Source organism: Pseudomonas sp. AC255, assembly GCF_979258175.1.
Window position 1 is genome coordinate 1,309,333 of the sequence record NZ_OZ409841.1, and the last position, 57,671, is coordinate 1,367,003.

Annotated in this window: 45 protein-coding genes and 4 pseudogenes (1 of these 49 running past the window's edge); 32 read left to right on the plus strand and 17 right to left on the minus strand. The window is 59.7% G+C overall.

Annotated features, from left to right (window positions below; all coding sequences use genetic code 11):
- A protein-coding gene (locus tag ACZZ0K_RS06150; RefSeq protein WP_016775499.1) for an ATP-binding cassette domain-containing protein crosses the window boundary here: on the plus strand, window positions 1-605 show its 3' portion. 1,318 nt of this gene lie to the left of the window's left edge; 605 of the gene's 1,923 nt are visible here — the last part of the coding sequence; its start codon lies beyond the left edge, outside the window; the stop codon is at window positions 603-605.
- A 192-nt stretch (window positions 606-797) separates the two neighbouring features.
- Here the strand turns inward: ACZZ0K_RS06150 and ACZZ0K_RS06155 are convergent, their stop codons facing one another.
- On the minus strand, window positions 798-1,235 hold the full coding sequence (locus tag ACZZ0K_RS06155) for a universal stress protein (RefSeq protein WP_016775498.1): 438 nt from the start codon (window positions 1,233-1,235) through the stop codon (window positions 798-800).
- Between the two features lie 103 nt (window positions 1,236-1,338).
- Between ACZZ0K_RS06155 and ACZZ0K_RS06160 the strand changes: the two genes are divergently transcribed.
- The 7 genes from ACZZ0K_RS06160 to ACZZ0K_RS06190 all read left to right on the plus strand — a co-directional run bounded on the left by ACZZ0K_RS06160 (window position 1,339) and on the right by ACZZ0K_RS06190 (window position 9,742).
- Window positions 1,339-1,776 (plus strand): hypothetical protein, encoded by a 438-nt coding sequence (locus ACZZ0K_RS06160; protein WP_041477352.1) that lies wholly within the window; start codon window positions 1,339-1,341, stop codon window positions 1,774-1,776.
- Between the two features lie 526 nt (window positions 1,777-2,302).
- Window positions 2,303-4,450 (plus strand): fatty acid oxidation complex subunit alpha FadB, encoded by a 2,148-nt coding sequence (gene fadB, locus ACZZ0K_RS06165; protein ID WP_463559016.1) that lies wholly within the window; start codon window positions 2,303-2,305, stop codon window positions 4,448-4,450.
- Between the two features lie 29 nt (window positions 4,451-4,479).
- On the plus strand, window positions 4,480-5,655 hold the full coding sequence (fadA, locus tag ACZZ0K_RS06170; protein WP_016775495.1) for an acetyl-CoA C-acyltransferase FadA: 1,176 nt from the start codon (window positions 4,480-4,482) through the stop codon (window positions 5,653-5,655).
- 93 nt (window positions 5,656-5,748) lie between these two features.
- Entirely contained in the window at window positions 5,749-5,985 is a 237-nt protein-coding gene (locus ACZZ0K_RS06175) for a DUF1653 domain-containing protein (protein ID WP_041477350.1), read from the plus strand.
- 114 nt (window positions 5,986-6,099) lie between these two features.
- Complete coding sequence (topA, locus tag ACZZ0K_RS06180; RefSeq protein WP_258706994.1) at window positions 6,100-8,733, plus strand: type I DNA topoisomerase; 2,634 nt, start codon at window positions 6,100-6,102, stop codon at window positions 8,731-8,733.
- Between the two features lie 144 nt (window positions 8,734-8,877).
- Window positions 8,878-9,402, plus strand: coding sequence for a DUF6586 family protein (locus ACZZ0K_RS06185; RefSeq protein WP_041477347.1), 525 nt, complete (start codon window positions 8,878-8,880; stop codon window positions 9,400-9,402).
- Window positions 9,403-9,508: 106 nt separating this feature from the next.
- Window positions 9,509-9,742, plus strand: a complete 234-nt coding sequence (locus ACZZ0K_RS06190; protein WP_003226592.1) for a hypothetical protein — start codon at window positions 9,509-9,511, stop codon at window positions 9,740-9,742.
- A gap of 97 nt (window positions 9,743-9,839) precedes the next feature.
- Here ACZZ0K_RS06190 and sulA read toward each other — a convergent pair whose 3' ends face one another.
- Both sulA and lexA read right to left on the minus strand, forming a co-directional pair.
- Window positions 9,840-10,313: an SOS-induced cell division inhibitor SulA gene (sulA, locus tag ACZZ0K_RS06195; protein WP_041477346.1), complete on the minus strand. Its 474-nt coding sequence runs from the start codon at window positions 10,311-10,313 to the stop codon at window positions 9,840-9,842.
- 10 nt (window positions 10,314-10,323) lie between these two features.
- Window positions 10,324-10,932: a transcriptional repressor LexA gene (lexA, locus tag ACZZ0K_RS06200; RefSeq protein ID WP_016775490.1), complete on the minus strand. Its 609-nt coding sequence runs from the start codon at window positions 10,930-10,932 to the stop codon at window positions 10,324-10,326.
- A gap of 229 nt (window positions 10,933-11,161) precedes the next feature.
- Between lexA and ACZZ0K_RS06205 the strand changes: the two genes are divergently transcribed.
- From ACZZ0K_RS06205 to ACZZ0K_RS06220, 4 genes are all read left to right on the plus strand, one after another.
- A complete protein-coding gene (locus ACZZ0K_RS06205) occupies window positions 11,162-11,869 on the plus strand; it encodes a TetR/AcrR family transcriptional regulator (RefSeq protein ID WP_056791523.1) in 708 nt (235 codons plus the stop codon).
- Between the two features lie 170 nt (window positions 11,870-12,039).
- A complete protein-coding gene (gene nagZ / locus ACZZ0K_RS06210; protein WP_258708209.1) occupies window positions 12,040-13,038 on the plus strand; it encodes a beta-N-acetylhexosaminidase in 999 nt (332 codons plus the stop codon).
- Between the two features lie 13 nt (window positions 13,039-13,051).
- Entirely contained in the window at window positions 13,052-13,789 is a 738-nt protein-coding gene (locus ACZZ0K_RS06215) for an S-methyl-5'-thioinosine phosphorylase (protein WP_056791517.1), read from the plus strand.
- A 9-nt stretch (window positions 13,790-13,798) separates the two neighbouring features.
- Entirely contained in the window at window positions 13,799-17,092 is a 3,294-nt protein-coding gene (locus tag ACZZ0K_RS06220; protein WP_258706993.1) for a DEAD/DEAH box helicase, read from the plus strand.
- Between the two features lie 148 nt (window positions 17,093-17,240).
- Here ACZZ0K_RS06220 and ACZZ0K_RS06225 read toward each other — a convergent pair.
- From ACZZ0K_RS06225 to mfd, 3 genes and pseudogenes are all read right to left on the minus strand, one after another.
- A pseudogene (locus ACZZ0K_RS06225) lies at window positions 17,241-19,930 on the minus strand (SNF2-related protein).
- An 11-nt stretch (window positions 19,931-19,941) separates the two neighbouring features.
- Window positions 19,942-20,508 carry a peptidoglycan binding protein CsiV gene (locus ACZZ0K_RS06230; RefSeq protein WP_258706992.1) on the minus strand — a complete coding sequence of 189 codons (567 nt, stop codon included), beginning with the start codon at window positions 20,506-20,508 and terminating at the stop codon, window positions 19,942-19,944.
- 10 nt (window positions 20,509-20,518) lie between these two features.
- A complete protein-coding gene (gene mfd, locus ACZZ0K_RS06235; protein WP_095182372.1) occupies window positions 20,519-23,968 on the minus strand; it encodes a transcription-repair coupling factor in 3,450 nt (1,149 codons plus the stop codon).
- A 353-nt stretch (window positions 23,969-24,321) separates the two neighbouring features.
- Between mfd and ACZZ0K_RS06240 the strand changes: the two genes are divergently transcribed.
- Window positions 24,322-25,785, plus strand: coding sequence for a glyceraldehyde-3-phosphate dehydrogenase (locus ACZZ0K_RS06240; RefSeq protein ID WP_016775482.1), 1,464 nt, complete (start codon window positions 24,322-24,324; stop codon window positions 25,783-25,785).
- A 172-nt stretch (window positions 25,786-25,957) separates the two neighbouring features.
- Here the strand turns inward: ACZZ0K_RS06240 and tcuC are convergent, their stop codons facing one another.
- Complete coding sequence (gene tcuC, locus ACZZ0K_RS06245) at window positions 25,958-27,256, minus strand: MFS transporter (protein WP_041477332.1); 1,299 nt, start codon at window positions 27,254-27,256, stop codon at window positions 25,958-25,960.
- A 75-nt stretch (window positions 27,257-27,331) separates the two neighbouring features.
- Between tcuC and ACZZ0K_RS06250 the strand changes: the two genes are divergently transcribed.
- Together ACZZ0K_RS06250 and sthA are read left to right on the plus strand one after the other, a co-directional pair.
- On the plus strand, window positions 27,332-28,471 hold the full coding sequence (locus ACZZ0K_RS06250) for an FAD:protein FMN transferase (RefSeq protein ID WP_463559017.1): 1,140 nt from the start codon (window positions 27,332-27,334) through the stop codon (window positions 28,469-28,471).
- 107 nt (window positions 28,472-28,578) lie between these two features.
- Window positions 28,579-29,994 carry a Si-specific NAD(P)(+) transhydrogenase gene (gene sthA, locus ACZZ0K_RS06255; RefSeq protein WP_463559018.1) on the plus strand — a complete coding sequence of 472 codons (1,416 nt, stop codon included), beginning with the start codon at window positions 28,579-28,581 and terminating at the stop codon, window positions 29,992-29,994.
- Window positions 29,995-30,014: 20 nt separating this feature from the next.
- Here the strand turns inward: sthA and ACZZ0K_RS06260 are convergent, their stop codons facing one another.
- Window positions 30,015-30,737 carry a glycerophosphodiester phosphodiesterase gene (locus ACZZ0K_RS06260; protein WP_258706990.1) on the minus strand — a complete coding sequence of 241 codons (723 nt, stop codon included), beginning with the start codon at window positions 30,735-30,737 and terminating at the stop codon, window positions 30,015-30,017.
- Window positions 30,738-30,751: 14 nt separating this feature from the next.
- Window positions 30,752-31,333 carry a PilZ domain-containing protein gene (locus ACZZ0K_RS06265; RefSeq protein WP_016775478.1) on the minus strand — a complete coding sequence of 194 codons (582 nt, stop codon included), beginning with the start codon at window positions 31,331-31,333 and terminating at the stop codon, window positions 30,752-30,754.
- Between the two features lie 94 nt (window positions 31,334-31,427).
- Here ACZZ0K_RS06265 and ACZZ0K_RS06270 point away from each other — a divergent pair, with 94 nt between their 5' ends.
- From ACZZ0K_RS06270 to ACZZ0K_RS06280, 3 genes are all read left to right on the plus strand, one after another.
- Window positions 31,428-32,678, plus strand: coding sequence for a lipoprotein-releasing ABC transporter permease subunit (locus ACZZ0K_RS06270; protein ID WP_024013629.1), 1,251 nt, complete (start codon window positions 31,428-31,430; stop codon window positions 32,676-32,678).
- The gene (gene lolD, locus ACZZ0K_RS06275) at window positions 32,671-33,369 is read left to right on the plus strand and encodes a lipoprotein-releasing ABC transporter ATP-binding protein LolD (RefSeq protein WP_024013628.1); all 699 of its coding nucleotides are present in this window, start codon (window positions 32,671-32,673) and stop codon (window positions 33,367-33,369) included. Before ACZZ0K_RS06270 ends, lolD begins: the two co-directional genes overlap by 8 nt.
- Before the next feature lie 63 nt (window positions 33,370-33,432).
- Window positions 33,433-34,677, plus strand: a complete 1,245-nt coding sequence (locus tag ACZZ0K_RS06280) for a lipoprotein-releasing ABC transporter permease subunit (RefSeq protein ID WP_024013627.1) — start codon at window positions 33,433-33,435, stop codon at window positions 34,675-34,677.
- Between the two features lie 119 nt (window positions 34,678-34,796).
- Here ACZZ0K_RS06280 and ACZZ0K_RS06285 read toward each other — a convergent pair.
- A pseudogene (locus tag ACZZ0K_RS06285) lies at window positions 34,797-36,142 on the minus strand (heavy metal sensor histidine kinase).
- Window positions 36,142-36,822: a heavy metal response regulator transcription factor gene (locus ACZZ0K_RS06290; protein WP_252884593.1), complete on the minus strand. Its 681-nt coding sequence runs from the start codon at window positions 36,820-36,822 to the stop codon at window positions 36,142-36,144. The pseudogene ACZZ0K_RS06285 and the gene ACZZ0K_RS06290 overlap by 1 nt, the downstream one beginning before the upstream one ends.
- A 166-nt stretch (window positions 36,823-36,988) precedes the next feature.
- Between ACZZ0K_RS06290 and copI the strand changes: the two genes are divergently transcribed.
- The gene (copI, locus tag ACZZ0K_RS06295; RefSeq protein WP_258706988.1) at window positions 36,989-37,522 is read left to right on the plus strand and encodes a copper-resistant cuproprotein CopI; all 534 of its coding nucleotides are present in this window, start codon (window positions 36,989-36,991) and stop codon (window positions 37,520-37,522) included.
- 61 nt (window positions 37,523-37,583) lie between these two features.
- Complete coding sequence (gene queF / locus ACZZ0K_RS06300) at window positions 37,584-38,414, plus strand: NADPH-dependent 7-cyano-7-deazaguanine reductase QueF (RefSeq protein WP_258706987.1); 831 nt, start codon at window positions 37,584-37,586, stop codon at window positions 38,412-38,414.
- Window positions 38,415-38,601: 187 nt separating this feature from the next.
- Here the strand turns inward: queF and ACZZ0K_RS06305 are convergent, their stop codons facing one another.
- Both ACZZ0K_RS06305 and ACZZ0K_RS06310 read right to left on the minus strand, forming a co-directional pair.
- Entirely contained in the window at window positions 38,602-38,865 is a 264-nt protein-coding gene (locus ACZZ0K_RS06305; protein WP_150741251.1) for a DUF4404 family protein, read from the minus strand.
- Between the two features lie 108 nt (window positions 38,866-38,973).
- Window positions 38,974-39,594 carry an HAD family phosphatase gene (locus ACZZ0K_RS06310; RefSeq protein WP_236169411.1) on the minus strand — a complete coding sequence of 207 codons (621 nt, stop codon included), beginning with the start codon at window positions 39,592-39,594 and terminating at the stop codon, window positions 38,974-38,976.
- Window positions 39,595-39,793: 199 nt separating this feature from the next.
- Here ACZZ0K_RS06310 and ACZZ0K_RS06315 point away from each other — a divergent pair, with 199 nt between their 5' ends.
- The 3 genes from ACZZ0K_RS06315 to rssC all read left to right on the plus strand — a co-directional run bounded on the left by ACZZ0K_RS06315 (window position 39,794) and on the right by rssC (window position 42,492).
- Entirely contained in the window at window positions 39,794-40,483 is a 690-nt protein-coding gene (locus ACZZ0K_RS06315; protein ID WP_150741249.1) for an MlaA family lipoprotein, read from the plus strand.
- A 345-nt stretch (window positions 40,484-40,828) separates the two neighbouring features.
- Complete coding sequence (gene rssB / locus ACZZ0K_RS06320; RefSeq protein WP_041477317.1) at window positions 40,829-42,010, plus strand: two-component system response regulator RssB; 1,182 nt, start codon at window positions 40,829-40,831, stop codon at window positions 42,008-42,010.
- Window positions 42,010-42,492 carry an anti-sigma factor antagonist RssC gene (rssC, locus tag ACZZ0K_RS06325; RefSeq protein ID WP_003226553.1) on the plus strand — a complete coding sequence of 161 codons (483 nt, stop codon included), beginning with the start codon at window positions 42,010-42,012 and terminating at the stop codon, window positions 42,490-42,492. Before rssB ends, rssC begins: the two co-directional genes overlap by 1 nt.
- 214 nt (window positions 42,493-42,706) lie before the next feature.
- Here the strand turns inward: rssC and tal are convergent, their stop codons facing one another.
- Together tal and ACZZ0K_RS06335 are read right to left on the minus strand one after the other, a co-directional pair.
- A complete protein-coding gene (gene tal / locus ACZZ0K_RS06330; RefSeq protein ID WP_041477315.1) occupies window positions 42,707-43,633 on the minus strand; it encodes a transaldolase in 927 nt (308 codons plus the stop codon).
- 202 nt (window positions 43,634-43,835) lie between these two features.
- A pseudogene (locus ACZZ0K_RS06335) lies at window positions 43,836-44,791 on the minus strand (glycosyl hydrolase family 5).
- Between the two features lie 289 nt (window positions 44,792-45,080).
- Here ACZZ0K_RS06335 and ACZZ0K_RS06340 point away from each other — a divergent pair.
- The 8 genes and pseudogenes from ACZZ0K_RS06340 to ACZZ0K_RS06375 all read left to right on the plus strand — a co-directional run bounded on the left by ACZZ0K_RS06340 (window position 45,081) and on the right by ACZZ0K_RS06375 (window position 54,726).
- Complete coding sequence (locus tag ACZZ0K_RS06340) at window positions 45,081-45,521, plus strand: low molecular weight protein-tyrosine-phosphatase (RefSeq protein ID WP_073471426.1); 441 nt, start codon at window positions 45,081-45,083, stop codon at window positions 45,519-45,521.
- A gap of 39 nt (window positions 45,522-45,560) precedes the next feature.
- Complete coding sequence (locus ACZZ0K_RS06345) at window positions 45,561-47,783, plus strand: polysaccharide biosynthesis tyrosine autokinase (RefSeq protein WP_258706986.1); 2,223 nt, start codon at window positions 45,561-45,563, stop codon at window positions 47,781-47,783.
- Window positions 47,784-47,816: 33 nt separating this feature from the next.
- Entirely contained in the window at window positions 47,817-48,905 is a 1,089-nt protein-coding gene (locus ACZZ0K_RS06350) for a glycosyltransferase (protein WP_463559019.1), read from the plus strand.
- A 15-nt stretch (window positions 48,906-48,920) separates the two neighbouring features.
- The gene (locus tag ACZZ0K_RS06355) at window positions 48,921-50,033 is read left to right on the plus strand and encodes a polysaccharide pyruvyl transferase family protein (protein WP_258706985.1); all 1,113 of its coding nucleotides are present in this window, start codon (window positions 48,921-48,923) and stop codon (window positions 50,031-50,033) included.
- Window positions 50,030-51,262 (plus strand): oligosaccharide flippase family protein, encoded by a 1,233-nt coding sequence (locus tag ACZZ0K_RS06360; RefSeq protein ID WP_150741245.1) that lies wholly within the window; start codon window positions 50,030-50,032, stop codon window positions 51,260-51,262. Before ACZZ0K_RS06355 ends, ACZZ0K_RS06360 begins: the two co-directional genes overlap by 4 nt.
- Window positions 51,253-52,355: pseudogene (locus tag ACZZ0K_RS06365) on the plus strand (hypothetical protein). The gene ACZZ0K_RS06360 and the pseudogene ACZZ0K_RS06365 overlap by 10 nt, the downstream one beginning before the upstream one ends.
- 12 nt (window positions 52,356-52,367) lie before the next feature.
- Window positions 52,368-53,417 (plus strand): acyltransferase family protein, encoded by a 1,050-nt coding sequence (locus ACZZ0K_RS06370; RefSeq protein WP_150741244.1) that lies wholly within the window; start codon window positions 52,368-52,370, stop codon window positions 53,415-53,417.
- 178 nt (window positions 53,418-53,595) lie between these two features.
- Window positions 53,596-54,726 (plus strand): SGNH/GDSL hydrolase family protein, encoded by a 1,131-nt coding sequence (locus tag ACZZ0K_RS06375; protein WP_258706984.1) that lies wholly within the window; start codon window positions 53,596-53,598, stop codon window positions 54,724-54,726.
- Between the two features lie 99 nt (window positions 54,727-54,825).
- On the opposite strand, the gene ACZZ0K_RS06380 is transcribed toward ACZZ0K_RS06375, so the two are convergent.
- Entirely contained in the window at window positions 54,826-55,239 is a 414-nt protein-coding gene (locus ACZZ0K_RS06380) for a mannose-1-phosphate guanylyltransferase (protein WP_071173032.1), read from the minus strand.
- Between the two features lie 32 nt (window positions 55,240-55,271).
- Window positions 55,272-56,105: a UTP--glucose-1-phosphate uridylyltransferase GalU gene (gene galU, locus ACZZ0K_RS06385; protein WP_024013613.1), complete on the minus strand. Its 834-nt coding sequence runs from the start codon at window positions 56,103-56,105 to the stop codon at window positions 55,272-55,274.
- A gap of 387 nt (window positions 56,106-56,492) precedes the next feature.
- Here galU and galE point away from each other — a divergent pair, with 387 nt between their 5' ends.
- Window positions 56,493-57,509, plus strand: a complete 1,017-nt coding sequence (gene galE, locus ACZZ0K_RS06390) for a UDP-glucose 4-epimerase GalE (RefSeq protein ID WP_073471420.1) — start codon at window positions 56,493-56,495, stop codon at window positions 57,507-57,509.
- Window positions 57,510-57,671: the final 162 nt, after the last annotated feature.

Sequence of the window (57,671 nt, forward strand, 5' to 3'; positions counted from 1 at the left end):
CGGGTGGTGAACGTGCGCGTCTGTTGCTGGCGAAGCTGTTCAGCAAACCGGCGAACCTGCTGGTGCTCGACGAACCGACCAACGACCTCGACGTGGAAACCCTCGAGCTGCTCGAAGAAGTGCTGCTGACTTTCAACGGCACCGTGCTGATGGTCAGCCACGACCGGGCATTCCTCGATAACGTGGTGACCAGCACCCTGGTCTTCGAAGGTGAAGGCAAGGTTCGTGAATACGTCGGCGGCTATCAGGACTGGATCCGTCAGGGCGGTTCGCCGCGTTTGCTGGGCGTGACTGAAAGCAAGTCCGGCAAGGCTGACCTGAACTCGGCGGTGGTTAGCGCTGAGCCGGCTCCGGTGGCTGCGCCTGCGGCGGCTGCTCCGGTGGCCAAGAAGAAACTGAGCTACAAGCTGCAGCGCGAGCTGGAAGCCTTGCCGGGCGACATCGACGCCAAGGAGCAGCAGATCGCCGCGGTTGAAGCGGAAATGGCTGAAGCCGGTTTCTATCAGCGTCCGCCGGCGGAAACGGCCAAGGTGATTGCTTCGCTGGAGCAATTGCAGGCCGAGCTGGATGCGTTGGTGGAGCGTTGGGCCGAGCTGGATGCCTGATTGCTCCTGATGTGAAAAAGCCCGGCGCTCAGTGATGAGCGCCGGGCTTTTCATATGTAACGCGATCTACAGGCGGTAGCACGTCACCTGTGGGAGCGAGCTTGCTCGCGAAAGCGGTGTGTCAGGCGGCACTCATATTGAATGTGCCGACGTATTCGCGAGCAGGCCCGCTCCCACAAACTGCAAGACAGATCAGCGTTTGACCAGGTGCACCGCGAGTACATCGCATGGCGCACCGTGCAGCACGTCATTCGCGGTCGAGCCGAGCAGCAGTGCCAGGCCATGGCGGCCATGACTGCCGACCACAATCAGATCGCACGCTTGTTCCTTGGCGAAATGATGGATTTCCTGGCGTGGCTGGCCGTAGGTCAGATGGCAATTGGCGCCTTCGAGCTCGGGGTATTTCGATTTGAGTTTTTCAAGACGCTCCTTGGCCTGATCAAACTGCTGTTGTTGCAGTTGTGACAGGTCCATTGGCACGTCGCCACCGAAGGCCATGGCCATAGGTTCAACGATATGCACCAGCGACAACTTGGCAGCGTTGCTCACCGACAGCTCGCGGGCGCGGTGGATCACAGGGTCGCACTCTTCGGTCAGATCTACAGCGACCAGTATGTGGTGGTAGGGCATGAGGTGCTCCTCCTGAGGGTTCGATATTGGTAAGTATGGCTGGTTTCAAGCGCATTGGTTCGCAAGTGACACAATGGGCTCATCAAAAATCGGGAGTACAGATATGACGGTCTGGCTGGTGGTGTCAATCCTGCTGGTAGTTTTAAGTCCGCTGGCATGGTTGCGCCCGTCTCGCACGCAGAGCGGGCGCATGGCCCTGCGCATGGAGGCGCGACGCATCGGCCTGGCCATGCAACTGGCGCCGCAGGAGTGGCCGCACTGGCTGCTGCCGGAGCCGCCGAATCCCTGCGCCCAGTACCACCGGCCCCGGCGTGGCAGTCAACCGGCGTGCTGGACGTACTGGCAGAAAACCCCGGGCGTCTGGGTCAATCAATGGCAGGAAGTCTGCGATGACCGGATCCTGCTCGATTATTTCGAAAAATTGCCGGGCAATGTTTTCAAGATCGAAGCGGACAAGCAGATGATCGCCTTGTACTGGGGCGAGAAGGGCGAGGCGACGGTTCTGCAGGATATCGACGCGACCCTGAAAGCACTGGCGTGATGCGCGGACTTTTCTCACTGCAACGGTGTGAAACGTCCGGCAGACGCGCAATAAAAAGCCCGACATGATTCGTCGGGCGGATTGGCCAGGCAGGCCGGTAATCTTTTTTGCGGCAGGCGCTTTGATCGCCTCGGCAAATTTTCTCGCAGTCCACCCAGCGTAGCCTTCTGAACAGGGCTCGGCGGAAATTAGGGCGACTTTTCTAACTATTGATTCTATGAATGGCTCAACATCGAGACGGGTGTTGCTGCTCATCATGGTGCAGAAATGACCGCAAAGTCGCATTTCAGCCCGAATTTAGGGCGATTGACAATTGTCTGAAATTCCGTGAAGGTGACGTACCCGAATCAAACGGGCGTATGAATTGAGCGTTTGTCTTACAGACTGCTCCTACAGAATCCCGACTATCGCGTTGGCGGGTGTGCCAGGCGGACAGGTGTCAGCATCGACGAACAAAGCGTCCTTCTGAGCCATAAGCCTGCGTCCGACGTGTACTGTTCAGCTTCCATATCGTGGAGATCAGTTGATGATTTACGAAGGTAAAGCCATCACGGTTAAAGCTCTTGAAAGTGGCATCGTCGAATTGAAATTCGACCTCAAGGGTGAGTCCGTCAACAAGTTCAACCGTCTAACCCTGAACGAACTGCGTCAGGCCGTAGACACCATCAAGGCAGATGCTTCGATCAAGGGCGTGATCGTCAGCAGCGGCAAGGACGTGTTCATCGTCGGCGCCGACATCACCGAATTTGTCGACAACTTCAAGCTGCCGGATGCCGAGCTGGTTGCAGGCAATCTCGAAGCCAACAAGATCTTCAGCGATTTCGAAGACCTCAACGTGCCGACCGTCGCGGCCATCAACGGCATCGCTCTCGGTGGCGGTCTGGAAATGTGCCTGGCGGCCGACTATCGCGTCATGTCCACCAAGGCCAAGATCGGTCTGCCGGAAGTCAAACTGGGCATCTACCCAGGCTTCGGCGGTACTGTGCGTCTGCCACGCCTGATCGGTGTCGACAACGCCATCGAGTGGATTGCCGCCGGCAAGGAAAACCGTCCTGAAGACGCCCTGAAAGTCAGCGCCGTCGACGCCGTGGTTGCTCCAGAGAAGCTGCGGGAAGCTGCCCTTGAACTGATCAAGCGCGCCATCTCCGGTGAGTTCGATTACAAAGCCAAGCGTCAGCCGAAACTTGAAAAACTCAAGTTGAACGCCATTGAGCAAATGATGGCTTTCGAAACCGCCAAAGGTTTCGTGGCTGGCCAGGCCGGCCCGAATTACCCGGCGCCGGTTGAAGCGATCAAGACCATCCAGAAAGCCGCGAACTTCGGTCGCGACAAGGCACTGGAAGTGGAAGCTGCAGGCTTCGTCAAACTGGCCAAGACCTCTGCTGCGCAGAGCCTGATCGGCCTGTTCCTGAACGATCAGGAATTGAAGAAAAAGGCCAAGGCCTATGACGAAATCGCCAAGGACGTGAAGCAGGCTGCCGTACTCGGCGCCGGCATCATGGGTGGCGGTATCGCTTATCAGTCGGCCTCCAAAGGCACGCCAATCCTGATGAAGGACATCAACGAGCACGGTATCGAGCAGGGTCTGGCCGAAGCCGCCAAGCTGCTGGTCGGCCGCGTTGACAAGGGTCGCATGACCGCGGCGAAGATGGCTGAAGTGCTCAACGGCATTCGTCCGACCCTGTCCTACGGCGACTTCGGTCACGTCGATCTGGTCGTCGAAGCTGTGGTCGAAAACCCGAAGGTCAAGCAAGCGGTACTGGCTGAAGTCGAAGACAAGGTCAAAGAGGACACCATCCTCGCGTCCAACACCTCGACCATTTCCATCAGCCTGCTGGCCAAGGCCCTCAAGCGTCCGGAAAACTTCGTCGGCATGCACTTCTTCAACCCGGTGCACATGATGCCGCTGGTGGAAGTGATCCGTGGCGAGAAGTCCAGCGAACTGGCGATCGCCACTACCGTTGCCTACGCGAAGAAAATGGGCAAGAACCCGATCGTCGTCAATGACTGCCCGGGCTTTTTGGTCAACCGCGTGCTGTTCCCGTACTTCGGCGGTTTCGCCAAGCTGGTCAGCGCCGGTGTCGACTTCGTCCGTATCGACAAGGTCATGGAAAAATTCGGCTGGCCGATGGGCCCTGCGTACCTGATGGACGTGGTCGGCATTGACACCGGTCACCACGGTCGCGACGTCATGGCTGAAGGTTTCCCGGATCGCATGAAGGATGACCGTCGTTCGGCCATCGACGTGCTGTACGAAGCCAAACGCCTGGGCCAGAAGAACGGCAAGGGCTTCTACGCCTACGAGGCCGACAAGAAAGGCAAGCAGAAGAAAGTCGCCGATCCGTCGGTACTCGAAGTGCTCAAGCCGATCGTTTACGAGCAGCGCGAAGTCACTGACGAAGACATCATCAACTGGATGATGATCCCGCTGTGCCTGGAAACCGTGCGCTGCCTGGAAGACGGCATCGTTGAAACCGCCGCCGAAGCCGACATGGGTCTGGTCTACGGTATCGGTTTCCCTCCATTCCGTGGCGGTGCGCTGCGCTACATCGATTCGATCGGTGTTGCCGAGTTCGTTGCCCTGGCTGACCAGTACGCTGATTTGGGCGCGCTGTACCACCCGACCGCGAAGCTGCGCGAAATGGCCAAAAACGGCCAGAGCTTCTTCGGTTAAGCGCCCCCAACTAGAGTGAGAGTGAACTTATGAGCTTGAATCCTAGAGACGTCGTGATTGTCGACTTCGGTCGTACTCCGATGGGCCGCTCCAAGGGCGGCATGCACCGCAACACCCGCGCTGAAGACATGTCGGCGCACCTGATCAGCAAACTGCTGGAACGCAACAGCAAGGTCGACCCGGCGGAAGTCGAGGACGTGATCTGGGGCTGCGTCAACCAGACCCTGGAGCAGGGCTGGAACATCGCGCGCATGGCGTCGCTGATGACCCAGATTCCGCACACTTCGGCCGGCCAGACCGTCAGCCGTCTGTGCGGTTCGTCGATGAGCGCGCTGCACACTGCTGCGCAAGCGATCATGACCGGCAACGGTGACGTGTTCGTGGTCGGCGGCGTCGAGCACATGGGCCACGTGAGCATGATGCACGGTGTCGATCCGAACCCGCACATGTCGCTGTACGCGGCAAAAGCCTCGGGCATGATGGGCCTGACCGCGGAAATGCTCGGCAAGATGCACGGCATCACCCGTGAGCAGCAGGATGCCTTTGGCGTGCGTTCCCACCAGTTGGCCCACAAGGCAACCGTGGAAGGCAAGTTCAAGGACGAAATCATCCCGATGCAGGGTTACGACGAGAACGGTTTCCTGAAACTGTACGACTACGACGAAACCATTCGTCCGGAAACCACCCTGGAAAGTCTGGCGGCGCTGAAGCCGGCATTCAATCCAAAGGGCGGCACCGTGACTGCCGGTACTTCGTCGCAGATCACTGACGGTGCTTCGTGCATGATCGTGATGTCGGCGCAGCGTGCACAGGACCTGGGTATCCAGCCTATGGCGGTGATCCGTTCGATGGCAGTGGCAGGTGTGGATCCGGCAATCATGGGCTATGGTCCAGTGCCGGCAACGCAAAAAGCCCTGAAGCGCGCAGGCCTTGGCATCAACGATATCGACTTCTTCGAGCTCAACGAAGCTTTCGCCGCACAGGCTCTGCCAGTGCTGAAAGATCTGAAAGTGCTCGACAAGATGAACGAGAAGGTTAACCTGCACGGCGGCGCGATCGCCCTGGGTCACCCGTTCGGTTGCTCCGGTGCACGTATTTCCGGCACCCTGTTGAACGTGATGAAGCAGAATAGCGGCACCTTCGGGGTGGCCACTATGTGCATTGGTCTCGGCCAAGGCATCTCCACCGTCTTCGAACGCGTTTAAGCGTCTCGTCGATGGAAGCCGGGGCCCAGTGCCCCGGTTTTTGTTTTTGGGTTTTTTATTTATTTTTGAAAAGATTTCAGTGAGGGCCGAAGCATGCCGATACAACCTGGGCTCTACCAACATTACAAAGGTCCGCAATACCGTGTATTCAGTGTTGCGCGGCATTCCGAAACCGAAGAAGAAGTGGTCTTTTACCAAGCCCTGTATGGCGATTACGGCTTTTGGGTGCGCCCGCTGAGCATGTTCGTCGAGTCGGTCGAGGTTGACGGCGAGCAGGTGCCGCGCTTTGCTTTGGTGCAGGCCGAACCGAGCGTCTTTGACAAGGCATGAGGCGACTGCGCAGACAACCCTGCGCTTGACCTCACCTTGTATCAACTATATATAGCGGTGCCGCGTCAGGCGCCAACCGCCTTTCACTTCTAGAATTCAGGAATTTTCTGATCCATGGGCAAATCGCTGGTCATTGTGGAATCCCCGGCTAAGGCCAAGACCATCAACAAGTATCTGGGTAACCAATACGTGGTGAAGTCGAGTATCGGCCATATCCGAGACCTGCCCACCAGCGGTTCGGCTAGCGCCAGCAAAGAGCCAGCCGCCAAGCGCGGCAAGGCTGCTGCGGGCGAAGGTCCGGTGCTCTCGCCGAAAGAGAAAGCGCGCAAGCAGCTGGTCTCGCGCATGGGCGTCGATCCCGAACACGGCTGGAAAGCCCAGTACGAGATCCTCCCGGGCAAAGAAAAGGTCATCGAAGAGCTGCGCCGGCTCGCCAAGGATGCTGACACCATCTATCTCGCAACCGACTTGGATCGCGAGGGGGAAGCCATTGCCTGGCACCTGCGCGAAGCCATCGGTGGTGACGACAGCCGTTACAAGCGCGTGGTGTTCAACGAAATCACCAAGAAGGCGATCCAGGAAGCCTTCTCCGAGCCGGGCGAGCTGGACATTGATCGTGTCAACGCCCAGCAGGCGCGTCGCTTCCTCGACCGCGTCGTCGGCTATATGGTCTCGCCGCTGCTGTGGGCCAAGATCGCCCGTGGTCTGTCCGCCGGTCGCGTGCAATCGGTTGCGGTGAAGCTGGTGGTCGAGCGTGAGCGCGAAATCCGTGCGTTCAATCCCGAAGAATACTGGGAAGTGCACGCTGATCTCGGCACCACCAAAGGCTCGACCGTGCGTTTCGAAGTGGCTCGCGAAAAAGGCGAAGCCTTCAAGCCGCTGAACGAAGCCCAGGCCATGGCTGCGCTGGAGAAGCTCAAGTCTTCCAGCTACAGCATCGTCAAGCGCGAAGACAAACCGACCAGCAGCAAGCCGTCGGCGCCGTTCATCACGTCGACCTTGCAGCAGGCTGCGAGCAACCGCCTCGGTTTCGGCGTGAAGAAAACCATGATGATGGCCCAGCGTCTGTACGAAGCTGGCTACATCACTTACATGCGTACCGACTCGACCAATCTCTCGGCCGACGCCGTGGCGATGGCGCGCACATACATTGAGGACGAATTCGGCAAGAAATACCTGCCGGAAACGCCGAACGTTTACAGCAGCAAGGAAGGCGCGCAAGAGGCTCACGAAGCGATTCGTCCGTCCGACGCCAATACCACGCCGAGCAAGCTGGCGGGTATGGAGCGCGATGCCGAGCGTCTGTATGAGCTGATCTGGCGCCAGTTCCTAGCCTGCCAGATGCTGCCGGCGCAGTACCTGTCGACCACCGTCAGCGTCGGCGCTGGCGACTTCGAGCTGCGTGCCAAGGGCCGTATCCTCAAGTTCGACGGTTACACCCGGGTGATGCCGCAAATTGCCAAGCCTGGCGATGATGACGTGCTGCCGGACATGGCCCAGGGCGATGTGATGAAGCTGATCAAGCTTGACCCGTCGCAGCATTTCACCAAGCCACCGGCGCGTTATTCCGAAGCCAGTCTGGTCAAGGAGATGGAAAAACGCGGCATCGGTCGTCCTTCGACTTACGCTGCGATCATTTCGACCATTCAGGATCGCGGTTATGTGACCCTGCACAACCGTCGTTTCTACTCGGAAAAGATGGGTGACATCGTCACCGAACGTCTGTCCGAGAGCTTCTCCAATCTCATGGACTACGGCTTCACCGCCGGCATGGAAGAGAACCTCGATGACGTGGCGCAGGGCGAGCGCGACTGGAAAAACGTGCTGGACGAGTTCTATGGCGACTTCAAGAAGAAACTCGAAGTAGCGGAAAACCCGGACAGCGGCATGCGCGCCAACCAGCCGGTCATGACTGACATTCCGTGCACCACTTGCGGTCGTCCGATGCAGATTCGTACCGCATCGACTGGCGTGTTCCTCGGCTGTTCGGGCTACAGCCTGCCGCCGAAAGAGCGCTGCAAGGCCACCGTCAACCTGGTGCCGGGCGATGAAATCGCAGCGGACGACGAGGGCGAATCGGAATCGCTGGTACTGCGTGGCAAGCATCGCTGCCCGATCTGCAGCACGGCGATGGACGCCTACCTGCTGGACGAGAAGCGCAAGTTGCATATCTGCGGCAACAACCCGGATTGCGCCGGTTACGAAATTGAAGAAGGCAGCTATCGCATCAAGGGCTATGAAGGTCCGAGCCTGGAATGCGACAAGTGCGGCAGCGAAATGCAGCTCAAGACCGGCCGTTTCGGCAAGTTCTTCGGTTGCACCAACCCTGAGTGCAAGAACACCCGCAAGTTGCTGAAGAGCGGTGACGCGGCGCCGCCGAAGATGGATCCGGTGAAGATGCCTGAGCTGAAATGCGAAAAGGTCAACGACACCTACATCCTGCGCGATGGTGCGTCCGGTCTGTTCCTGGCCGCCAGTCAGTTCCCGAAAAACCGCGAGACTCGCGCTCCGCTGGTGATCGAGATTCTGCCGCACAAGGACGAGATCGATCCGAAGTACCACTTCCTGTGCGAGGCTCCGCAAAAGGATCCTGACGGTCTGCCAGCGGTCATCCGCTACAGCCGCAAGACCAAGGAGCAATACGTACAGACCGAAGTCGACGGCAAGCCGACAGGCTGGAAAGCGTATTACGACGGTGGCAAGTGGACTATTGAAGACAAGCGCAGCGCAAAGGCCAAGGCTGAGTAAGCGCTAGTCTGAACAGCAAAAAGGCCGCATGAACCCTTCGGGTTTTCATGCGGCCTTTTTGTTTTGTGCTTGCGCTGGCATCGGCTGATCCATGACACTGCCGGGCCTGTGTGAAGCAATTATTTCGTTGTGGAGGCTGCCGTCATGGCCCACGAACTCTATACCCGCACCAACCAGAAGATCTATTTCGCCGGGCTGTCACTCGAAGCTCTGGCTCGTGCTGAAGAAGGGCGGGCGATGAATTCTCTGGCGCTGATCCAGGCCGGGCGTGAGTCGGCGTTGTTCCACCTCTACGGCGCACTGCTGGGCTTGTGTCATGAGATCGCCGGCTTTTATCGTCTGCCGCAGGCCAATTCGCCGAGGGCAGAGGAGTTGTTGAAGCGCGAAGTGCTGGAGTCGATCGCCATTCCGGAGTTGGCCGAAATGGTCGAGCTGGCCGGTAATCCGGAAACCTGGCTGGCGAAACTGCTGGCGGCGCACGCAGCACTGTTTCAGCCACCGAGGGCGCCACGCAAGCCGAAAGGCGACGTGACGCAGCCGCTGATCCAAGCGATTAATCTTGATGAAGAAGAGGCGCCAGAAGAGCTCAGTCGAGACGAGCTGGAGAGCTGGCGGCAGAACCTTAAAGGTCTGGCCCTGCGTTTCCGTGAAGGTTTGAATGAGTGCTGATTGGATTTGGCGCAGTGGCAATCTGAAACATGCTGCTGGTCAAGATCCCGAGCGAAGCTCGAATGATGTCTATATAATCGCTGCCTTTCGTGGAGAACAGACTTATATGCCAACGTCCTTTCTAGAAATTGTCGAGTTACCAGACGGCCGAATCGAACTGCGCAGGGCCGAGGACGAAGGTTCTCTGGTGACGCTGGATTTCTCCGAGGATGCCAAGGCGTTCCTGCAAGGCCAGCACGTTGAAATTGCCAAAGCGATGTTGAGCGTCGGCGTGCAGATGGCAGGTCGTATGGTTGAAGGCGAGTTTGATAAGGAAGAAGGGCCGCGGGTTCTTCATTGATCCACGCTTTGGCCTTTTCTCGGTCGCTTGCGCTTCAGATCGGCTTCTCTGTCCTTGGAGAAGCCCTGCGCTTCACACAGCGCGCATTACTCAACAATCAACCCAAACGAATGTTCAGGCTCTGAGCTTCGCCCGTGCGCGCGGCGCTGATCAGTTGTTGCCGTGAGTTGGCATTCAACGGGTTTAGCCAGGTCACCACGGTGTGGCTGCGACCCAGTCGCAACGCTTCGCACGCCAGTTGCTGAGCACTCTGTGTGCCACGCGGTTGCAGCAGCAGGATGCGTTCGCGGTTCAGGCCGGCATCGCGCAGCCAGGTTTGCGTCAGGCTGGCGGGTGGGGCGATCAGCGTCAGCCAGCGCGCATCCTGATCCTCGCTCAATTCACGCAGGATCGGCGCTAGCAGGTTCAGGCAGTTCCCGGCCGCACCACGCAGTGATAGCTCACTGAAGGCGTCAGGTTTGGCATTCCAGTCACGCTCGACCACGTCTTTGAGGATCGGCGCAATCGGTTGCGCCAGAAACGCTTCAAATAAAGGCAGTTGTGTTTGCTGAGGTGTGTGTGGGAACTGCATGGAGCCTCCTTTAGCGGCGAATGACGCCGACACTCAAGCCTTCGATCACCAGTTCCTGATCTTTCAGGTCGACTTCGATAGGGGCAAACTCGGGGTTCTCGGCAATCAGCCAGACTTTGCTGCCTTCACGCTTGAAGCGTTTGACCGTCACTTCGTCGCCGATACGCGCAACCACAACCTGGCCGTTACGCGCTTCGCGGGTGGTATGCACTGCCAGCAGGTCACCATCGAAAATACCGATGTCCTTCATGCTCATGCCGTGCACACGCAACAGGTAATCGGCGCGAGGATGGAAGAAGGTCGGGTTGATGTTGCAGGATTCTTCGATGTGCTGTTGAGCGAGGATCGGCGCGCCGGCAGCCACTCGGCCAATGATCGGCAGGGTGGAGTCATCTGCCTTGGCTTCGAAGCCGGGAATACGAATGCCGCGGGAAGCGCCCGGGGTCATCTCGATCGCGCCCTTGCGGGCCAGGGCCTTGAGATGTTCTTCCGCCGCATTTGGCGATTTGAAACCCAATTCCTGAGCGATTTCCGCACGGGTGGGCGGATAGCCGTTGTCTTCGAGGCAACGTTTGATGAAGGCCAGAATCTCGGCTTGGCGTGGCGTCAGCTTTAGCATATTGATCGCTCTGTCTTTTTATACAGTGACTGGGATTATATACAGTGAAGCAGTCTTGGCAATGGGCGTTTTTTTGCCGCCCGCCGAGCGGTCGCGAAGGGCGCTTATTAATGCTGGCGCCTTGTGTGGTTAAATACCTGACCGACCATTCCCAAAACGAACCGGCAGGCTTGACAAGGCTTAGGCTGAAACGTATGTTTCAAACAAGTGTTTGTCAGGCGGAGTAGCCATGGCCCAGTCGGAAACCGTTGAACGCATTCTTGATGCTGCCGAGCAGTTGTTCGCGGAGAAAGGATTCGCTGAAACCTCATTGCGTTTGATCACCAGCAAGGCTGGCGTCAATCTGGCTGCGGTGAATTATCACTTCGGCTCGAAAAAGGCGCTGATCCAGGCGGTGTTCTCGCGCTTCCTCGGTCCGTTCTGCGTCAGCCTCGATAAAGAGCTGGAGCGCCGTCAGGCCAAGCCTGAGAACAAGCCGACCCTCGAAGAGCTGCTGGAAATCCTCGTCGAGCAAGCGCTCGTCGTGCAGCCTCGCAGCGGTAACGATCTGTCGATCTTCATGCGTTTGCTCGGCCTCGCGTTCAGCCAGAGCCAGGGCCACTTGCGACGTTATCTGGAAGACATGTATGGCAAAGTGTTCCGCCGCTACATGCTGCTGGTCAATGAAGCGGCGCCACGCATTCCACCGATCGAGCTGTTCTGGCGCGTGCACTTCATGCTCGGCGCCGCAGCGTTCAGCATGTCCGGGATCAAGGCCTTGCGCGCGATTGCCGAGACCGATTTCGGCGTGAATACCTCCATCGAACAAGTGATGCGCCTGATGGTGCCGTTCCTCGCTGCCGGCATGCGCGCCGAAACCGGCGTCACCGATACAGCCATGGCCAGCGCGCAATTGCGTCCGCGCAGCAAATCCATACCGGTCGCCGCCAAGGTTTGACCGCGCACGGGTGGGCGCGGCAGCTGGTATCCGCTAAGCTAGCCGGCCATGCCGACTCTCGTACTGAACCCGATCTGCATGAATTCTTCTGACCGTCCGGGCAATGCCCACGGTAGCGAATGCAAGCAGATCGGGTTTTTCGTTTTCAAGGAATCTCTATGACTGCTGGCCTGCAAGGCTCGTTGATGGTGGACGTCGCCGGTACCTGGCTGACGGCTGAAGATCGCCAATTGTTGCGTCAGCCCGAAGTGGGCGGCTTGATCATTTTCGCCCGCAATATCGAGCATCCACGCCAGGTGCGCGAACTGAGCGCCGCGATCCGCGCGATTCGTCCGGATCTGCTGCTGGCGGTGGATCAAGAGGGCGGGCGTGTGCAGCGCTTGCGTCAGGGTTTCGTCCGTCTGCCAGCGATGCGCGCCATCGCCGATAACCCGAATGCAGAGTATCTCGCCGAGCAATGCGGCTGGATCATGGCCACCGAAGTGCTGGCGGTCGGGCTCGATCTGAGTTTCGCCCCGGTGCTGGATCTGGACTATCAGCGCAGCGCTGTGGTCGGTACCCGTTCATTCGAAGGCGATCCCGAGCGCGCAGCCTTGCTCGCCGGTGCATTCATTCGCGGCATGAACAGCGCCGGCATGGCCGCCACCGGCAAACATTTCCCGGGACACGGCTGGGCCGAAGCCGACTCCCATGTGGCGATTCCGAACGACGAGCGCAGTCTCGACGAAATCCGCGCCAATGATCTGGTGCCCTTCGCCCGTTTGAGCAAGCAGCTGGCCGCCGTCATGCCGGCCCACGTCATCTATCCGCAAGTCGACTCGCAGCCGGCCGGTTTCTCCCGACGCTGGCTGCAGGACATCCTGCGCGGCGAGTTGCAGTTCGATGGCGTGATCTTCAGCGATGATCTGTCGATGGCCGGCGCTCACGTGGTCGGCGACGCTGCCAGCCGCATCGAAGCCGCGCTGAGTGCCGGTTGCGACATGGGGCTGGTGTGCAACGACCGCGCGGCAGCCGAGCTGGCGTTGAGTGCTGCCCAGCGTATGAAGGTCAAGCCTTCCACGCGCATCGCGAAGATGCGCGGGCAGGCCTTCGCCAGCACCGATTATCGTCAGGACCCGCGTTGGCTCACCGCCCTCGGCGCGCTCAAAGATGCTCAACTGATCGATTAAGGATTTTTTCGTTATGACCGTTTACGCAATCATCGGCGGCACTGGCCTGACTCAGCTCGAAGGCCTGATCATTCGCCAGTCGCTGGCAGTCGACACCCCGTACGGCGCGCCTTCGGCCGAGGTGCAGATTGGTGAGTACGCCGGCAAGGAAGTGTTGTTTCTCGCCCGTCACGGTCACCCGCATCGTTTCCCGCCGCACAAGGTCAACTACCGCGCCAACCTCTGGGCGTTGAAGCAGGCGGGTGCCGAAGCGATCATCGCCGTTAACGCGGTGGGCGGTATTCATCCGGCCATGGGCACCGGGCATTTCTGCGTGCCGCACCAGATCGTCGACTACACCAGTGGGCGCGAGCACACCTATTTCGCCGATGATCTGGAACACGTCACCCACATCGATTTCAGCTTTCCCTACAGCGAGCCGTTGCGTCAGCAATTGATTGCAGCAGTCGCCGCCGAAGGCTGCGAATACAGCGATCAAGGCGTGTACGCCTGCACCCAGGGTCCGCGTCTGGAAACGGTCGCCGAGATCGTGCGACTGGAGCGTGACGGCTGCGACATCGTCGGCATGACCGGCATGCCGGAAGCGGCGCTGGCGCGTGAGCTGGATCTGGATTACGCCTGTCTGGCGCTGGTGGTGAATCCTGCAGCCGGCAAGACCACCGAAGTCATCACCATGGCCGAAATCGAGCAGGCCCTGCACGATGGCATGGGCAAGGTGAAATCAACGTTGGCGCGAGTGCTGGCCAGCTAAGGACTGTCCATGAGCATTTTCATCGAGCGGCTTAAAGGGCTGACATGGACCCACGCATTCAGTAGCAAGGCGTTGGCCAAGGCCCGCGCTTATGCCGCCGATGACCGGGTAGAGATCCTCGAGATCGATGACAGGAAGATCGAGGCGTTCTGCGTCGGTTCGCAACTTCAGGCGTATGAGCAAACCATTTACCTGTCAGAAGATCGGTTGGGATCGGTTAGCTTGCGATGCCTGTGCAGCTGTCCGGTTGCACTGGACTGCAAGCACAGCGCAGCGGTGCTCTATCACCTGCTGGGCACTGGCGAGGATGCGTCTGGAAGTGACGCGCAGACCCCGTTGGGACGAGCGCTGGAGCATTGGCTTTCAACAATTCCCGTGCCGGCCAAGCCAGCTGAAGAAAGTGCGCAAACCGCAGGCACGCGTCTGTTTTACAAGCTCAAACCGACGTCTGCGAACGGCAAGTGGCTGCTCGATATTTTCAAGGTCTACCAGCTCAAGAGCGGCGAGTTACGCGAGGTCAAACCGATGTACTCGCTCGCGGAAATGCTCATGCGCCAGCCCGGCTACCTGTCCGAGCTGGATCTGCGCATCGCCCGGCTGTTGGTCGCCATGCATTCCCATCACGCCTATTACAGCGGCTATCCGCTGGAAGGCAGCAGTGGCGCCGAACTGCTGGAAATGCTCCTGCGTACCTCGCGGCTGTTCCTCGACTTCGAAGACCTGCGAGCGCTGACACCGGGGGCGAAACGCGTCGGTCAGTTCTCTTGGGCCGAGCAGGCTGACGGCGGATTCCGCGCGCAATGGAGCAGTGCCGAAGCCGCGCAGGAAACCGTGCTGGCGCTGGAGCCGCTTTATTACCTTGATCGCGAGCAGCGCCAGGTTGGCCCGCTGTTCACTGAGCTGGAAGAAAAACTCGCCTGCCATTTGACCCTGGCGCCAGACATTCCGGCGCGTCAGGCCATGCAGTTCAGCCATCGCATGAGCGCGGCGACCCAAATTGCGCCACCGCACAAACTCACCGAACGGATCATCGATGACGTGCTGCCGCAGCCGCAACTGACCCTGGTCAGCGGCCGGGAACGTTCGCGCTGGGAATACGTGCTGGAGCACCGCGCCGCTCTGCTGTTTACCTACAACGGTCATCCGGCGGTGGATCGCAACCCGGAAGTGATGATCCTCAACGGCAGCGAAACCCAGCGCATTCAGCGTCAACCGGCGCTGGAAAAGAAGCTGCGCCAGAACCTGCAAAAACATGGCTTCAAGAAAGCCTCGCGCAAGAGTGCAATGGATCGTCCCGGCGAGATGTTTACCTTGCCGGATGATTCCGCCTGGCTCGGGTTCATGCACGAAGGGCTGGCCACGCTGCGCGCCGCAGATTGGAAAATCGAGATCAGTCCCGGTTTCCATTTCGATGTACAACCGGTTGAGCAGTGGTACGCGGAGGTTGAAGAAGAGGCTACGCATCAGTGGTTTGATCTGCAGTTGGGTATCGTCGTCAACGGCGAGCGCTACAGCTTGCTGCCGATCCTTCTGCACCTGTTGCGGACCCAGCCGCGCTTGCTCGACCCGGTCAATCTGGCGCAGCGCAGCGATGATGAAAAACTCCTGATCGAGCTCAAGCCCAGCGGTTTTGGCGACCCGGCCGGCGCCAAGGTCGCGTTGCCGCTGAGTCGGGTCAAACCGTTGATGGCGACGCTGGGCGAGCTGTATCTGGGCGGACACCAGGGCGATGCGCTGCGCTTGACCGCTCCAGACGCCGCACGCCTGAGTATGCTCGATGGCGTACCGCTGGACTGGCAGGGCGGCGAACGCCTGCGCACTTTTGCCAAGCGTCTGCAGAATTCCAGTCACGCCCAGGTTGCTGCGCCTGCCGGCCTCAACGCGCAACTGCGCCCGTATCAGCTCGAAGGCTTGAACTGGATGCAGACCCTGCGCGAGCTGGAGGTCGGCGGCATTCTGGGCGATGACATGGGCTTGGGCAAAACCTTGCAGACCCTGGCGCATCTGCTCACGGAAAAACACGCCGGGCGCCTGGACTGTCCGGCACTGGCGGTGATGCCCACCAGCCTGATTCCTAACTGGCTCGACGAAGCCGAGCGCTTCACGCCGCAGTTGAAAGTCCTGGCGCTGCACGGCACCGGGCGGCAAAAGGACTTTGCCAATCTGGGCGAATACGACTTGGTGCTGACCACTTACGCATTGCTGCCCAGGGACTTGGAAATCTTGCAGCCGCAGCTGTGGAGCGTGCTGATTCTCGACGAAGCGCAGAACATCAAGAACCCGCTGAGCAAAGCCGCCCAGGCCGCCCGTGACTTACAGGCCCGTCAGCGCTTGTGTTTGAGCGGTACGCCGCTGGAAAACCACCTCGGTGAGCTGTGGTCGCAGTTCCATTTCCTCATGCCCGGCTGGCTCGGCGACAGTAAATCCTTCAATCGCGATTACCGCACGCCGATCGAAAAGCACGGCAATGTGCAGCGCATGCAGCACCTGACCGCACGCATCAAGCCGTTTTTGCTGCGGCGCAAGAAGGATCAGGTCGCCACCGAGTTGCCGCCGAAAACCGAGATCATCCACTGGGTCGAACTCAGTGATGGTCAGCGCGACGTCTATGAGACGGTGCGCGTGGCGATGGACAAAAAGGTCCGCGACGAAATCGCCCGCAGCGGCGTGGCGCGCAGTCAGATCATCATCCTTGATGCGCTGCTCAAGCTGCGTCAGGTCTGCTGCGATCTGCGCCTGGTCAATATGCCGCTCACGGCAAAGGCGTTGCGCTCGGGCAGCGGCAAGCTGATCAGCCTGATGGAGATGCTCGAAGAATTGCTCGGCGAAGGGCGGCGCATTCTGCTGTTTTCCCAATTCACCTCGATGCTGGCGCTGATTGAGCAGGAGTTGCAACAGCGCGGTCTTGCCTACTCATTGCTGACCGGCGACACCATCGACCGGCGCACGCCAGTCAAGGATTTCCAGGGCGGCAAGGTGCCGTTGTTTCTGATCAGCCTCAAGGCCGGCGGTACCGGTCTGAACCTGACGGCGGCGGACACGGTGATTCACTTCGACCCGTGGTGGAACCCGGCAGTGGAGAACCAAGCGACCGATCGGGCGTATCGCATCGGCCAGAACAATCCGGTGTTCGTCTACAAGTTGATTGCCAAAGGCACCGTCGAAGAGAAGATCCAGGCGTTGCAGCAGGAGAAAGCGGCGCTGGCCGGGGCGGTGCTTGAGGGTGGCACGACGGGCGGATTCAAACTGGAACAGAGTGATATCGAGGCGTTGTTTGCGCCGTTGCCGGTTTCCAAGGGTTGAGCCCTGAGTGATTGCGCAATATTGGATGACCCCATCGCTGGCAAGCCAGCTCCCACAGGTATCGAGTTGAAACACAATCTTCGGTACAGGTCATAACCCTGTGGGAGCTGGCTTGCCAGCGATAGCTATCTAACCAGCGACGCCGCTTTCAGCGCTTGTCGATCTTGTCCGGCAACGGCGCAAACAGCGCTTCAATATCATCGCTCTGTAACTTCCAGTCCCCGGCCTTGCGCCCATCGAGCACGCCCGCTGCCAGGTCGGACTTTTCCTTCTGCAGGTGCTGAATTTTCTCTTCCACTGTGCCCCGGGCAATCATCTTGTAGACGAACACCGGTTTCTCCTGGCCGATTCGATACGCGCGGTCAGTCGCCTGATTCTCGGTTGCCGGGTTCCACCACGGGTCGTAGTGAATCACCGTGTCGGCTTCGGTCAGGTTCAAACCGACGCCACCGGCCTTCAGGCTGATCAGAAAAATCTGACGCGTGCCGCTCTGGAATTCCTTCACCGGTGTGCGCCGGTCGCGGGTCTGGCCAGTGAGGAGGGCGTAAGCGATCTTGCGTTTTTTCAATTCCTCTTCGATCAATGTCAGCATCGAAGTGAATTGCGAGAACAGCAGAATCCGCCGGCCTTCTTCGAACAGTTCCTCAAGCATTTCCATCAGGCTGTCGAGCTTGCCCGAGGTGCTGCCGCGCGCGGGCAGGGTGGCGTCGTTGACCAGGCGCAGATCGCAGCAGACCTGGCGCAGCTTGAGCAGTGCTTCGAGGATGATGATCTGGCTGCGTGCCACGCCTTTGCGAGTGATCTCGTCACGGACTTTCTTGTCCATCGCCAGGCGCATGGTCTCGTACACGTCGCGTTGCGCTTCGTTGAGTTCGACCCAATGGATGATTTCGGTTTTCGGCGGCAGCTCGGTGGCGACCTGCTCTTTGGTGCGGCGCAGCAGAAACGGTTTTATCCGACCGTTGAGGTGCTGCAGTCTGACTTCGCTACCGCGCTTTTCGATCGGCACGCGGTAATCGGCATTGAAACTTTTCACGTCGCCGAGCCAGCCCGGTAACAGGAAGTGGAACAGCGACCAGAGCTCGCCCAAGTGGTTTTCCAGCGGCGTGCCGCTGAGGCACAGGCGCTGGCGTGCATTCAGCTCGCGGGCGGCCTGGGCGGCTTTGCTGTTGGGGTTCTTGATGTATTGGGCTTCGTCCAGCACCAGAACGTGCAGCGGCTGTTTGGCCAAGCGCTCAAGGTCCTTGGGCAACAGGGCGTAAGTAGTGAGGATCAGGTCGAAGTCGGCCAGATTGTCGAAGTGCTTTTTCGCGTGGCGCCGTACAGTGCGAGGACTTTCAGTTGCGGGGTGAAGTGCGCCGCTTCGTCGAGCCAGTTCGGAATCAGGCTGGTCGGCATCACCACCATGCACGGACGATCGAGGCGTCCGGCGTTCTTTTCGCTGAGAATATGCGCCAGGGTCTGTAGGGTTTTGCCCAGGCCCATGTCATCCGCAAGAATCCCGCCGACCTCCAGTTGCCGCAGCGATTGCATCCAGCTCAAACCTTCCAGCTGATACGGGCGCAGCGTTGCATTCAGACCTTGCGGCGCTTCGGCCGTGAAATCGCGGATGTCGCGCAGGCGCTGGGCGAAGGTGCGGATCTGCTCGCCGCCTTCCCACAACAGCGGCAGGCCTTCCAGCGAATTGAGCCGGGTGGCGTCAGCCTTGCTCAGGCGCAGGGTGGTTTCGCCCGGCTCCTGCAAATAGAACTCGCCCAGCGTCATCAATACCGGCTTCAAGCGACCGAGCGGCAGCGCCACTTGCAACGGCCCATGCTCGCTGGTGCGTTGCGGAATGTTCACCAGAATCAGCTCGTCATCGCGACGGCGGGCGAGGCGTTCCGGGTTGAGGATCTCGGTGTGCGAGCGCATCAGATTCAGCAGAATCGGCAGCAGGCTCAGGCGCTCGCCGTTGACGATGATGCCAAGCTCCAGATCGAACCAGTCGCGCTCCGGCGCCTGTTCGACGGTGGCGTACCAGTCGTCGACGGCGGTCAGGTCGAAACCGAATTCCTCATCGATCTGCAACTCCCAGCCCTGGCTGCGCAACTTTGGCAAGTCATTGAGGGTGAAGGTCAGCCAGGCGCTGTCGTTGACCATCTCGTAGAGTTCGCCGGCGCTTTCCGGCAGGGCTTTGCTCTGCCTTGTGGCGATGCGGAAACCGAGGATGCGTAACTGTTCGCGGTAGGACTGTTCGACGTCCGGGTGACGTTTTATTCGCAGGGTCTGGGCTTCCTGACGGATCAGGATATCGCTGTGTTTTTGCCCGCTGACGTATTCGTCCAGATAGCTGAACGACAGTGCCGCGCGATGCTGAATGTAGCGCTGCATCTTGCCGTTGCGCGGCTCGAAGGCGCTGAATTCGACGCTCGCCAGCCATAGGCGTGGCACCGGTTGCACGTTGTCCACCAGCACTTGCGGTGGCGCTTTAGGGCTACGGTTCTCCAGCACGGCCTGGAGTTTTTCCAGCAACTCGGCATCTTTCGCGGCGGCGGGGTAGTCGAGGGTTTCCTGGATTTTCAGCAGCACCGCCGCGCAGTGTTTGCAGTTGCTGCGCACCGGGCAGGTGCAGGTGGCATCGACCAGCAGCAGGGTGGCTTTGGCTGACTCGCGCAGATGGATGGTCTGCCGGTAGACACTGCCGCCAGAACCTTCGCAACTGGCGGTGATGGTCGCATCGCCGACCTGGGCGATGCGCACTCGATTCTCCAAAGCGTAGCGGCGGCCGCGCTCCAGACTCTGCTCTTTGAATCGGCTGACCCACGACGGGGCCAGCGGTTTGCTCAGGGGCGGCGGCATAAGGACGTCGATCAGTCCGGCACGACTTCAGGCGCTTCGCGAGGCGCTGGCGCGGTCAGGGATGTGATCTTGATCAGCAGGGCCAGATGGCCGTTGTCGAGGTAATTGAGCTGGCCGTTCTTGGTGTGGCTGTCCTGGCGCAGGAGCTCACTGGCGGTGACCAGGCCATTGGCGTCGATCTGATTGACCCAGAAATCGGCGGTCACGTCGGTGAAGCGGCCGAGTTTCATTTCCAGCGTGCCCTCGATGGGGAACTGGCCGAACTGTTCCTGACCTTCGCTCACTGCGACTTTCGCCGGCGCTTCGCCGAGGCTCTGCTGCCAGGCTTTGTGCATCAACACGGTGTACTCGCCGCTGGCGGTGAGTTTGCTCACTACATCATTCAGCGCTGGGGTGCGCTGGCTGTCGCTGCCCAGACGCTGGGCGCCAGCGGCCCAGTCTTCCGGGGCGGCGCGGCTGACGATGGCCGGGACGGCATTCTGGCGCACCAGGATCATTTCGACCTGATACGTGTCATCGGCAAACGCCGTCGGTGCTGCAAGTGCAAGCAACAAAGTCAGGGAGCGGAACAGGCGCATCGGGCGTCCTTCAAGCGGATTTCGGGATGAGACGCTCAAACAGCGCCTCGACAGTATTGAAACGTTCTTCCGGGCGCTCCATCGGCACCTGGAATTTAAACATCGTCGCGCCTTCGAACTTGTAGCGCTTGGGCTGCGTCTGGATCAGCTTGATCAGGGTCATCGGGTCAACCGGCGTCTGCGCTTCGAACTCGATGCGCCCGCCTTGCGGCCCGCCGTCGACTTTCTTGATGCCGAGCTTTTCCGCCTGCAGTTTCAATGCGGTGATCCGCACCAGGTTCTTGGTCGGCTCCGGCAACAGGCCGAAACGGTCGATCATCTCCACCTGCAGGTCCTTGAGGCCTTCCTCGTCGGTGGCCGAGGCGATGCGTTTATACAGAATCAGCCGCGCATGCACATCCGGCAGGTAATCTTCCGGAATCAGCGCCGGCACCCGCAGATTGACTTCCGGGCCGCCGCCAAGCGGTTGATCGAGGTTCGGCTGCTCGCCCTTGCGGATCGACTTCACCGCGCGCTCGAGCATTTCCATGTACAGGGTGAAACCAACGGCCTGAATCTGCCCGCTCTGACCGTCGCCGAGCAGTTCGCCGGCGCCACGGATTTCCAGGTCGTTGGTGGCCAGGACGAAACCGGCGCCGAGGTCCTGGGTATTGGCGATCGCTTCCAGACGTTTTTCCGCGTCCGAAGTGATTTGCTGGCGTGGCGGTGTCAGCAGGTAGGCGTAAGCCTGGTGGTGACTGCGACCGACACGACCACGCAACTGGTGCAGCTGGGCCAGGCCGAACTTGTCGGCGCGCTCGATGATGATGGTGTTGGCGCTCGGCACGTCGATGCCGGTCTCGATGATGGTCGAGGCGATCAGCACGTTGAAGCGCTTGTGGTAGAAGTCGCTCATCACCTGTTCGAGTTCACGTTCGCGCATCTGCCCGTGGCCGATACCGATGCGCGCTTCTGGCACCAGTTCGGCGAGGTCGGCGGCGCATTTCTCGATGGTCTTCACATCGTTGTGCAGGTAATAAACCTGACCGCCACGCAGCAGTTCACGCAGCAGGGCCTCTTTGACCGTGCTCTTGTTCTGCTCCATTACAAAAGTGCGCACCGACAGGCGCCGCGCTGGCGGCGTGGCGATGATCGACAGATCGCGCATGCCCGACACCGCCATGTTCAGCGTGCGCGGAATCGGCGTCGCGGTCAGGGTAAGGATGTCGACTTCGCTGCGCAGGGCCTTGAGCTGTTCTTTCTGGCGCACGCCAAAGCGGTGCTCTTCGTCGATGATCACCAGCCCGAGGTTTTTGATCTTCACATCATCGGACAGCAGTTTGTGCGTGCCGATGACGATGTCGATCTTGCCTTCCGCCAGATCGGCGATCGCCGCGTTGACTTCCTTGGCCGATTTGAAGCGACTCATCACTTCGACGGTCACCGGCCAGTCGGCGAAGCGGTCGCGGAAGCTGTTGTAGTGCTGCTGGGCGAGCAGGGTGGTCGGCACCAGAATCGCCACCTGACGACCGCCGTGCACGGCAATGAACGCCGCGCGCATGGCCACTTCGGTCTTGCCGAAGCCAACGTCGCCGCAGACCAGGCGATCCATCGGTTTCGGCGCGAGCATGTCTTCGCGCACGGCCTCGATGGTCGCTTGCTGATCGGGTGTTTCTTCGAACGGGAAACCGGCGCTGAAGGTGGCGTAATCGGCCTTCGGGTCGGCGAAGGCGTAACCTTCACGGGCGGCACGACGGGCGTAAATGTCGAGCAATTCGGCGGCGACGTCACGCACCTGCTCGGCGGCCTTGCGCTTGGCTTTCTGCCAGGTTTCCGAGCCGAGGCGGTGCAGCGGCGCGAGCGAATCGTCGCTGCCGGTGTAGCGCGCGATCAGGTGCAGGTTGGCCACTGGCACGTAGAGCTTGGCGTTCTCGGCGTATTCGAGGGTGAGGAACTCGGCGGCCTGATTGTCGATTTCCAGAATCGTCAGGCCCAGGTAGCGGCCGACGCCGTGGTCGATATGCACCACCGGCGCGCCTTCGCGCAGTTCGGTGAGGTTCTTGATCACCGCATCGTTGCTGACGTCGCTGCGCTTCTCGCGACGACGACGTTGCATGACCCGTTGGCCGAACAGCGGACTTTCCGCCACCAGCGCCAGCGCCGGGTCGTCGAGCAGCAGACCCTCGTCGAGCGGGGCGATGGTGATCGCCATACGATCCTTGCTGGCGACGAAGTCAGGCCAGCTGTCGACGGTTTTCGGCCGCAACTTCAGGCGTTCCAGCAGTTCCAGCAGGACTTCGCGACGACCCGCCGATTCAGCGGTGAACAGCACGCGACCGGGGAATTCTTCGAGGAAACCGGCCAGCGCCGCCAGCGGTTGCGTGGCCTTGGCTTCGATGGCCAGATCCGGCAGCGCATGGGCCGGGAAGCGTTCGCGGCCGACACCGCTTTCAACGTCCTGTTGACTGGCAACGACGCGTGGCCAGTTCTTCAGGCGCGCGAAGCAGTCTTCCACCGGCAGGAACAATTCGGCCGGTGGCAATAAAGGACGCGATGGATCGACGCGGCGTTCTTCGTAACGATTGCGCACGTCGTTCCAGAAGTTTTCCGCCGCCTGCTCGATGCCCGGCAGCGAGAACACTTGTGTGTCCTGAGGTAAGTAATCGAACAGCGTCGAAGTTTCGTCGAAGAACAGCGGCAGGTAGTACTCGATACCGGCCGGGGTGATACCGCTGCTCAGGTCCTGAAAGATCGGGCAGCGGCGGAAGTCGACGTCGAAGCGCTCGCGAAAGCGCGCCTTGAAGCGGGTGACTGCGTCTTTCTGCAACGGGAATTCGCGGGCCGGCAGCAGCTTGACCGACTCGACCTTGTCGATTGAACGCTGGGTTTCCGGATCGAAGGTGCGCAGGGTTTCGATTTCGTCGTCGAACAGGTCGATGCGATACGGCAGTTTGCTGCCCATCGGGAACAGGTCGATCAGCGCGCCGCGTACGGTGAACTCGCCGTGCTCGTACACCGTGTCGACATAGCGATAGCCGCTGGCTTCGAGCCGCGCGCGCATCTGTTCGACGTCGAGCTTCTGGCCGATATCCAGCACCAGGCTGCTGCCGAGCAGGAATTTGGTCGGCGCCAAGCGATGCAGGGCGGTGGTGATCGGAACTACCAGCACGCCGTGGGCCAGTTCCGGCAGGCGGTAAAGGCTGGCGATGCGCTGGGAGATGATGTCCTGGTGCGGCGAGAACAGGTCGTAGGGCAGGGTTTCCCAGTCGGGGAAATGCAGTACGGGCAAATCCGGGGCGAAGAAACTCAGCTCCTGTTCCAGCCGTTCGGCGCTTTGGCTGTCGGCGGTCAGCAGCAGGGTAAAGCGCTTGGCAGCGCTGGCAGCCTCGGCAATCGCCAGGCTGAGGGCGGCACCGGGCAGATTGCCCCAGTGCTGTTTACCTGCTTCGGCAGGGAGTAACGGTAGACGCAGAACAGGCACGGAAGGTTGAGCTCCAGGCGTTGCGACAAAGTCGGTAATTGTAGCGGCCTCCGGTGCCGCCTGTCAGTTGCAGACTGCGTCTATCTTCACGGTTTGGACGAAATGTAGTGGTAACCATAAAAACGAGCACTTTTTTCATGGTTATGTAGTGCCGAAACCGGGTGGTGTTACGGAGGGTTACAGACATCGTCTAACAGTCGTCGAAAAATTGACTGCGCTGAAAGCCCCGGTTTTACTGGGCTGGAGAAAGGCGTAAATTTTTTGAACGGGATTTTGTTACCGATTGCGCGACAAGCGCGCATTGCTGAAAGGGCTTGTCGGCGGCATAATGTAGCCCCTTTTTCTGCCCCTACATGTGGAAGGTTACCGTGACTCAGAAGCCCGACCAGTGTCTTGGTGAATGGATCGACCGTGAAGCACTCGCAGAAGCGATGATTCCGCTTATCGGTCAGCTCTACCGCAATAACAACGTGGTTAGCTCGATCTATGGCCGCAGCCTGATCAACCAGTCTGTCATCGCGATTCTCAAAGCTCACCGCTTTGCTCGCCACCGTTCTTCCGACGACAGCGAACTCTCCGTCCACGAAACATTCCCACTGCTCAAGGCCATGAGCGAGCTCAAGCTCGGCGCGGCGTCGGTGGATCTGGGCAAGCTGGCGTTCAAATTCCGCAATGAAGGCAACGGCCGCAGCGCCGAGCAGTTCGTGCGTGAAGAGATGGCTGACGTGGTTGGCCAGCAGAACGCTTCGGCCCGCAAAGGCACCGACGTTGTTCTTTACGGCTTCGGTCGTATCGGCCGTCTGCTGGCGCGCATCCTGATCGAGAAAACCGGTGGCGGCGACGGCCTGCGTCTGCGCGCCATCGTCGTGCGCAAAGGCGCCGAGAACGACCTGACCAAACGCGCCAGCCTGCTGCGTCGCGATTCGGTACACGGTTCGTTCAACGGCACCATTACCATCGACGAAGAAAACAACACCATCACCGCCAACGGTAACCTGATCCAGGTGATCTACGCGAAGAACCCGACCGAGGTGGATTACACCCAGTACGGCATCAAAGACGCGCTGCTGGTGGACAACACCGGTGTATGGCGTGACGCCGATGGCCTGGGTCAGCACCTGGCCTGCCCGGGTATCGATCGCGTTGTTCTGACCGCGCCTGGCAAGGGCAAGCTGAAGAACATCGTTCACGGCATCAACCATGGTGAAATCACCGCTGACGACAAGATTGTCTCGGCTGCTTCCTGCACCACCAACGCTATCGTGCCGGTGCTCAAAGCGGTCAACGACAAGTTCGGCATCATCAACGGTCACGTCGAAACCGTTCACTCGTACACCAACGACCAGAACCTGATCGACAACTTCCACAAGGGCGATCGCCGTGGCCGCAGCGCCGCGCTGAACATGGTGATCACCGAGACCGGCGCCGCCACCGCTGCTGCCAAGGCTCTGCCTGAGCTGGCCGGCAAGCTGACCGGCAACGCGATTCGTGTTCCGACGCCAAACGTGTCGATGGCCATTCTCAACCTCAACCTTGAGAAAGCCGCCACCCGCGAAGAGATGAACGAGTACCTGCGCTACATGGCGCTGCACTCCGAGCTGCACAAGCAGATCGACTTCGTCAATTCGCAGGAAGTGGTGTCGACTGACTTCGTTGGCTCGCGTCACGCCGGTGTAGTCGACGCTGAAGCGACCATCGTGCAGGACAACCGTGTCGTTCTGTACGTCTGGTACGACAACGAGTTCGGCTACAGCTGCCAGGTGGTTCGTGTGATGGAAGACATGGCTGATGTGAATCCGCCAGCGTTCCCGCGCTAAGCTTCAGGCTTGAATGAAAACGCCCCGGCATTTTGTCGGGGCGTTTTTGTTTGTGGGCCTGTTGGATCTTCGGCGTCCTTGCCGGCCTCTTCGCGAGCAGGCTCGCTCCCACACTGGATCAGTGTCGTTCACAATCTTCTGTGGGAGCGAGCCTGCTCGCGAAAGCATTCTGTCAGGCGCCGCTGGCTACCGAGGCCTGCGCCGTGCGCAACTCATGCCGGTTGCCACGGAACAACACCAACGTCGCAATCAACCCCAACACCGCCGCGCCACTGAGCCAGATGCCCGGTGCTGCCTTGTTGTCCAGCACATGAATCAGATAGGTGCACGCTGCCGGAGTAAATCCGCCGAACGTCGCCGTTGCCAAACTGTAGGCCAGGGAAAACCCGGTCGTGCGCACTTCCACCGGCATGATCTCGGTCAGCGCCACCACCATCGCGCCGTTGTACGAGCCGTACAGGAACGACAGCCACAATTCGACAATCAGCAAATGGCTGAAGCTCGGATTCGCCACCAGCCACGACAGTGCCGGATACGCCGTGAGGATCGCCAGAATCGTCGCCGCCAGCAGTAAGGGTTTTCGGCCGATCTTGTCGGATACCGCGCCCATCACCGGTAGCCAGAAGAAGTTCGACAAGCCGATGCACACCGTCACCAACAGCGCATCGAGATCAGACAGGTGCAGTTCGGCCTTGCCGAACGTGGGGGTGTAAGCGGTGATCAGGTAGAACGACACCGTGGTCATCACCACCAGCGCCATGCCGGCAATGACGATGCCGAAGTTCTGCCCGATCGAGCGGACGATTTCGCCGAGGGTAGGGCGGTGGGTGCGCGCCTGGAACTCCGGGGTTTCTTCCAGCGAGCGACGGATGAAAAAAATCACCGGCACGATCATGCAGCCAATCAGAAACGGTACGCGCCAGCCCCATTCGCCCATCTGTTCAGGGCTCAGCCAGTGGTTGAGGCCAACGCCGAGCAGACCGGCGAACACCACGGCTGCCTGTTGGCTGGCGGACTGCCAACTGACGAAAAAGCCTTTACGCCCCGGCGTCGAAATTTCCGCCAGATACACCGACACGCCGCCCAGTTCCACGCCCGCCGAGAAGCCTTGCAGCAAACGGCCGAACAACACCAGCAGCGGCGCGGCGACACCGAGCGTCGCGTAGCCGGGTACGCAGGCAATCAGCACTGTACCGGCGGCCATCATCGCCAAAGTGATGATCAGCCCTTTGCGCCGTCCGTGACGGTCGATATAGGCACCGAGGAAAATCGCCCCCAGCGGACGCATCAGGAAGCCGGCGCCGAAGGTCGCCAGCGACAGCATCAGCGAAGCGAACGCGCTGTCGGTGGGGAAGAAGGTTTTGGCGATGGCCGTGGCATAGAAGCCGTAGACCATGAAGTCGAACATTTCGAGGAAGTTGCCGCTGACAACGCGAAAGATCGCTTTGCCTTTGCCCGTGGTGGAGGACATGGGAGGTACTCACTGTTCAATTTTGTATAAAGGCGTTGCAGCCATGGGGAAGCGAGCGGGCGCTTGTAGTTCATAATGGCCGCCGTGGTTTTGCGGGGAGATGAAGAATTGTTAACTGGACGCTGGTTGGGGCTTGTGGTGTTGGCGGTGGCAATCGGCGGCTGCGGCAACGGCGATTCCCTGGAACAGGTCGGTGGCTCGACCATGGGCAGCACTTGGTCGGTCAAGTACGTGCGCCACGCCGGGGTCGCCGATCCTGCGCAGGTGCGCAGCAAAGTGCAGGCCATCCTCGGTGAAGTCGATCAACAGCTGTCGACTTACCGCAGTGACTCCGTCATCGAGCGTTTCAACGCCTTGCCCGCCGATAGCTGCCAAGCCATGCCGACAGCGGTGCTCGAATTGGTCCGCATCGGCGAACAGCTTTCAATCCAAAGCGAAGGCTCCTACGACCTGACCGTGGAACCGCTGCTGGACCTCTGGGGATTCGGCCCGCAAGGACGCGAAGAAAAGATCCCTGATGCGGCCGCTGTGGCCGAGGTCATGCAGCGGGTCGGCCATCAGCATCTGCGCATCGATGGCGAGCGGTTGTGCAAGGACGCCGCCGTCGAAGTCGACTTCAACAGCATTGCCGCCGGTTACGCCGTGGATACCATCGCCGCCAGATTGCAGGGCATGGGCATCGACAATTACCTGGTCGAAGCCACGGGCGAACTCAAAGCCCGGGGCAAGAAGCCGGATGGTTCCGCGTGGCGCATCGCTCTCGAAGAGCCTCGCGATGACCAGCAAGTGGCCGAGCGGATTATCGATGTCGATGGCTACGGCGTGTCCACCTCCGGTGACTACCGCCATTATTTTCTGCAGGACGGTCGGCGTTATTCCCACACCTTCGATGCACGCAGCGGAAGGCCGGTCCTACATGATCTGGCGTCAGTCACGGTGATTCATCCTTCAGCGTTGATGGCCGATGGACTATCGACGCTGTTGCTGATTCTCGGGCCGGAAAGGGCGCGGGACTATGCCCAAAAACATGACATTGCTGCATTCTTTGTCTTGCGTGCCGATACAGGTTTCGTCACCCGCAGCAGTCAGGCATTTACGCAGCTTGTCGGTGAAAAAACTGACCGGAGACAAGACGAAAGCTGGCGTTGTAGTGCAGGCAAAAGTAGCCTACGACGCGACCAAGGGTTAATGTGCGCGGCGTTGACGCTTCTATAGACTGTGTCCGGGTTCTTCACTGGCCCCCAATTGTTCCTTCGCGCCGCCGTTCGGCGTGATTTAGCCGCCGGTGCTGCTGGCACCGCGGCCTGTTCTGAGGAGTACGCATGGCTGTCTACAACTACGACGTGGTGGTACTGGGTTCCGGCCCGGCGGGAGAAGGCGCGGCAATGAACGCCGCCAAAGCGGGGCGCAAGGTCGCGATGGTCGACAGCCGTCGTCAGGTCGGCGGCAACTGCACCCACCTAGGCACCATCCCGTCCAAGGCACTGCGTCACTCGGTGCGGCAGATCATGCAGTTCAACACCAACCCGATGTTCCGCGCGATCGGCGAGCCACGCTGGTTCTCCTTCCCAGACGTGTTGAAAAGCGCCGAAAAAGTCATTTCCAAACAAGTCGCATCGCGCACCGGCTACTACGCCCGTAACCGCGTCGACGTGTTCTTCGGTACCGGCAGCTTCGCCGACGAGCAGACCATCGAAGTGGTTTGCGGCAACGGCGTGGTCGAGAAGCTGGTGGCCAAGCACATCATCATCGCCACCGGTTCGCGCCCGTATCGCCCGGCGGACATCGATTTCCACCACCCGCGTATCTACGATAGCGACACCATCCTCAGCCTCGGTCACACCCCGCGCAAACTGATCGTTTACGGCGCTGGTGTGATCGGATGCGAATACGCATCGATCTTCAGTGGTCTGGGTGTGCTGGTCGAACTGGTCGACAACCGTGGCCAGTTGCTGAGCTTCCTTGACTCGGAAATTTCCCAGGCGCTCAGCTACCACTTCAGCAACAACAACATCACCGTGCGTCACAACGAAGAGTACGACCGCGTCGAAGGCGTGGACAACGGCGTGATCCTGCACCTGAAATCCGGCAAGAAGATCAAGGCCGACGCCTTGCTCTGGTGCAACGGCCGTACCGGCAACACCGACACGCTGGGTCTGGAAAACATCGGGGTCAAGGTCAACAGCCGTGGCCAGATCGAAGTCGACCAGAACTACCGCACCTGCGTGGAGAACATCTACGGCGCCGGTGACGTGATCGGCTGGCCAAGCCTGGCCAGCGCCGCCCACGACCAGGGTCGTTCGGCCGCTGGCAGCATCGTCGACAATGGCAGCTGGCGCTTCGTCAATGACGTGCCGACCGGCATCTACACCATTCCGGAGATCAGCTCGATCGGCAAGAACGAGCAGGAGCTGACCCAGGCCAAAGTGCCGTACGAAGTCGGCAAGGCCTTCTTCAAGAGCATGGCGCGGGCGCAGATTGCCGGTGAGCCGCAGGGCATGCTGAAGATCCTCTTCCACCGCGAAACGCTGGAAGTGCTCGGCGTGCATTGCTTCGGTTATCAGGCGTCGGAGATCGTTCACATCGGTCAGGCGATCATGAACCAGCCGGGCGAGCTGAACACCCTGAAGTATTTCGTCAACACCACGTTCAATTACCCGACCATGGCCGAAGCCTATCGGGTAGCGGCGTACGACGGCCTCAACCGGCTTTTTGACGGGCTCCGGCCGGTGGCCTGAGCCGGCCGGGGAGACCGATTTCAGCAATTCTCAAGGGTGGCAGTGGCCAAACCGGGAAAGTCTGTAATCAGGCTGTCAACGCCGAAGTCGGCGAGTCTGCGCATCAGTGCAGGCTCGTTGACGGTCCACACCGACACATGCAGGCCCTGACGCTGCGCCTTTTGCAGGCGTTCCGGCGTACACAGCGTCCAGTTCAACGCGAGAATTTCGCAACCGTAGCTGGCCGCCACCTTCAACGGATCGAGCCAGGCGTATTCGGCCACCAGGCCGCGCGATACGTCCGGTACCAGGTCCAGCGCTGCCTTCAAGACTTCCCGTGAGCTCGAGGTGATCGTCACCTTGTCGAGCATGCCATGCCGTTGAGCCATTTCCCGAATCGCCAGCACGGTAGTCGCCGCGCGGGTGCGTGAAGCGCTTTTGACTTCCAGTTGCCAGTGCTCGAAATCACATTGCTCGAACAATTCTTCCAGCGTCGGAATCGGGCACGGCTGGATCCAGCCCGGGCCGCCCTTGCGTGCGTCGTAGGTCACCAGTTCGGCGGCGGTGTGCTCGACGACTTTGCCGCGACGGTCGGTGGTGCGTTTGAGCGTCGGGTCATGGATGACCATCAGCTCGCCGTCCTTGGACAGGTGCAGATCCAGTTCGCAGCGGCGCACGCCGTGCTTGAGGCACTCCTGAAAGCTGCTCAGGGTGTTTTCCGGTGCTTCGCCCTTGGCGCCGCGGTGGCCGTAGATGAGGGTCACGGTGCTTCCTTAAGTTAAATGCCAGATTCGTTCTGTTCGCGGGCCAGACGGCGTTCCTGAGCCTGCTTCTGCAAGATGTAGCGCGCGAGCAATTGGCGTTGGGCATCGGTCGGGCGCTCGAACTCGGTGCCGACGTCATAGCCATCGCCCTTGGGATCGCAATGGGTGACCCGGGCACGCAGCAGCAGGCCAAGCGCCTGCGGCATCAGTACCAGTTTCACCGACAGGTGTGCGCCGGTGGCAATCGGGGTCGGGTACTGAAAGTCGATCCCGCCCTCGGAGATGATCACCGGCTGCGGCTCGCCGATGTGGCCGAGCACGGTCAGGGCGATCACCTGGCTGAGCAGGTCGATGCGTTTGTTCTGCGATTTGAGGAAGGCAGCGATGGCGCGGTCGCGCTCGCTGATCTGTCGCAGCAGGTGCTGCGACTCGAATTCGCTCAGGTGCAGTTCGCTGAGCAAGTTGAAGAGTGGGGAAGCATCCTGCAACACTTCCTGGCCTGCGGCTTCGGGAGCGGACAGGGGCCGAATTTCCAGTGCGATCGTGTCCTCGATACGGTAGTATTCGCGGCGATCTTCTTCATCTAATGTCGACATGGCGAACCCATGGTAGCGGCGGTGGTCTGAGTGTAAAGCTGGTTTTCGACCCCCGCCACAAGGACGTTCCTTTTCCCTCCGAACAAGCCCCGACATGTTCAGACCTCTCTTCGTATTTATCGGCACGCGTTATACCCGTGCAAAGCGTCGCAATCATTTTGTGTCATTCATTTCCCTGACTTCGATGATCGGGCTCGCCCTTGGCGTGGTCGTGATGATCGTTGTGCTGTCGGTGATGAACGGCTTCGACCATGAGATGCGCACCCGCGTGCTGGGCATGGTGCCCCACGCCACTCTCGAGACCGGCGAGCCGATCAATGACTGGCAGAGCCTGGCCGACAAGGTCAAGCAGAACCGGCAGGTGACGGCGGTGGCGCCGTTCACCCAGATGCAGGGCCTGCTGACCAATAACGGTCAGGTTTCCAAGGTGTTGCTCAATGCCATTGATCCTGCGCTCGAGCGCAATGTGTCGATCATCGACAACTTCATGAAGCAGGGCAAACTCGACGACCTGACACCGGGCAGCTTCGGCATCGTCATCGGCGACAAGGCCGCGACCAAGCTTGGCGTTGGCATCGGCGACAAGGTCACTTTCGTTGCACCTGAGGTCAGCGTGACCCCGGCCGGGATGTTCCCGCGCATGAAGCGCTTCACCGTGGTCGGGATTTTCCATGTCGGCGCCGGTGAGCTCGACGGCTACCTCGGCGTGACCAATCTGCAGGATCTGGCGAAAATGCACCGCTGGAAAGCCGATCAGGTGCAGGGCCTGCGGCTGAAGTTCGACGACCTGTTCCAGGCACCGCGTGAGGCGTGGAACATCGCCCAGCAGCTCGGCGAAGATCGTTACTACGCCCGCGACTGGACCCGCACCCACGGCAACCTGTATCAGGCGATCCGCATGGAAAAAGCCATGATCGGGCTGCTGTTGCTGCTGATCGTCGCCGTCGCCGCGTTCAACATCATTTCCACGCTGGTGATGGTGGTGAACGACAAGAAGGGCGACATCGCCATTCTGCGTACCCTCGGCGCGACACCGGGCACGATCATGCGCACGTTCATGGTTCAGGGCACGGTAATCGGCGTGGTCGGCACGGCGATCGGCGCGGTGGTCGGGATCCTCGCGGCGCTGAATGTCAGTGCGGCCATTTCGGCGCTTGAAGGGCTGATCGGCCACAAGTTCCTTAATGCTGACGTGTATTTCATTGATTATCTTCCTTCGCAGGTACAGAGCCAGGACGTCGTCATGGTCTGCGCCGCTGCGTTGGTCCTGAGTTTCCTCGCCACCCTGTATCCCGCCTGGCGTGCCGCGCGCACCCAGCCGGCGGAGGCGTTACGTTATGAGTGAGTCGGGCATGAGTGAACAAGCAATTCTGAGCTGCCGTAACCTGGGCAAATCCTACGAGGAGGGTCCTGAGTCGGTACAAGTGCTGGCCGGCCTGCAACTGGAGTTGCACCCGGGCGAGCGTGTGGCGATCGTGGGTAAATCCGGTTCCGGCAAAAGTACCTTGCTCAACCTGCTCGGCGGCCTCGATACGCCAAGCAAGGGCAGCGTCTGGCTCGACGGTGAAGAACTGTCTGCGTTGAGCGAGAAAAAGCGTGGCCTGCTGCGCAATCGCGCGCTTGGTTTCGTTTATCAGTTTCACCATTTGCTGCCGGAATTCACCGCGCTGGAAAACGTCTGCATGCCGCTGTTGATCGGCAAGACCGCCATCCCGGAGGCGCGTCAGCGTGCCACGGCATTGCTGGAGCGCGTCGGTCTCGGCCATCGTCTGGAACACAAACCGGCGGAACTCTCCGGCGGCGAACGTCAGCGCGTGGCCATTGCCCGTGCACTGGTGAACAACCCGGGGCTGGTGATGCTCGATGAGCCAACCGGCAACCTTGACCTGCATACCGCCGAAGGCATTCAGGATCTGATGCTGGAGCTGAGCACTTCGATGCGCACGGCGTTCCTGGTGGTGACGCACGACATGAACCTGGCTCGCCAGATGGACCGCGTCCTGCAGTTGCAGGAAGGTTGCCTGACCCCCATCTGACTGGCTGAAACCCGGCGCCCGTAACGGTGCCGGGTCTTTTATTTCTACACGGTGCCCCAGCGAATGTTCAGACCGTTATCGATCTTTATCGGCACGCGCTATACCCGCGCCAAGCGCCGCAATCGCTTTGTTTCGTTCATTTCGATGACCTCGATGATCGGCCTCGCCCTCGGCGTGCTGGCGATGATCGTAGTGCTGTCGGTGATGAACGGCTTTCAGCGCGAAATGAGCTCGCGCATCCTTGGCATGGTGCCCCATGCGACCATCGTTGGCGTCAAGCCGATCGATGACTGGCAGCCAGTCGCTGCCGCTGCGATGAAAAATCCCGAAGTGACTGCCGCCGTGCCGTTCACCGAGATGGAAGGCATGCTGTCCTACAAGGGTTCGATGCAGCCGATTCAGATCAGCGGCGTTGATCCGGCCCAGGAAGGCAAGGTGTCGATCGTTGCCCAGCACATCGTCCAGGGTCGCCTCGATGCCTTGAAGCCGGGCGAATTCGGTGTGGTGATCGGTGAAATCACCGCGCGGCGTTTCCGCCTCAATGTCGGCGACAAGATCACTCTGATCGTCCCGGAAGTCAGCACCGCGCCGGGCGGTATCACCCCGCGCATGCAGCGCCTGAATGTGGTTGGCGTGTTCAAGGTCGGCGCCGAGCTGGACGGCTCGATGGGCCTGATTCACGTCGCCGACGCCGCGACCATGCAGCACTGGCAGCCGAATCAGGTGCAGAGCGTGCGTCTGGCGGTCAAGGATCTGTACGCCGCGCCGAAGGTGTCTGCGGACATTGCCGGTGGCCTCGGCGCCGACTTCAAGGCTGACGACTGGACTCACACCCAGGGCAGCCTGTTCAGCGCGATGAAGATGGAAAAAACCATGATCGGCCTGCTGTTGCTGATGATCGTCGCGGTGGCGGCATTCAACATCATTGCGACGCTGATCATGGTGGTGAACGACAAGGGCGCGGACATCGCGATCCTGCGCACGATCGGCGCCACACCACGGCAGATCATGGCGATCTTCATGGTGCAGGGCACGGTGATCGGTATTGTCGGCACCATCATTGGCGGCGTGCTGGGCGTGATTGCGGCGCTCAATGTCAGTGAGCTGGTCGGCTGGGTCGAGCGCGTGACCGGGCAGCATATCTTCAGTTCGGACGTATATTTCGTCAGCAACCTGCCCTCGGAACTGCAGGGTGGAGATGTGCTGTTGATCTGCTCGGCGGGTTTCATCCTGAGCTTCCTGGCAACGGTGTATCCGGCGTGGCGGGCGGCGAAGATCGAACCGGCGCATGCCTTGAGATATTCGTAAGCGACTCCATGCTCGTTCCCACGCTCTGCGTGGGAATGCCTCAACGGACGCTCTGCGTTCGGCTCTTGAAAGGACGCGAAGCTTCCCGGGCTGCATTCCCACGCAGAGCGTGGGAACGATCAGGTCCGAGGCAACTCGATCACAAACCGCGTCCAACCCGCTTCAGATTCACAACGAATCTGCCCGCCATGTGCCCGCACGATCGACTGGGTAATTGCCAAGCCCAACCCCGCATGTTCACTGCTGCCTTCCTGCCGTGCAGGGTCCGCCCGATAGAACCGGTCAAACAAACGTGGCAGCGCGTGCGCTGAAATCCCTTGGCCACTATTCTCGACGCAAACGCGCACAGCTTTCGCCTCGTCGACGATGCGCAAGCGCACATAACCCTCGGCCGGGGTAAACCGCAGCGCGTTATCCAGCAGGTTCGACAACGCCCGGCGCAACATGCCCCGATCACCTTCGATTTGCGCCTCACCTTCACGGCTCAAACTCACGCCAGCGTCTTCCGCCAATGGCGCAAAAACTCCAGCAGCATGTCGGCCTCATCCGCCAGCTCCAGTGGTTCGCGCTTGGGCATCAGCAAGCCGTGGTCTGCCTTGGCCAGGTAGAGCATGTCGTTGACCAGTTGCGCCATCCATTGCAGTTCTTCGAGGTTGCTGTGCAGCGCTTCGCGGTAATCCTCCAGCCCCCGAGGGCGGGTGAGGGTGACCTGGGTGTGGGTCAGCAGATTCGACAACGGTGTGCGCAGCTCATGGGCAATGTCGGCGGAGAACGCCGAGAGGCGCTGAAACGAGTCGTCGAGGCGTGCGAGCATGGCGTTGAAGCTGTAGGCCATTTCTGCAAGCTCTGGTGGCATCTTCTCTTCAGGCAGTCGGGCATTCAGCGATTGCGCAGAAATCCCACGGGCCACCGCGCTCATCCGCCGCAACGGGCGCAGACCGCTGCGCGCGGCCCAGGCGCCGAGCAGGGCAGTGGCCAGCGCCGACAGGCCGACGGTCAGCCAGATCAGATGCTGCATGCGCTCAAGAAAATGCTGGTGATGGGTGATGTCCAACAGCAGCGTCAGTTGTGGCGAATCCGCTGTGTCCGGGTAGAGCGGGGCGCGCAGCACGCGGTAATCGGTGCCGTCATGGCTGATGGTCGACAGGCCAGTTTGCAGCGGCAGATTCTTCGGAATCTGCACCGAGCTGTCATACCAGTGCTGGCCATCGCCGCTGGTGATGCGCAACGACAGATCCGCCTGACGGCTGAGTTCATCGGCCAGCCGCGCTTCGCGTTGAGCAGGCTGCAGATCCTGCAAGGCGCGGCGCAGGCCGATCAGCTTCGTCTCCAGTTGTTGCTGGTCAAGTTCGATGAAGTGCGCCTCGCTGGCCCGGTCGAACAGCACCCCGGCGAACAGCGAGACCACCGCAGTGCAGGCGGCAAACAACAGTGCCAGGCGCGTGCTCAAGGACCAACGACGCATCACAGCGAACGCTCTTCGAGCACATAACCCATGCCGCGCACGGTATGGATCAACTTGTTGGGGAAGTCATCGTCGATCTTCAGGCGCAAGCGGCGGATCGCCACTTCGATGACGTTGGTGTCGCTGTCGAAATTCATGTCCCAAACCTGCGAGGCGATCAGCGATTTGGGCAGGACTTCACCCTGACGGCGCAGGAGCATTTCCAGCAGGGCGAATTCCTTGGCGGTCAGGTCGATGCGCTGGCCGCTGCGTTCGACCCGGCGGCGGATCAGATCCAGGCGCAGATCGGCCAGTTGCAGGCTGGTTTCCTGGGCGATACCGCTGCCGCGCCGCAACAGGCTGCGCACCCGCGCGAGCAGCTCGGAAAAGGCGAATGGCTTGACCAGATAATCGTCGGCGCCCAGTTCGAGGCCGTGAACCCTGTCCTCCACGGCGTCTTTGGCGGTGAGAAAAAGTACCGGCGTTTCGAGGCCAGCGCTGCGCACCGCTTGCAGAATCTGCCAGCCACTGCGCCCGGGCAGCATCACATCGAGGATCAACAGCGCGTAATCGCCGCTCAAGGCCAATTGCTGGCCGCTGATGCCATCGGCCACCAGCTCGGTATTGAATCCGGCCTCGGTCAGGCCCTGACGCAGGTATTGGCCGGTTTTCGCTTGGTCTTCGACGATCAACAGTTTCATGGGCGACTCGGGCGGGGTTGGTATTTGGAAGGGCGAGGGCGTTATACCGTGAGATCCGGCGATAAGCGCCAAGCTGACAAAGTTGTAATCTGCCTGTCAGGTCGATGCCAGCACTGGGTGGTTAGAGTTTCCCACAGGCTGAACCTTGTCTTGTTGGAGTACGACCATGTTTTTGCGCACCTCGCTGAAAATAGCCACCTGTCTGCTGGCATTGAGTTCGCCAGCCTGGGCGGCACCCGCGCACACCTTCGCCTTCGGCCAGCCGGCAGCGGCGAGCCATGCCACGCGGACTATCGAAATCGTCATGGGCGACATGAACTTCGACCCGAAAGCCATACAGGTCAAGGCCGGTGAGACGGTTCGCTTTGTACTGGTGAATAAAGGCCAGTTGCTGCATGAATTCAACCTCGGTGATGCGGCGATGCATGCCAGTCACCAGCAGGAAATGTTGCAGATGCAGCAAAGCGGCATGCTAACGCCGACAGGCATGAAAGAAATGTCCCACGACATGGCGGGCATGAATCACGCGGCGATGGGCCACGGCATGCAGCATGACGACCCCAACAGCGTGCTGGTCGAGCCCGGTAAAACCGCCGAGTTGACCTGGACCTTCAGCAAGGCCACGGTGCTCGAGTTTGCCTGCAATATCCCCGGGCATTATCAGGCCGGCATGGTCGGCAAACTGACAGTCAGTCAGTAAGCACTCAAAGGCGCGGGCAAAGGCTGGTAGAATCCGCTGATTCTTCAGTCAGGTTTCCGCCATGCATCCCGCAGCCGAACATTCGCCGCTGGGCAAATCCAGCGAATACATCGCCACGTACACGCCGTCCCTGTTGTTCCCGATTCCGCGCACCGCGAAATGGGCCGAGCTGGGCCTGACCGCCGAAACCCTGCCGTATAAAGGCATGGATTTCTGGAACTGCTTCGAGCTGTCGTGGCTGCTGCCCTCGGGCAAACCGGTGGTGGCGATCGCTGAATTCAGCATCCCGGCGGACTCGCCGAACATCATCGAATCGAAGTCGTTCAAGCTCTACCTCAACTCGCTGAACCAGACGCCGTTCGCCGACGTTGCCATATTGCAAGCGACGTTGGTCAAGGATCTGTCCGCCGCTGCCGGTAAACCTGTGGGCGTTCGGGTTCGCAGTCTGAAGGACGTCGAAGCCGAAGGCGTGGTGGCGTTGCCGGGCGTGTGCATCGACGATCTGGATATCAGCGTGAGCAACTATGAGCATCCGCGTCCGGAGCTGCTGCGTTGCGACAATTCGCGCGTGGTCGAGGAGAGCGTGCACAGCCACCTGCTCAAATCCAACTGCCCGGTGACCAGCCAGCCGGACTGGGGCAGCGTGGTAGTGGAATATCGCGGCGCGGCGCTGGATCACGCCAGCCTGCTGGAGTACATCGTCAGCTTCCGCCAGCATTCGGACTTCCATGAGCAATGCGTTGAGCGGATTTTCCTCGATCTGCAGCGGTTGTTGAAACCTGAAAAGCTCACCGTGTTTGCACGTTACGTTCGCCGGGGTGGGCTGGATATCAATCCGTATCGCAGCACTGAAGAGGTGCAGTTGCCAAATCATCGGCTCGTACGTCAATAAAGATCCTGAATGTGCGACATCCAATGTGGAAGCGAGCCTGCTCGCGAATGCGGTGTGTCATTAAACGATGATGTCGACTGATACGACGCCTTCGCGAGCAGGCTCGCTCCCACAAGGGCTTGCATGCACATTTTGCAAATGAAAAAGCCCTGCCATCGCTGGCAGGGCTTTTTTGTGCGGCGGGGCGTCAGATGCCCATGCTGCCCAGCGCGTTGACGATGTTGCGCAGGGTGCCGGCGATCGCCGGGTGTTCGACTTCGAAGCGCTCCACTGCCAGGTTCACGCCATCGGCGATGCTTGCGTTCTGGGTGGCAGTTTCCAGCTGGATCTCCGATTCGATCTGCGCCATCAGCGCATGCAGATCTTCACGCTCTGCTTCCGACAGCGGTGGATTGTGTTTCAGCTGCTCGCGCAGTGTATCGAGCTGTTTTTGCAGTTCTTGGGCGGGCATGGTGGTTTCCTTTTATCAATAGGCACTGGCATTGACCGCAGCCACGCGCCAAAGGTCTATGGCTGACCTTTAGATTAATCCACTCTCGGTAAACCTGCATGACGCCGGTCAGGGCTTTTCGCCTTTGGCGCGGCGCAAGCTGATGTCGGCGAGGCAGGCGTCCAGTTCGCCGAGATGATCGATTACCGAATGCACGCCCAGGCCGAACAACTGCACAGTTGCCTTGCCGCGCAACTGTTCGCGCTCCTTTTGCGAGAGCGCCTGCCATTCGCTTGGGTTAAGGCCGCACAGCGAGCCACAGGACGCCAGGCCAATCGTCCATAACCCGGCATTCAGACCGGCCTGTAACAGGCGCGGCTCACCACTGACCAGCACGCAACCGTCGAGGCGGTCGATGTTCAAACTCATCAACGCCTGCCAGCACGCGTTGGGCGCTGGCCACGGATTCATTGTTGCTGAATGTTGCGTCGGTTTGATCCAGTCCGGCAGCGACGCGGCCAGTGGCTGAGCGAGGGCAGGGGGCAATTCGTCGAGCCACGCGCAGGGAATTCCCTGGCGCTGCAAACTTTTCAGGCTATCGAGTGCGCCCGGTGTAGTTTTGGCATGTTCCGGCTGGGGGTTGAGCTCTCGCGCGGCGCGGGCACCGAAATCCACCAGGCAACCGCTCAGGCCGAACAGCACGGCAGTCAGGCCGGGCGCGGCGACGGGCAAGGTTTCGGCGTGAGTCATGGCAACGTCCCTGAAATAACGCTCAAGACTAAGGCGCTGGGGTGACAGTTGCATGACAGGCGGGTGAAAGCCTGCGTAGGAAACTTCCTGCATATCGTTGCAGCGGCGCACTGCCCAAATCGCCGTTTACGCTTATACTAGCGGCCTTAATGCCCGGGCCGAGAGGACCGCGCCAGTATCGAATCCAAGGAGTTTTTCTATGCGCTGGAGCCCTTCGCTCACTCAGCTAAGTGTATGTGCCAGCCTGTTGCTGGCGCCGTTCGCCACCCAGGCGGCCACCGAAGAAGACCCTTGGGAAAGCGTCAACCGGCCGATTTTCCAGTTCAACGACTTCGTTGACACCTACGCGCTGAAGCCATTGGCCCAGGGTTATGAGTTCATCACCCCGCAGTTCGTCGAAGACGGCATTCACAACATGTTCCGCAACGTCGGTGACGTGACCAACCTGGCGAACAACATCCTCCAGGCCAAACCGGCTGCGGCGGGCGTTGATACCGCCCGACTGATTTTCAACACCACCTTCGGTCTGCTCGGCTTCTTTGATGTCGGCACCAAGATGGGCTTGAACCGCAGCGACGAAGACTTCGGTCAGACCCTCGGTTACTGGGGCGTGGGCAGCGGCCCGTACGTGATGCTGCCGCTGATGGGGCCGAGCACCCTGCGTGACGCACCGTCCAAATACGTCGACAGCTTCACCGGCATGTACCGCTACATCGACCACGTGCCGACGCGTAACTCGATCTTCGGCCTGAACATCGTCGACACCCGCGCCAGCCTGCTGTCGAGCGAGAAGCTGATCAGCGGCGATAAATACACCTTCATCCGCAACGCTTACCTGCAGAACCGCGAGTTCAAGGTGAAGGACGGTCAGGTTGAAGACGATTTCTGATTTTGACCGGTGATGAAAAAGGCGGCCCTCGGGTCGCCTTTTTTGTCCGCGCTAGAGCGTCGCCTGCGACTGCCACTACCTTCCATCGGGTTACCGTTGGAGCGGTTCTTATAACTCCCGGTGATTTGACAAACAAAGTCGTCAAGCGACAATCGGCGCATGCTTGAAACGCTCTGCGGATGGGAGTACCGTCTGCGCCTTAGAAGGGCACCTCTGTTTAAAACCGCGCGCCAGGCGAATGCTTGAAAGCGCTGCAACAGAGAGGCTAGAAAGCGAATCCAGTAGTCTGCGCAGGGCCGTTGCCCCGCTCACTACGCCAACCTAATTCTGGCGCCGTTTGCCCACATGCCAAAAACCAGTGCCACGCTGCTGATAATCGATGATGACGAGGTAGTGCGCGCGAGCCTCGCGGCCTATCTGGAAGACAGTGGTTTCAGCGTCCTGCAGGCCGGCAACGGTCAACAGGGTCTTCAGGTATTCGAGCAAGACGAGCCCGATCTGGTCATCTGCGATCTACGCATGCCGCAGATGGGCGGTCTCGAACTGATCCGTCAGGTTACCGAGCGCTCACCGGAGACGCCGGTGATCGTGGTCTCGGGTGCCGGGGTGATGAACGACGCAGTCGAGGCCCTGCGCCTTGGTGCGGCGGATTACCTGATCAAGCCTCTCGAAGATCTGGCTGTGCTCGAGCACTCCGTGCGCCGGGCCCTGGATCGTGCGCGACTGCTGCTGGAAAACCAGCGCTACAGCGAGAAGCTGGAAAAGGCCAATCGCGAGCTCGAAGCCAGCCTGAACCTGCTCCAGGAAGACCAGAACGCCGGTCGCCAGGTGCAGATGAACATGCTGCCGGAAAGTCCGTGGAGCATCGACGAATTCAACTTTGCCCACCAGATCATCCCGTCGCTGTACCTGTCGGGTGATTTTGTCGACTATTTCCGCGTTGACGAGCGCCGGGTCGCGTTTTATCTGGCGGATGTTTCCGGGCATGGTGCGTCATCAGCCTTCGTCACCGTGCTGTTGAAGTTCATGACCACGCGTTTGCTCTTCGAGTCAAAACGCAGCGGTACCTTGCCGGAGTTCAAACCTTCGGAAGTGCTCGGTCATATCAACCGGGGGCTGATCAGTTGTAAGCTGGGTAAACACGTCACAATGGTCGGTGGAGTCATCGACGAGGAGACCGGTTTGTTGACCTATAGCATCGGCGGCCATCTGCCTTTGCCTGTGTTGTACACGCCTGACAGTGTTCGTTATCTCGAAGGCCGTGGTCTGCCGGTGGGGCTTTTCAACGAAGCCACCTACGAAGACCACGTGCTTGAGCTGCCGCCGACGTTCAGCCTGACGCTGATGTCTGATGGCATTCTGGACCTTTTGCCGGAAGCAACGCTCAAAGAAAAAGAGGCTGCTTTGCCCGAACGGGTGAAGTCGGCGGGCGGCAGCCTGGATGGTCTGCGGCAAGTGTTTGGTTTGGCCACGCTAGGGGAGATGCCGGATGATATCGCCCTGTTGGTGTTGAGCAGGAATCTTTAATGAGTACCGGTAGAATCCAGTTCGCCGAGCAGGACGGCACCTTCGTCCTGAAGTTCGTCGGTGAAGTTCGCCTGACCCTGTGTTCGGCGTTGGATGCGACTATTGAGAAAATCTTCACCGCGCTGAATTTCAACGCGATCGTGATCGATTTGACCGAAACCCGCAGCATCGACAGCACCACCCTGGGCCTGCTGGCCAAACTGTCGATCCTGTCGCGGCAGAAGGTCGGCCTGTTGCCGACGGTTGTCACCACCCACGAAGACATCACTCGGCTTTTGCAGTCGATGGGCTTCGAGCAGGTGTTCAACATCGTCAACCACCCGGTGCCGTGCCCGGAGTGCCTGGACGACCTGCCGGATCAGGACCAGTCCGAAGAAGTGGTGCGAATCAAGGTGCTGGAAGCGCACAAGATTCTCATGGGCCTGAACGATTCCAATCGTGAAGCGTTTCATGATCTGGTCAATGCCCTGGAAAGACACTGACCTCATGAATTGATGGTGTCTGGGCTGGCCTCATCGCGGGCAAGCCCGCTCCCACAATGATCGTGTGAAACCTCAAACTTAGGTTCTCCACATACCCTGTGGGAGCGGGCTTGCCCGCGATGGCGTCGGGTCGGTCGATACATTTATCAGTGCAGGCAAATGAAAAAGGGCGAACCCTCACAGGTTCGCCCTTTTTGCGTTCTACAGACTCAAATCACAGCTTGGCCTGCAGCAATGCTTCCAGTTTTTCCTGGTCGCGGGCGAACTGACGGATGCCTTCAGCCAGTTTCTCGGTGGCCATCGCGTCTTCGTTGGACAACCAGCGGAATTGCGCTTCGTTGAGGCTCAGACGCGCTTCACCGGCATTGCCCGGCGCCAGTTTGCGTTCCAGCTTGCCGGTATCGGCGGCGAGCTTCTCCAGCAGTTCCGGGCTGATCGTCAGGCGATCGCAGCCAGCCAGTTGCTCGATCTGGTTGATGTTACGGAAGCTCGCGCCCATGACCACGGTCTTGTAGTCGTTGGCCTTGTAGTAGTTGTAGATGCGCGTCACCGACTGCACGCCCGGATCATCAGCGCCGGTGTAGTCGTTGCCGTTGGCCTTCTTGTACCAGTCGTAGATACGGCCCACGAACGGCGAAATCAGGAACACCCCGGCATCGGCGCAGGCGGCGGCCTGGGCGAAAGAGAACAGCAGGGTCAGGTTGGTCTGGATGCCTTCCTTCTCGAGGATCTCGGCGGCGCGGATGCCTTCCCAGGTCGAGGCGATCTTGATCAACACGCGGTCGCGGCCGACGCCGGCCTTGTCGTACAGCTCGATCAGGCGATGCGCGCGCTTGAGGATCGCATCCTGGTCGAAGGACAGGCGCGCATCCACTTCGGTGGAGATGCGGCCCGGAACCACGTTGAGAATTTCTTTGCCCACTGCGACGCCGAAACGGTCGCTGGCCAGGCCGACATCGCCCTTGCAGTCGCGAACGCAATCGTTCAGCAGTTCGGCGTAACCGTGAATGGCCGAAGCCTTGAGCAGCAGGGAAGGGTTGGTGGTGGCGTCGACCGGTTTGACTCGGGCGATCGCTTCGAAGTCGCCGGTGTCGGCAACCACGGTGGTGAACTGTTTGAGTTGTTCCAGCTTGGAAGTCATGGGCGTGCTCTATCCTATGGGTCTGAAGACATTACCCGAGCGCTGACGGGCACTCAAGGGTGCATTGGTGGATCGATGGCCCCTGCGGCAACAACCTGAAAACGATTGTTTGAAAGGCGGGGCGCGGTGTCGCTGAATACGATGCCAAAACAGCCCACAGGTTCAAAGCAACCGACCTGTGAACAGGCCGGTCGCCCAACGCCTACTCAGCGTTCAACACACCTTCCACGGACAACCGCGCCGGTTTTGGCTGGCCGTCAGAGGTCAGAAAGCCGAAGTTCTTCTCGCGATCGTTGCTGCCTGAATCACTGTTCCGCCATTCATAGATAGAGGTCAGGGGAATATTGAGGCGTTTAACGTCGGTAATAAACGCGTTGATCTTGGTTGCTTGCCCCTCAGGACCGCCGTTGGAGGCGAGGGCCGACACCCCCATTCACTGATGACCCCCGGCAGATTGAAGTTCTGCTGGATGAAGGTCTGCGCGTTGCTGATCTGCGTGGCGGTCATGCCGTAAGGGTGGTAGGACACGGCGTTCAAGCATTTGGGGTACTCGCTGACGATACTTTTCAGCGCCACCGTCGACGCCGAGCCCGCGCTTGGCGGCCGGGCGAAGCCGAAACCGACCCGTGGTGTCGTCTGTGGCTGAGCTTCGAAGGCCTTGCACATGCCGGCCATGAACGGCACGAACGTTGTGTCGAAATTGCGCGTCGGCCAATAGGTTTCCAGGTCCGGCTCGTTCCAGATTTCGATCGCCACCAATTGCGAGCTCCAGGATTTTTCCAGCCCGGTCACAGTGTTGGCGAACTTACCGCCGGCGGCGTTCAGTTCCTCGGGCGAAGTGGCCGGCAGTGCCTTGATCGCGCGCACCGTCAGCAGCACCGGCAGGCCGGCGGAAGCGGCGGCGGCGAAGGCGTCACTGACCTGTTTCTGATAAGTCTTGGCGGTGAGGCTGTCGCTCCACACACCGAAGCGCACAAAGCTGAAGCCGGCGGCCTTGATTTGTGCGGCATCGGCGGCGGTGAAGCTCTGGATTTTCACCTGCACGCCGATGGTTTTCGCCGGAAGGTTGGGGAACAGCTCACTGGCGTGAACCTGGCTGGTGGCACCGAGCGCCATCAGGGCGAGGGCGGCGAGTTTATTGCGCTGTGCTGTTTTCATGTCTGCTCTCCTGAAGAGAATGACAACTACGAATATTTATCCCGTTACTCAATTTCCGATAACGGTGATGGCACTAAGTGCGCGAATGTTATTTTTTGTCAGGAAAACAGCAACTGAAAATCACAGTTATTTTTAGTCCGCTAATTGTGGTTGGGGCGGCTTAAAACGCTGTGGTACTTAATGTTCCTGTACTAACAGGGCGAAGCTATTTCTGAGTGCAGGAAAGTCGTGAGGGTTCATTAACTTTCACGGCATGTTGGCTGTTTGATATTACACAGGAAAGCAAGACTTGTTCAAAAAGATCCTCGTTGTCTGCGTGGGCAATATATGCCGAAGTCCGACGGCTGAACTGCTGCTGCGCAACGCGCTGGGCCAGTCCGCCATCACCGTTTCCTCAGCCGGCCTGTCCGCCCGCGTGGGCGAGGGCGTGGAAGCCTCGGCGCGGCAGGTTCTCGAAGAACACGGGCATTGCGCCGAGGCCTTCAAGGCGCGGCAACTGACTTCGGACATCGTCAATGACTCGGACCTGATCCTGGTCATGGAAAAAGCCCACGTCAATCAAGTGCTGAAGATTGCCTCGCACGCCCGAGGCAAAGTGTTTCTGCTCGGCAAGTGGCAGAGCGAGCGCGAAATACATGATCCGTATCGTCAAGGCAAAGCCGCGTTTATTCATGCCCATGCATTGATTGAAGATGCTGTTAGTTCATGGGCGAAGCGCCTCGGGCATTGATGAATCTTCTTCAGAACAGTAAATGGTAAGAACAGACTTATGCAGTTACCGTCCGTAATCGGCACCCGCGACAAAGATCAAGACAGTATTGATCTGCTCGGCATCTTCGGCAGCCTGATCGACCAGAAGTGGCTGATCGGCGCGCTGACGGGCGCCTTCATGGTCACCGGCGTCGCCTATGCGGTTCTGGCGACGCCGGTGTACCTGGCGAACGCGCTGGTGCAGGTCGAACCGAAAAAGAACGACATGCTCGGTTTCTCCGACCTCAACAGCATGCTCGGTGGGCAATCGCCGTCGGTGACCGAAATCGGCATCATCAAATCCCGCGCGGTGATCGGCAAAACCGTTGACGACCTGCGCCTGGATATCGACGTCACGCCCAACACGTTCCCGTTGATCGGCGGCTTCCTTTCGCGGCGCTATCGCGGTGACAGCGAGACCAGCGTCGCGCCGCCGCGTTTCGGTTTGAACAGTTATGCCTGGGGCGGCGAACGTCTGGAGTTCACTCGGCTGCAATTGCCGAAAGACCTGCTCGGCAAGAAACTCACCCTGATCGCCGGCGAGCAGCAGCGTTTTCAGCTGTTCGATGAAAACGACAATCTGCTCGCCGAAGGCGTGGCCGGCGAAGCGTTTGCCAACGATGGCGTGGAAGGGCAGATCGCGCACTTTTCGGCCAACCCCGGCACGCGCTTTCAGGTGGTGCGCAATCCTCGGATTGTGACCATTCAGGGCTATCAGGACGCGCTGGATATCTCCGAACAAGGCAAAGAGTCGGGGATCATTCGTCTGGCGCTGGCCAGCTCGGACGCGGCCGAGGCGGTGAAGATTCTCAACAAGATCGCCTCGCTCTACGTCGAACAGAACGTACGGCGCACTTCGGCGGAAGCCGCGCAGAGCCTCGCGTTTCTGCAAAGCCAGTTGCCCCAGGTCAAGCGTGATCTGGCCAAGGCCAGCGACGCCTTGAATGCCTACCAGACCCACGGCAAGACCGTAAACATCTCGCTGGAAACCCAGTCGGTGCTGGGCCAGTCGGTGGCGCTGGAAACGCGCATCTCCGAGCTGAAAATGCAGCAGGCCGAGCTCGATCGCAAGTTCACCAAACAGCACCCGGCCTATCGCGCCTTGATGACGCAGATCGGCGAATTGACCCAGCAGCAGAAATCCCTCGAAGGCAAGGTTCAGGACTTGCCGGCCACCCAGCAGGAATTGCTCAACCTGACCCGTGACGTCGAGGTGGCTTCGCAGATCTACACGCAGTTGCTGAACAAATCCCAAGAACTGGACATCGTCCGCGCCGGGGCCGTCGGCAACGTGCGCCTGATCGACACCGCCGATGTCGACCTGACCAATCCGATCAAACCGAAGAAACCACTGATCGTGCTGATCGCGACATTGCTCGGCGCGTTTGTCGGCGTGGCGCTGGTGCTGCTGCGCAAATCCCTCAGCCGTGGCCTTGAAGGCCCGGAAGGCATCGAGCAGTTGGGCCTGCCGGTTTACGCGTCGATTCCCTACAGCGCCTTGCAGGAGGAAGAGGACAACAAAAAGGGCCGCGCCCGCGATGGCGTCGACAAACCGGCGTACCTGCTGGCGCTGCGCAATCCGACCGATCTGTCGATCGAATCGATCCGCAGCCTGCGCACCTGCCTGCACTTTGCCGGGCTCGATTCGACCAACAACCGCATCATGATTTCCGGGCCGAGCCCGCAGGTCGGCAAGACCTTCGTCTCGTCCAACCTTGCGGCGGTCATGGCCCTGAGCGGCCAGCGCGTGGTGCTGATCGATGCCGACATGCGCAAAGGGCACCTGCACAAAACCCTCAACACGCCGATCAGCAATGGTTTGTCCGACCTGCTGGTCAAGCGCTGCACCCTTGAGCAGGCGATCAACAAAGTCGAAGTCGACAACCTGCATTTCATCAGCCGGGGGCAGGTGCCGCCCAATCCTTCCGAGCTGCTGATGCACGCCAACTTCCGCGAACTGCTGGCAGAACTCAGCGAGCGCTACGACCTGGTGATCATCGACACGCCGCCGCTTCTGGCGGTGACGGATGCCGCCATCGTCGGTCGCGAGGCTGGCATCAGCCTGATCGTCACCCGCTTCGGGGTGAACCCGGCCAAGGAGATTGAACTGACCATTCGCCGCTTCGCCCAGAACGGCATCGAGTTGAAAGGCGCGGTGTTCAACGGCGTCGAGAAGCGTGCGGCCAGCTATTACGGCGGCACTGGCTATTACAACTACGAATACGCGTCCGACAAATCCTGATGGTTGCCGATTGTTCTTTCCTGTTTGAAGTGGGTGAGTTGTGAAAAAATACTGCACGTGGCAGAGACGATCAAAGGTGGCGTGGCGACGGTGATCCGCACGATCTCGACATCCCCAGAAGACGACGCAGCGAATTATCAACTGGTCTATCTGGTGCCCGAGGATCAGGCCAAGGAGCTGCACGGCATCGCCCCGCAGCAGGTGCGCACCTTTCCACGTAGTGGCCGCAACGTGCCGTCGCTGCTGCGTTTCGCCTGGCGTCTGAGCCAGGTGCTGCTCAAGGAAAAACCCGACGTGGTGCATTTGCACAGCACCTTTTCCGGGGTGATCGGCCGTGTGGTGTGTGTGCTGTTGCGACCATGGCGCAAGCCGAAAATCGTCTACTGCCCGCATGCGTTTTCGTTCCTGATGGAAAGCTCGCCGACCAAGCAGAAGGTCTACGCGTGGATCGAGCGCGTGCTGCAGAAAGTCACCGACGTGATCATCTGCGTCAGCCAGTACGAGCTGGATAAAGCCGCGCGTTTCGGTATCGAGCGCAAGCGCATGAAGCTGATCTACAACGGCATTCATCACAAGGATGACGCGCCAAAAACCGCTGGCGCCGAGCCGATTCATCTGCTGTTCGTCGGGCGCCTGGATTACCAGAAAGGCTTCGACGTGCTGCTCAAGGCCTACGCCAAGGTCAACCGCAACGACCTGAAACTCACCGTGGTCGGCAGTGCGGTCAACGAAGATTCGGTCGAGTGCCCGCCGATGGATTCGGTCGAGTACCTGCCATGGGTGACCCCGAGTGAAGTGCAGGCGCTGTATCAGAAAGCCGATGCGCTGATCGTGCCGAGTCGCTGGGAAGGCTTTGCCATGGTGCCGCTGGAAGGCATGGCCATGGGGCTGCCGGTGATCGCCAGCAACTGCACTTCACTGCCGGAACTGGTCACCAATGAAGTGTCCGGCTACGTCTTCCCCTCCGGCGATCACCAGGCGCTGGCCGACGTTTTAACGATCATCCAGAAGCCGCGCCTGCTCGACCTCGGCAACGAAGGCCGGAGCATTGTCCGCGAACGTTTCAGCGCCGCGTTGATGATCCGCCAGACCTACGACCTGTATCACGCTCCCACTTATTAAGTAGAACTCAAGCTTATGAACGTAACGATTTTGCATGGCTACAGTGCGTCCAACTCCGGTGACGGTCTGCTCGTCGATCTGGCCATTGCTCTGGTGCAGCGTAACTTCGGTGACGACACCGCGATCAGTGTCGTGGCGTCCGACCCTGAGTCGTTCAACTATCTGCCGCACCCGCGTTTCGATGCGCCGGTGATGGCGGCCAAGGGTCTGGGGCGGGTCAAGCAAGCGGTGTTTCTCAATCAGTCCTACGCCGGGCTCGCCGATCTGCTGAAGACAACCGATCTGATCGTCGGTGTCGGCGGCGGTTACATGCGTTCGAAAAGCGCCTTCGAGCACATCAAGCTGAAGCTCGGCCATGCCAAGCAATTGGAAACCGCGATCCTCAGCAAGGTGCCTTCGGTGTACCTGCCGCAGAGCATCGGCCCGTTCCACGGCGAGAGCAGCAAGATCGTCGAACACTACGCCAGCGCCGATGCGGTGTTCGTGCGTGACAACCGTTCCTCGGCGATTTTTGACGCTTGCGAAAACGTCTACCGCGCGCCGGATCTGGCCGTGCAGTCGCTGGCGAGCAAGATTCTTCAGCAACCGAAATTCACCCGCTGCGCCGCCTCGCCGGCGACCGTCTGCGTGGTGCTGCGCAAGCCACCGGAGTGGAGCAAAGAGAAGAAGGTCGCTTACGTGGCCAATCTGAAACTGCTGCTGCAGCGTCTGAAGAACAAAAGCAAAGTGGTCTGCGCGGTACAGAGCGCGGTGCGTGGCAACGATGACGGCGCGTTCTACCGCGAGCTGGGCATCAACGAAGACCTGCTGTCGCTGAAGGCAACCATTGCCAAGTACCAACCGGACCTGGTGATCTCGGTGCGTCTGCACGGCGCCATCGAATCGCTGCTCTCCGGCGTGCCGGCGTATCACATCAGCTACGAGCGCAAAGGTTTTGGCGCCTACCAGGACATGGGCGTCGAGGACTGGGTGATCAACGGCGGCGACATCGACGTCGACACCATCATCAACACCGTTTACGCGCCCAATGCCTTGGCGGATTTCGGCAAGCGCCTGACCGACACCTGCCGCGAGATAGAGGCGAAAACCGTGGCCATGGACGAAATCATCAAGGGTGTCGTTCGATGATATTTCGGCTGTTGCTTCGCGGCGGAGCCTTGGGCGCGAAGTTCTTGCTGGTGTTGGCCATCACCCATTACCTCGGATACGAGGCGCTGGGCTTTTATGGTGTGGTGGTCGCGGCTTCGCTGATCGCCTCGAAGTTCTACAGCGTCGGCTTCAGTTCCGAAATCAACCGGCTGATCAGCGTCGGCGGCAGCTCGCGGCGGGTGGTCGACAAGGTTCTGCTGCTGTATCTGGCGGTCGGGCTGTTGTTGTCGGTACTGACGGTGCTGGTCTATTCGCTGTTCCAGTCGGTGGAAGCGACCGCCACGCTGATCCTCTGCGTGACCCTGGTGCTGCTCACTGAGCACCTGTCGTTCGAAATCAATTCCTTCGTGTTTTCTGCGCAGAAAGCCACCGCCGGCGCCTTGCTGTTCTTCATCAAGACCGGCCTGTGGGCGGTATTGGCGGTGGGCGGCATGGTGCTTGGCTGGGTCGCGGGCATCGCCAGTGTGTTGTGGCTGTGGGTCGCCGCCAACGTGCTGGTGATCATTGCGGGTTACCTGATCGTGGTTGACGTGCACAAGGGCCGCGAAGCAGCGCCGCTGGACACCGCGACGGTGTGGAAGGCCGGGTTGCCGTTCTATCTCGGCACCGGTCTGATCGCCCTGAGTCAGTACGCCGAGCGCTTTCTGATCATCGACCTGGAGCCCTACGCCAGCCTCGGTAAATATGTGTACGCGTGGTCGGCGGCCAACACTTTGCAGGCATTGTCTTATGCGGTGGTGGCGGTGGTCGGCATTCCGGTGCTGGCCAAACGGTTTCAGGCCGATCAGCAGGCGTTCACGGTCAGGCAACTGTTCGTCAACAAATGGGTGATGCGCTCGCTAGTGGTCTCCGCCGTTGTGGCCGTGGCGATCTATGTGTTTTTCAATGTGCTGCTCGATTATGTCGCCAGCAGCGTGCCGCGCCCGGATAACGCGCTCCTCGCGGTGCTGATTGTTTCCTTCGCTTTGCGGGCGATTGGCGACATCGTCTGGGGCGGTTTGATTGCTTCGAAAAACAGCCGGGTGTCGCTGGCCAGCGCGGCGCTCTGCCTGCTGATTTCAGTGCCGGTCAGCTATGTGCTGATCAAGCATTACTCGATCTATGGCGCGGCGTGGGGCAACGTCTTCGCCATTGTCGTGCAACTTGGTGTGATTGCAGTGTTGACCCGTGTCACCGGAGCGAAAAAGGCTGCGCTGTCATGGGCTTGAAGCTGCCGCGCATCGAGTTTCGTGGGCGCAAATTCGATTCGTCGATTTCCTTTCTGATTCTGTTCACCGGGCTGTTTCTGTCAGTGGCGATGCCGTTGCTGGTGCCGCGTGATCCGGGTCCGGATGCGATGACGTTGTGGTCGTCGTATGCGCGTGCCGACAACTGCAATTTCTGGAACCCGTTCTCGCCGGATCGCTCGTCCTACGAGTGTTCGGCGTTCCTGCTGCGGCCCACCGGGATCAACCTGACCAATGCCTGGGCCTACGGCATGTTCTGCAATTTCTTCCTCACCGCAATTCCGGTAGTGGTGTTCCGGCGCATGCCGTTGACCATCTTCGGCACCCTGTGCCTGTGGGGCATCGTGCGCTCGTTTTTCCTCGAGAACCTGACCAAGGAAATCATCGTGTCGGTAGCGGTGTTGAGCATTCTGCTCAGCGCATTGACGCGCAAATATCGCGGCGGTTTTTTCTCTCGGCGGTGATTTACGGTGTGCTGATCCGGCCGTACTGGATTCTGTTTTCGCTGTCGTGGGTCGGCGTCTGCGTGATGAAAAAGTACGTCTCGCGCTTCACCTTCTTTCTGATGCTGTTCCTGTTTTATCTGGCGGTGGCCATGGCCATTCAGCTGGCGCTGGGCTTTCCGGTGTCGTCGATCCGGGCGAGCAACAACGAGCTGCGCACGGCGGGCGAGGAGGGCTCGAAGTCGCTCATCGTGTCGTGGCTCAGCGGCAGTGACTTCGTTTCCCAGGCACTGGACTCGATGATCATTTTCTTCCGCCTGTCGTTTCCGGTTGAGCTGATTCTGCTGTCCGGGCCGGGGCAGGTGATCTTCGTTGCGCTGATGATCATGACCGCGCTGCTACTGTTCAAAGTCATCACTTCGACCGACTACAAGGGCGCGCCGATCCAGACCAAACCCAAGGAACTGATCGCGATTCCGCTGGCGTTTCTGTTGGTGCAAGGCTTGTTCGAGCCGGACTTCGGCTCCTTCGCCCGACACTTCTCGATGGTCGTGCCGGTGTTGTTCGTCGGCCTGGGCTTGATGCTGCGCGCGAACAAACCGGTGCAGGTCGAATCAAGAATTCTCACTTAAGGCAGGTGCTCTATGTCGAGCAAGAAAAAATCCCTGGAGATCGAAACCCTACGCGGCCTGGCGTGCCTGCTGCTGGTGCTCTATCACGTCATCGGCCCGCTGGGCGGCGGCTTGAAGATCGACATCGGCTCGCCGTTCCGGGTCATCGCCGACTCGATGGTGTACGTGCGCATGCCGCTGTTCACGTTCATTTCCGGCTACATCTATTCGATCTACAAGATTCGCGGCAATGACTTTTCCGCCTTCTTCGCTGGCAAGGTGCGGCGGCTGATCGTGCCGCTGTTCTGCGTCGGCGTGCCGTTCTCGGTGCTGCAAGCGGTGGGGCCGGGGGTGAACAAGGACGTCGGCGTGATCGACGCGTTGTTGTCGTTCTGGGTGCCGATCAACCACTTCTGGTTCCTGCAGGCGGTGTTCAGCATTTTCATCTTCGTCGGCTTGCTGGAGTGGCGCGGCCTGTTGCGTTCAGCGACGCGGCTGTATGGCTTGTTTGCGTTTGCTGCGGTGTTGTTCCTGCTGCCGCCGTTGCCGCTGGATGCGTTCGGTATCAACGGTGCGATTTACCTGCTGCCGTTTTTTGTTGCGGGGATGATCGGTCAGGAAAATGTCGATGTTTTGAAGCAGCGTTTCAAAGTGATCGGGCCGCTGTTGTTTGTGCTGATCTCGCTGACGCTGTTGTATGTCGCGGCGATTGATCGTGAGCTGATTGTCGATCGCCGCAGCCTGATTGGTTTGACGGTGGGTTGCGTGTCTTGCATTGCGTTGCTGTCGAGTGACATGCGTTCGAGAGCGCTGACCTGGCTGGGCGGATACTCCTATGCGATTTTCCTCTTTCATGTTTTGTTCGCGGCGACCTCGCGGTTTGTTCTCGGGCGCCTCGGCGTGAAGGATGAGAGCTTGCTGGTGCTCGGTGGTCTGAGTTGTGGATTGCTCGGGCCGGTGCTGTTGGCGATGGTGTTCAGTCGGTTCAATTTCACTTCGGTGCTGTTCCTTGGCGAGCGTGCGGCGAAGCGGAAACCGTTGGCGCCCATCACCCCGGTGGTACAGACGCAATCCTCCCTGTAGGAGCTGACGAGTGAAACGAGGCTGCGATCTTTTGATCTTTTGTCGTGGCTTGCGAAGATCAAAAGATCGCAGCCTCGTTGCACTCGTCAGCTCCTACAGTGGATTCGTGCAAGTCACACCATCCTTGTGGGAGCGAGCCTGCTCGCGAAGAGGCCATCCCGGACAAAGGAAATATTCAATGATGCCAGTAGACGCCCCTCAAACAGTCGCCACCTCGGCCATCACGGTAGACGATGCCCGCCAGCGCTTTGCGCAGTGGCGCGACGGCAAGACCGGCAAGGTGCTGGCGGTTTCGGTGATCGGCGACAGCTACACCGCCGGGCAGGATTTCTACCTGAACAAACTGGTGCAGCGAGTGGCCGCCGAGGTGGGTTTTGCCGGCCCCGGTTACGTCGGTTTCAACCACGGCGCGGCGCTGGGCGGCACGCACTTCAAATACACCCGCAGCAGCGACAAATACTTCGGCGGCGGCTGGAAGGTTTCCGACCTGGGCCAGGCCAGCCCGGACAGTCGCACGATCAGCGGCAAGCCGGGTGCCTGGTTGCAAGTCGATGCCAGCCCTTCGCCGCGCATCGATACCACGGTCGCTCAGGCGAAACTGTTGTATCTGGGCAATGGCGAGTCCGATGAGTTGCGCTATCGCTGGTCGCCCGCCCAAGACTGGCAACCGTTGAAACTCGCAGGCTCAGGTGTTCAGGAAGTCGCGCTAGCGGGCGCTCCATCAGCCGCAGACTGGTCATTCAGACTGGAAGTGGTGAAGGGCGCGCCGACACTGTTCGGCCTGTGGCTGGGTAACCATCAGCAGGGCGTGCGAGTGTCGAAACTGGCGGCCTCCGGCGCGGCATCGGCGGATTTCTATCACGCCGATCCGCAGTGGCAGACGCAATGGAAAGCTGTGGTGTCGAAGATTCCGGCCGACGTGTACCTGATCATGCTCGGCGGCAACGATCAGGGCTTCGGCGTCAAACCTGCGCAGTACCTGCAAAACGTTCAGGGCCTGGTGAGCATGCTGCGTGAGATTCAGCCGGCGGCGAGTATCAACCTGATCATGCGTCAGGACACCACGCGTTCCAGCGCTTACCCGATGTCGGCCTATGCGCAGGTGCTCGAGCCGTGGGCGCATGAGCAGCAGCTCGGTTTTGCCAACCTGCAATGCGCATTCGGCCCCGACGTCAAACGCTACGCCAGCGCGATGATCGGCCCGGACAAGATTCATCCGTTGCCGGCCACGGGCGGGAAGGTGATTGCCGATTATTTTTATGGCTGGATAACTGGTACGAGTACCGGTTGCGACGACTCGCCACCATGATCGTTCCCACGCGGAGCGTGGGAACGATCAATGCTGACTGTGCCGCCGCTTTCGCGAGCAGGCTCGCTCCCACAATGGATCGGCGTGAAGCCCGGGTGATCAGGCGTCGTGCTTGAAGGCGTCGATGAGCCCCAGCAGTTCGTCAAGCTTGCGCGGCATCAACCGCGCATCACAACGGGTTTCAACATTAATGATGATCGCCGGGTCGTTGCAGCAGATGCGCACGCGAAAGCGCCAGTCGCTGAAGATCACTTTCAGGCCATCGCGGTCATCCATTTCCAGCGCCTGTTCGCCATACAACGCTTTCAGGTGCGCGAGCAGCGGATAGGGATCGCGCATCGGCCGGCGAATATCGCCGGACGCAGGAAACACACCGATCCGCTCCACCAGCAGAATCGTGCCCAGCCAGGTTTCGTTGGCGCTGGGCAGCGGTTGATGGCGCGACAACCAGCTCATCACCCCGAGGTTGCCCACCTCACGTTCAATCTCTGTCGAATGTTGTGCAATGTTCATGGTTGCCTGCCTGTGGGGAGTGAAAAGCCGTCTCAGCGGCCCTTGAGGTACACGTTGTCGTAGCAGAAGTTGGTCGCCTGCAAGTAACCCTCGGCATCGCCGCAATCGAAGCGCAGGCCTTTGAATTTGTAGGCCAGCACGCAGCCGTTCTGCGCCTGTTTCATCAGTGCGTCGGTGATCTGGATTTCGCCGCCCTTGCCCGGTTCAGTGTCGGCAATCAGGTCGAAGATGTCCGGGGTGAGGATGTAGCGCCCGATGATCGCCAGGTTCGACGGCGCGTCCTGCGGCGCCGGTTTTTCCACCATGTTGTTGACCCGGTAGATGCCCTCGGAAATCAGCTCACCGGCAATCACGCCGTACTTGTGAGTCTGGTCGGCGGGGACTTCCTGAATGGCGACGATCGAGCAGCGAAACTTCTTGTACAGCTGGATCATCTGCGACAGCACGCCGTCGCCTTCGAGGTTCAGGCAGAGATCGTCGGCCAGCACCACGGCAAACGGCTCGTCGCCAATCAACGGGCGGCCGCTGAGAATGGCGTGGCCCAGGCCTTTCATTTCCACCTGACGGGTGTAGGAGAAGGTGCAGGTGTCGATCAGCTCGCGGGTGCCGGCGAGGAATTTCTCTTTCTCGGTGCCACGAATCTGGTGCTCGAGTTCGTAGCTGATGTCGAAGTGGTCTTCCAGCGCGCGTTTGCCCCGGCCGGTGACGATGGCCATGTGTTGCAGGCCGGCGTCTCGTGCTTCTTCAACGGCATATTCGATCAACGGCTTGTTGACGATCGGCAGCATCTCTTTCGGCATGGCTTTGGTCGCCGGCAAGAAACGCGTGCCGTAGCCGGCAGCGGGGAACAAACATTTACGAATCATAAAAGTATCCTGGACAGTCATGGAACACAGGCGACGGTTGCGCACCAGAAAGTGGCGGCAAGTTTCAATGATTATTGAAGGCTTACTTTAATACCCGAGTCAGGTTGTTGCTGGCAATTAGTTGCGCTGTTAAAAAGCGCTAATGTTATGAGATGTCGACTACTTGGTTATAAGTTATTTTTAGTCGGTATCTGTCGATAGTGATAAGTATCCAGGGAGTGCTAATAAGTACCCGTCAAACAGTTTGACCGGCAAAAATAATTATTGCCAGTGGTTGAACTAAATTTGTTTGAGGTTGTTGTCGCCCTGTTTGTGTGAATTGCTCCGCATATCCACCAGGCATGGCTTGACACGCTATCGGGTATTTATTCAATGACGGACCGCGCTATGAAGATTCTGGTAACGGGTGGTGCCGGCTATATCGGCTCGCATACCACACTTGCATTGCTTGAAGCAGGTTATGAAGTTGTCGTTCTGGATAATCTTTGTAACAGCAGCGACGCAGCACTTCACGCCGTTGAGGCCATTTGCGGAAAAAGTGCATGGATGATTCGCGGCGATGTCTGCGATCGGCCGCTGCTCGACCGGATTTTCCGCGAGCATCAGATCGACGCCGTGCTGCATTTCGCCGGGCTGAAAGCCGTGGGCGAGAGTGTGCGCAAGCCGCTCGAATACTACGAAACCAACGTCGGCGGCAGCATCACCCTGTGTCAGGCGATGGCAGCGGCGGGGGTGTTCCGGCTGGTGTTCAGTTCCTCGGCGACGGTGTACGGCGAGCCTGAAGAAATGCCGATTCGCGAGGATTTTCCGACGGGCAATCCGACCAATCCCTACGGCCAATCCAAGCTGATCGTCGAGAACGTGCTGCGCGACCTGAGCCTCGCCGAGCCGCGCTGGAGCATCGCGCTGCTGCGCTATTTCAATCCGATCGGCGCTCACGCCAGCGGGCACATGGGCGAAGACCCCAACGGCATCCCGAACAATCTGGTGCCGTATATCAGCCAGGTTGCGGTCGGCAGCCTGCGCGAGCTGTCGATCTTCGGTAACGATTATCCGACCGCCGATGGCACCGGCGTGCGCGATTACATTCATGTCGTCGATCTGGCGGACGGGCATTTGAAAGCGTTGCAGTCGATCAGCGAGCGCACCGGCATTCACACCTGGAACCTCGGCACCGGCGATGGCTACAGCGTGCTGCAAGTGCTGCATGCCTTCGAACAGGCCTGCGGGCGGCCGGTGCCGTACCGGATGATGCCGCGCCGCGCCGGTGATATCGCCGAGAGTTTTGCCGATGCTTCGAAAGCGGCGAAAGAACTCGGCTGGAAAGCCACGCGCAACTTGCAGGACATGGTTGCCGACACTTGGCGCTGGCAGTCGAATCATCCCAATGGTTATTCAGGGTGATGGCCATTTAGTCCGATGTTAGTTTCAGTCAGGTTGTTAGATAACGTCGGGAAATTACACTGGCAATGCCTTTTGCAAGTCCGTAGATATAAACCTGCCGTTCGACTTTAGCAGTTGCACAGGACTGTGAAAGAACAACGGATCTTGTTCGCGCTCTTTGCG

Coding starts and splice junctions, on each gene's coding strand:
- ACZZ0K_RS06155 (WP_016775498.1), bottom strand. CDS start 1,235: ATGCCCTACCACCACATACTGGTCGCTGTAGATCTGACCGAAGAGTGC.
- ACZZ0K_RS06160 (WP_041477352.1), top strand. CDS start 1,339: ATGACGGTCTGGCTGGTGGTGTCAATCCTGCTGGTAGTTTTAAGTCCG.
- fadB (WP_463559016.1), top strand. CDS start 2,303: ATGATTTACGAAGGTAAAGCCATCACGGTTAAAGCTCTTGAAAGTGGC.
- fadA (WP_016775495.1), top strand. CDS start 4,480: ATGAGCTTGAATCCTAGAGACGTCGTGATTGTCGACTTCGGTCGTACT.
- ACZZ0K_RS06175 (WP_041477350.1), top strand. CDS start 5,749: ATGCCGATACAACCTGGGCTCTACCAACATTACAAAGGTCCGCAATAC.
- topA (WP_258706994.1), top strand. CDS start 6,100: ATGGGCAAATCGCTGGTCATTGTGGAATCCCCGGCTAAGGCCAAGACC.
- ACZZ0K_RS06185 (WP_041477347.1), top strand. CDS start 8,878: ATGGCCCACGAACTCTATACCCGCACCAACCAGAAGATCTATTTCGCC.
- ACZZ0K_RS06190 (WP_003226592.1), top strand. CDS start 9,509: ATGCCAACGTCCTTTCTAGAAATTGTCGAGTTACCAGACGGCCGAATC.
- sulA (WP_041477346.1), bottom strand. CDS start 10,313: ATGCAGTTCCCACACACACCTCAGCAAACACAACTGCCTTTATTTGAA.
- lexA (WP_016775490.1), bottom strand. CDS start 10,932: ATGCTAAAGCTGACGCCACGCCAAGCCGAGATTCTGGCCTTCATCAAA.
- ACZZ0K_RS06205 (WP_056791523.1), top strand. CDS start 11,162: ATGGCCCAGTCGGAAACCGTTGAACGCATTCTTGATGCTGCCGAGCAG.
- ACZZ0K_RS06215 (WP_056791517.1), top strand. CDS start 13,052: ATGACCGTTTACGCAATCATCGGCGGCACTGGCCTGACTCAGCTCGAA.
- ACZZ0K_RS06220 (WP_258706993.1), top strand. CDS start 13,799: ATGAGCATTTTCATCGAGCGGCTTAAAGGGCTGACATGGACCCACGCA.
- ACZZ0K_RS06230 (WP_258706992.1), bottom strand. CDS start 20,508: ATGCGCCTGTTCCGCTCCCTGACTTTGTTGCTTGCACTTGCAGCACCG.
- ACZZ0K_RS06240 (WP_016775482.1), top strand. CDS start 24,322: ATGTGGAAGGTTACCGTGACTCAGAAGCCCGACCAGTGTCTTGGTGAA.
- tcuC (WP_041477332.1), bottom strand. CDS start 27,256: ATGTCCTCCACCACGGGCAAAGGCAAAGCGATCTTTCGCGTTGTCAGC.
- ACZZ0K_RS06250 (WP_463559017.1), top strand. CDS start 27,332: ATGGCCGCCGTGGTTTTGCGGGGAGATGAAGAATTGTTAACTGGACGC.
- sthA (WP_463559018.1), top strand. CDS start 28,579: ATGGCTGTCTACAACTACGACGTGGTGGTACTGGGTTCCGGCCCGGCG.
- ACZZ0K_RS06265 (WP_016775478.1), bottom strand. CDS start 31,333: ATGTCGACATTAGATGAAGAAGATCGCCGCGAATACTACCGTATCGAG.
- ACZZ0K_RS06270 (WP_024013629.1), top strand. CDS start 31,428: ATGTTCAGACCTCTCTTCGTATTTATCGGCACGCGTTATACCCGTGCA.
- lolD (WP_024013628.1), top strand. CDS start 32,671: ATGAGTGAGTCGGGCATGAGTGAACAAGCAATTCTGAGCTGCCGTAAC.
- ACZZ0K_RS06280 (WP_024013627.1), top strand. CDS start 33,433: ATGTTCAGACCGTTATCGATCTTTATCGGCACGCGCTATACCCGCGCC.
- ACZZ0K_RS06290 (WP_252884593.1), bottom strand. CDS start 36,822: ATGAAACTGTTGATCGTCGAAGACCAAGCGAAAACCGGCCAATACCTG.
- copI (WP_258706988.1), top strand. CDS start 36,989: ATGTTTTTGCGCACCTCGCTGAAAATAGCCACCTGTCTGCTGGCATTG.
- queF (WP_258706987.1), top strand. CDS start 37,584: ATGCATCCCGCAGCCGAACATTCGCCGCTGGGCAAATCCAGCGAATAC.
- ACZZ0K_RS06305 (WP_150741251.1), bottom strand. CDS start 38,865: ATGCCCGCCCAAGAACTGCAAAAACAGCTCGATACACTGCGCGAGCAG.
- ACZZ0K_RS06310 (WP_236169411.1), bottom strand. CDS start 39,594: ATGACTCACGCCGAAACCTTGCCCGTCGCCGCGCCCGGCCTGACTGCC.
- ACZZ0K_RS06315 (WP_150741249.1), top strand. CDS start 39,794: ATGCGCTGGAGCCCTTCGCTCACTCAGCTAAGTGTATGTGCCAGCCTG.
- rssB (WP_041477317.1), top strand. CDS start 40,829: ATGCCAAAAACCAGTGCCACGCTGCTGATAATCGATGATGACGAGGTA.
- rssC (WP_003226553.1), top strand. CDS start 42,010: ATGAGTACCGGTAGAATCCAGTTCGCCGAGCAGGACGGCACCTTCGTC.
- tal (WP_041477315.1), bottom strand. CDS start 43,633: ATGACTTCCAAGCTGGAACAACTCAAACAGTTCACCACCGTGGTTGCC.
- ACZZ0K_RS06345 (WP_258706986.1), top strand. CDS start 45,561: ATGCAGTTACCGTCCGTAATCGGCACCCGCGACAAAGATCAAGACAGT.
- ACZZ0K_RS06355 (WP_258706985.1), top strand. CDS start 48,921: ATGAACGTAACGATTTTGCATGGCTACAGTGCGTCCAACTCCGGTGAC.
- ACZZ0K_RS06360 (WP_150741245.1), top strand. CDS start 50,030: ATGATATTTCGGCTGTTGCTTCGCGGCGGAGCCTTGGGCGCGAAGTTC.
- ACZZ0K_RS06370 (WP_150741244.1), top strand. CDS start 52,368: ATGTCGAGCAAGAAAAAATCCCTGGAGATCGAAACCCTACGCGGCCTG.
- ACZZ0K_RS06375 (WP_258706984.1), top strand. CDS start 53,596: ATGATGCCAGTAGACGCCCCTCAAACAGTCGCCACCTCGGCCATCACG.
- ACZZ0K_RS06380 (WP_071173032.1), bottom strand. CDS start 55,239: ATGAACATTGCACAACATTCGACAGAGATTGAACGTGAGGTGGGCAAC.
- galU (WP_024013613.1), bottom strand. CDS start 56,105: ATGATTCGTAAATGTTTGTTCCCCGCTGCCGGCTACGGCACGCGTTTC.
- galE (WP_073471420.1), top strand. CDS start 56,493: ATGAAGATTCTGGTAACGGGTGGTGCCGGCTATATCGGCTCGCATACC.